Genomic DNA, 57493 nt, shown 5'->3' on the forward strand with positions numbered 1-57493 from the left:
ATGAGGATAGCGAATAATTCCGTTCATAATCTGTAACAAATTGAACGATTGTTTGCTCCCAGTCTTTCTTTTTTTCTATCGTCATATGGCGGATCCATTCTGCAATATCTCGACTCGGGTGATCATATACCCAATCAAAAGGGAGTTTGAGCCGCTTCGTTTGATGCCATAATAAAGGTGTGAATCGTTCTTGGCAAATTGTTGCTGCATCCGTTAGTTGCGGCGTATCATCCATTTCTGTATCGACAACATATTGAATGGCATTTTCTGCAACTCCTAAGTAATACGGGAAGGATTCAATAAACAATTGATCGAATACATCTGAAGGGTGGTTCATCACTTGTGATTGCCAAAACTTTTCTAATTGATCGAGCCTTTTTTCCCATAACGCTTTCCATTCACCAATTCGGCTTAATTGCTCAATTTCTTCTGGAAAGAATGCACCTCGTTTATGGAATATAGAAAGCTCACTTCCTAATGACATAGCATGTCGTTCTAACGTGCGCATACCTTTTAATAAGCAGTAATTTTGTTCTTCTATCTCACTTACATAGTAGCCGTGTATAGTCGGAACGAAAGTCGCTACAGTTATATCCCCTTGCTGGTTCATATAATCACTGAGCTTTTTCATCTCTACAAGTACTTCTTCCTCCATTTCTCCAATTGGAACAAGTACATAAATTTTGTTGCGAATCCAAAAGCTTTTATAGGGGCCAAGGGGGATTAATTCTTTAACATGCATGTGATAATGCTCATAAATATGCTGAATCATCGCAGTCGCCACCTATGGTTTTTCTTTATATATATGAGCTTGTGCTCGCCTTTCATTCCTATGCACATGATAAAGCAACGAAACGTATACAAATACTAAAAAGAAAAAAAGGTGATAAACATGAAAGAATCAAATCAACTACAAGAAAGAGCATTAAAACTATTACAAGAACGCGGTGTAACAATTGACGATATTGCTGAACTTGTTCATTTTCTTCAAAAAAAATATCATCCAAATTTAGAGATGTCAGAATGCCGTTACAATGTAGAACGTGTACTATCAAAACGTGAAGTACAAAACGCACTGATTACTGGTATCGAGCTTGATGTCCTTGCTGAAAAGGGAATGCTAAGTGAACCGTTACAAGATATTGTAAAACGTGATGAAGGCTTATACGGAATTGATGAAGTTATCGCACTTTCTATCGTGAATGTGTACGGCTCTATCGGTTTCACGAACTTTGGATATATTGATAAATTAAAACCTGGTATTTTAGAATACTTAAATGATAAATCAACTGGAAAGGTGCATACGTTCCTTGATGATATCGTTGGCGGAATCGCTGCCGCTGCTTCAAGCCGTTTAGCGCACCGAGCTGAGCACTCAGAATAATAGTGTTTTCTAGGCCGTCAGGTTCATGCTGACGGTCTTTCATATTCCATCAGCATAAATTCTCTTCCGCGACTCAAAAAAATAGGCCCTTGCTTAAATCCGATATTTTTATATAACGTAATCGCTCTTGTATTAAATGTCGCTACGCTTAATCGAAACATTTTTGCATTAAACTCTTTCGTGGCAAACGCTATTCCAGCTTGGAAGAATTCTTTCCCCATTCCTTTCCCGGTTAACGCCGGCTTCATGCCAAGTCCGATATCAATCACATCTTCTCCACCATATAAATGAGCATCTCTTCCACCTGGTACTTGTGCATTTGCTCCAAAACAAAAATAACCGATGAAGTCTCCTTGATCATTACAACAACCATAATACGTTCCATCTAATAGCTCTTCCATTACTTCTTTCTCGCCTGAAAAACTATATAAATTATATGGTTCCTCGTACGTCCAAGTATTTATCTCATTTGCTTCTTCCTCTGTTAATTTATGTATATCCACTTTCTCTTTCCCCCTATTATATTTCTATTAACAATATTCGATATTCATCTTATAATTCATCTTTCTCAATATATTTTTTAAATTTCTCGCTTCATTTTTATGGAAGATTTTTCTTATTATGTTACGATTAAACAGAATCATTATAAATAAGGTGGTGACAATTTGAATTACTTTTCTTATCTCTCCTCGGAAGAACGGCAAAATTTTTTCTATAAAGAACCTCTTAGTTTTTCAAAAAATATAGGGAAAGAACAACTAGCTTACGCACTAGGTGCCACACTATATACTCCTGGCACGAAAGAAACGATTGCGGAAGATATAATTAGAAGGAAACATGTGGATTCTATCTCAATTATTCTTTGTCTAGAGGACGCTATCAGCGATGAGGAAGTAAAACTTGCAGAGCAAAACATCGTCGTTCAAATACAGCAAATCGCTAACTTAGTCAGTGCCAACATACTAAATCAAGCAGACATCCCACTTCTTTTTATTAGAGTTCGACAGCCAAGTCAAATGAAGAAAATTGTTACTGAATTAGGTAGTGCTGTTCATTGTTTATGTGGTTTTGTCTTTCCAAAATTCACACCGATTAACGGAAAGACTTATATCGATCAGCTTGCATATATAAACGAGTTATACTCATTATCGCTATATGGCATGCCGATTTTAGAATCACCCGAAATTATGTATAAGGAAACACGGGCAGAATCATTATTACAAATAAAGGATTTACTAGATTCTTATCACGATTACATCTTAAATGTACGTATTGGTGCTACTGATTTTTCAAGTATATTTAGTATTCGGCGCAATAAATACACACCTATCTATCATATTACTGTTGTCCGTGATTGTATTTCAGACATTATTAACGTTTTCTCAAGGGCAACAAATGAATATATTATTTCAGGATGTGTATGGGAATATTTTTCTAATGATCATGAAGAAGGGCTTATTCAAGAGGTATCACTTGACCATGCAAATGGCTTAATCGGAAAGACAGTTATTCACCCATCTCATATTAAAGTTGTACAGGCAATGCACATTGTCACAATGGAAGATTATTTAGATGCGAGATTAATTTTACAAAATGCAGATACGTATAATGGAGTGCTAAAAAGCAGTTTTTCTAACAAAATGAATGAAGTAAAACCTCATTATGGCTGGGCTCGCAAAACCATTTTAAAATCTAATATTTACGGGGTGCTACATGAAAACAAACAATTCACCGATCTCCTTATTGCAAATGCAAAGCAACACGTATAACGTTTTAAATAATATACAAGTTCATGTAGAAGTACGTGATAATCCATATAATTTAGCGCTAGACAATCTTTTTCAAATGGCTGCGAGAATAAATAAGAAACGTAGTTTTTTATTTGTGAGTACAATCCTTGGAAAGCATCTTCCTACTAAACCTGCAGTCTCTCTATCAAGTGGAGTTGCTCTCGCTGCAAGATATATGGAAATACTACATAATATTTCTCATCCATTTCAAAAAGAAATTTTAAATCTCATTTCATTAGAAATTGATGAAATCCCAGAGGAAGTATTTCGTTATCAATATCCTCTGCAAGAAGAAGTTTTGTTCATCGGATTCGCTGAAACAGCGACATCACTTGGTCATTCTATGTTTCAATGCTTTCAAAATGCAAAGTATGTACATACAACTAGGGAATCGATACCCCACCTAGAATCTGTCATTACATTTGAGGAAGAACATTCTCATGCAACATCGCACCGTTGTTATGTAGATGAAAGCTTTTTTCAAAACAACAATCCAATTGTTCTCGTAGATGATGAGATGACAACAGGAAAAACAGCATTAAATATTATTAGATCTATTCAAAATAAATTCCCACGAGAAGAATATATAATTGCTTCTTTATTAGACTGGCGTTCTCATACTAATAGAAAACAATTTAAACAATTAGAAGAAGAACTTCAAATTAAGGTTCATGTTATTTCTTTATTAGAAGGCAGTATTCATACAACTGGCCAACCATTAAATATTGCAAAAACAAAGATTCAAATTGAAGAAACAAAACCTGATTTCAAAAAACATACCCTTACCTGCCCAAAATCACCCTATACATCAAATTATATAAAATATACTGGGCGATTTGGCATTTCAGCATATGAACAAAAGCACATTCATTCTTTCGCCCAAGAAGCAGGAAAAACTTTAAAAAGAGAAAGAATTGGAAAACGAACACTCTGTCTCGGAACGGGTGAATTTATGTATATTCCAATGAAAATTGCTGCTGAAATGGGTGAAAATATTTTATATCAATCTACAACAAGAAGCCCTATCCATCCTGTTTCAAATGATGTGAACTACGCCATTCATAATCATTTCTCATATCCAAGTCCTGAAGATTCTACTATTACAAATTACTTTTATAATATTTCACCTCATGATTACGATGAAGTATTTGTTTTCATTGAGCGTGATTTAGGGGAAGAAGCCCTATCTCCTCTTCTACAGCAGTTACAAACAGTTATTCCTTTTATTCATATCGTCTCATTTTCAAATAGCATAGAAAAGGAAGGTTGATAATTATGGTAAAAGTAAATTCTCATATTAGTAGTTACAATCGAAATGATGCTATTTTTCTATTAAAAGATATCAGTGATTTAATGAAAGAAAGTTCCACGGAAACTAGAGAACAAGCAATTCAAGCTGGCACACATTATTCCGAAATGTTACCAATGGAATATAAACCATCTAAAGCATATATGGATTTATTCTTTTCTTCCCTTCAACAATACAAACACAAACTAGCCATCGCTGTTGGAGTTGTCGCCGAACAGATTATACAAGCTAAAGGAACTAACCTTATCCTCGTTTCATTAGCTCGTGCTGGTACACCTATTGGCATTCTTATCAAACGCTACATACGCTATCAATACAACCTTGATGTACCTCACTATTGTATTTCTATTGTTCGCGGACGCGGTATTGATGAAAATGCACTCCATTATATTTTGGAACATCACCCTAAAGAAACAATTCAATTCATTGATGGGTGGACTGGGAAAGGTGCAATAAAAAAAGAATTAGAATATGCAGTACACACATTTAACGAACGAAATAATACACACATTTCTCATTGTATGGCTGTGCTTGCTGATCCCGGTTACTGTACTTCAATTTACGGTACACGTGAAGATTTTCTTATTCCTAGCGCTTGCTTAAATGCAACAGTCTCTGGACTCATTAGCCGCACTGTACTAAATGACACCTATATCGGTCCAAATGATTTTCATGGTGTTAAATATTATAAAGAGCTAGAACAAGAAGACTTATCAAATTTATTCGTTGATGAGGTAACAGATTTATTCCCTTCTGTTCATTCTCATATAGATAATCAATTACGTTATATTACTTCAACTTACACTAATCCCTCTTGGCAAGGATTAAAAGATATACAGTCTATCCAAAATCACTTTGAAATTGACGATATTAACTTAATTAAACCAGGAGTCGGTGAAACAACTCGCGTATTACTCCGGAGAATACCGTGGAAAATTTTAATACGCAAGCAAAACAATCCCGATTTAAAGCATATTTTACTTCTCGCTAAAGAAAAGAATGTCCCTATTGAAATCTATGAAAATATGGCTTATTCATGTTGCGGGCTCATTAAGCCTCTTAAGAGGGAAACGATATGATTTTCGCCAGTGATCTTGATCAGACGCTTATTTATTCCCGGAAATCGTTTCGTGCCCCTATAGAAGATGAATCAATTCAACTCATTGAAACTTTAGATGGGAAAGAAATTTCTTTCATATCACATAAAACCATTTCACTACTAAAAAAATTACAACTGCACTCACATTTCATCCCAGTTACAACAAGAACTATTGAGCAGTTTCAGCGGATTGCTTTATTCCAAGACGAAATCATTCCCGAATACGCCATTACAAGTAATGGTGGTAATATCCTTCATAACGGGAAACAAGATGGTACTTGGAACAGGACAGTAAAAGAAAGACTATCGGCTGAATGTATAGAGAGAAACGACATACTAAAGGAATTTGGACAAATAGCTCATAAAGATTGGGTTATATCACAAAAAACAGCCGATGATCTATTCCATTATTGCATTATTAAACGGGAGAACATTCCTTATGATGAATTATCATCTTTTACTTCCTGGTTAGACAAACAAGGCTGGAATCATTCACTTCAAGGCAGAAAGCTATACTTTGTACCAAAACCAATTAACAAATGGGACGCCGTGCAATATATAAAAGAAATTTTGCAAATAGATACGATTATTACAGCTGGGGATTCTTTACTTGATTTATGCATGCTTGAAAAGGCGAACCATGCCTTCGCACCACTTCATGGTGAGTTAGGGGCAATGCATGATAACTTACAACCTCATATTTTAAAAACAGACGCAATTGGCATATATGCCGCAGAAGAAATCGTAAATAAATCACTTCAAATTATTCACAGTTCATTACCTACCCCATGATCATAATATGCACAATTGCATACGCACCACAATTAAACAAGTGGTACAATTTATTTGAATCGCTGTTGCTACACTTCTTGATTAAAGAAAAGGCGTTAACACGGAAATTAGCGTCTTATCAACCTCAAGCAATTGGCACATTTTGTCATCTTAAAAGACACTCCAAGAGTGTCTTTTTTTCTATATCTCACAAGGACTTACTCATTTCAAAGTATGCATACATAAAATAATGTAAATATTACACGCATGCATCACTTTCTAAAAGTTATAAAGTAGATTCAAAATAAAAAAGCACTCTTAACTAGAGTGCTTTTTACTTTCAAACAAGGAGGCTACATATATGGATAGTACTCTCGTATTTAACTTCGGCATTGGTATTGTCATTATTTTATTTGTCTTTTTTGTACTTTGTATGAGCGGGGTATAAAAAGGCGATTTTCGGGCGTCTTTTTATACATACATATGTATTACTTGACTTCTATAAAGGTAGTAACCATAATAGTTACATATATACAAATAACTATTCACATATCCACAAATAGGAGGAAGAAAAATGAAACATGTAATCGTTTATGCACACCCGAATACAGAAAGCTTCAACCATGCGATTTTAGAAACGGTAAAAAGTGAATTAGAAGGAAAAGGTCACGAAGTACGCGTTCGCGATCTATACGAATTAAACTTTAATCCAGTATTAGGCGCTTCCGATTTCATCTCATTTTCTCAAGGAAATACACCAGAAGATATTAAAAAAGAACAAGAACATATCTCTTGGGCTGACAGCATTACATTCATTTATCCAGTTTGGTGGGCGGGGCTTCCTGCTATTTTAAAAGGATACGTTGACCGTGTGTTTAGCCATGGATTTGCTTATGCTTACGGTGAAAACGGCATTGAAAAGTTATTAAGCGGTAAAAAAGGATTGTTATTATCTACAATGGGCAATACGAAAGAAGCATACACAGCAGGCGGCATGTTTGATGCAATGAAGAAAACAGCGGATGTTGGTATTTTTGAATTTACAGGCATTGAAACAATTGAGCATACATTCTATACAAGTGTTCCTTCTGTGGATAACAGTGTGCGTAAACAATATCTTGAAGAGGTTAAAGACGTTGTGAATCGTGCGTTCTAATAAAAAACTCCGGTTGTTAAAACCGGAGTTTTTTTATTTCATCATTAATTTCGGAATATATCTTTGAAGAATGCTTTCTAATTCATTCATATCTTCCTGTCTAATAAGTAAGTTCACATTGTCATTCATTTTTTCTCGCCCGCGATATAAAAATATATTTTCTTTTGGATTTTCCCATGTTGATGTTTTATAGCCTTTCAATTCTTCATATGAATAAAAGTTTAATCCATCTATTACACCTTTTTCATATATTTGTACACTTTTAATAAGGTGTATAGCTATTAAAGTCATAAAACAACTTGCTACAGCATAAATACCTAGCTGAATAAAAAACTGTTCAACTGTATCAATATCGCCACTTACGTACTGAGCATATATATACATACATTGTCCAATGAAATATGCTGGTCCAAGTAATGCAATCCAACGTCTTCTCACCCGAGGATACATTGCAATAAGTTTTCCTGCGCTTTTTTTCATTTCATTTATTTTATATATTTTCCATAGAACAAAGAACAAAACACATAATGTAAAAACAAGCATAATACATGACATCCAGTACATTCTTATCCCTCCCTTATATCAATACATTTAAATTCTACATTTTATATACCTATAGTACATATGCAATTATGCATAAAAAAACAGGTAACCTCTTCGGTTACCTGCATTTCATTACATCTTCTCAATCCACTCCGTCAAGTTATGCACAACTTGCGTTGGTTGTACTTCGTATTCTGTTAACTTCTCCACAGTTGTGACTCCAGTGTGGACAAGAAGGGTATGCATGCCAGCATTTATTCCTGCTAAAATGTCTGTATCGTAGTTATCCCCAACCATTAATGCTTCATTTTTTTCTATGCCAAGTACTTTTAAAGCTTGTTCCATAATGATTGATTCTGGTTTTCCGATAAAGATTGGATCCACACCTGTTGATACTGCTACAACTGATGTTAATGAGCCGTTACCTGGTAATAATCCGCGCTCAGTCGGAATGGCAATGTCTCCATTTGTGGAAATAAACGTTGCGCCGTTACGCACAGCAAGACATGCTTTTGCTAACTTTTCATATGTGATGTCACGATCTAAACCAACAACAACGAAATCAGGATTTTCATCCACAAGTTCAAATCCTTTTTCCACAAGTGCATCGTGTAAGCCTTCTTCACCAATCATATATACAGTTGCGTCTTGTTTACGTTCATAAATGAAGTTCGCAGTCGCCATACTCGTTGTGAATACTTGCTCTGCTTTCGCTGGAATATCGAAACGAACAAGTTTTTCTGCCACTTGTTCTGGTTTACGCGTTGAGTTATTCGTAACGAATAAATAAGGAATGCCGCGCTCTCCTAATGCTTTTACGAAGTCGCTTGCCTCTTCAATTTGTTCTTCTCCGCGATACATCGTACCGTCTAAGTCAATTAAGTAACCTTTATACATCGATTATGTCTCTCCTTCTATGCTAACGTTCTCACCTTATCATACCACTCTTATATTACCCGCTTTTTCAAAAGAAAAAAACGCTTTACCTAAAAGCGCCCCATAACATTCATTTTTTCTCTTTTACTTGGTAAGAACAACTACAATCGCCCTCACACATATTTGCTAACGTCTTTACATCTGCTCCTGCAAATAAACGCTTATACATCTCTTTTTCATCTTCGCATACTTGCGGGAATCTCTCTGCAATTTCCTTTAACGGACAGTTTTGTTTTTCAATTACGAAAGAATTCTCTCCATCTCTCTTTATTTGAACCATATAACCGTTTTTCTCTTGCATAGCTGCTATCTCTTGCACTTTATATGCTAAATTCTTTTGATTACTTACTCTCTTTTGTAACTGTTCTTCCATTCGCTTCGTTCTCTCTTTTAAAACGTAACGAAGTATTTTTTCATCACCCATTCGAGCTAAATCTTCTAGCATATCAATCGCAAATTGCTTATACTCTTTCGGGAATGTATCTTCTCCCTTTTCACTTAATCCATACAAATAAGTTGGTCTTCCGACATGTTGCCTTACCATCTTAGAATAAATAAGTCCGTCTTTCTCAAGATTACTTAAATGTCTTCTGATTGCCATTTCTGTAATCTCTAAAACGTCAGCTAATTCAGCTACTGTGTGCTCTCCCTTTACTTTCAACAATTGTACAATCTCGTCTTTCGTAGTACGTGCTTCCCCCATACTTCACCCTTCTCCCTTTTCTTTCTCACATACAATATAAGATCCCCAAAAGGCATTCTCTGGGGATCTTATAAGCATAATTATTCTGGTACAAATGCAGATACAGGTCCTAATTCCTTTTCTAAATAACTGCGAACATTTGCTGGGTATTTCTCTACCACTGCAATATGTTTTTGAATCGTCTTATATAATTCATCATGATTCATTTGAATATAGTCTTGCGTAAGCATTTTTCGAAGAAGGATAATTTCTTTCATCCCTTGTCCATCTTCTTCACTTATCACTCGCTCGTCCATTAAAATATCAATAATATCTTCATAGCTTCCTGGATCGCGCATAATAAATCCATCAATCATCGCATTCCCGGCATCTAATACAGTATCAATAATAAGATGGGCTATGCGCTCTAATGCGTAAAATTCAAACTCGGTTTCATATATCTTTTTCTCTTGAAATGTACTTGTTGCTCGTTCTAAACATACTAGCATTTGTTCTATTTTCTTTCTGTCTACAAAATACATGAATGTCACCTACCTGGAAATTAAAGCATTTACATTTTAATTGTAACGCTTTCTTCTGAAAAAATCGACAATTTTTCGAATTCACCTTTTCTCCGTTATTTGTTATAGTTATATTTGTATGATTTTTGAAATTGGAGGAATGGAATCTTGGAACGTGAACTCGCACTAGAAATTGTCCGTGTAACAGAAGCAGCAGCCCTAGCATCCGCACAGTGGATGGGCCGCGGAAAGAAAAATGAAGCAGATGATGCAGCAACTACAGCAATGCGTGATATGTTCGATTCAGTAAACATGGCAGGTACAGTTGTAATTGGTGAAGGAGAACTTGATGAAGCACCGATGTTGTATATTGGTGAAGAACTAGGAACAGGTAACGGTCCAGAAGTAGACATCGCCGTTGATCCATTAGAAGGTACAAACATCGTTGCAAAAGGTCTTGCAAATGCAATGGCAGTTATTGCAATCGCAGACAAAGGGAACCTTCTTCATGCTCCTGATATGTACATGGAAAAAATCGCGGTTGGTCCAAAAGCAGCTGGTAAAATTAGCTTAGATGATCCAATTGAAAAAACAATTGAAATTGTAGCAGAAGCTAACAATAAAAAGATTCGCGATCTAACAGTTATCGTTCAAGAACGTGAACGTCATCAAGATATTATTGACCGTGTTCGTGCAAAAGGTGCACGCGTAAAATTATTTGGTGACGGTGATGTTGGTGCGTCAATCGCAACAGCACTACCTGGAACGGGTATCGACTTATTCGTAGGTATTGGCGGAGCTCCAGAAGGTGTTATTTCTGCAGCAGCATTAAAGTGCCTTGAAGGTGAAATGCAAGCTCGTTTAGTTCCAATGAACGAAGAAGAAGAAGCTCGTTGTCGTGAAATGGGATTAGAAGATCCTCGTCAACTTCTTATGTTAGATGACTTAGTATCTGGGGATGATGCAATCTTCTCAGCAACTGGTGTATCTGCTGGTGAGTTATTAGACGGTGTTAAATTCCTTGGTGGAGATTTAGCTGAAACATACTCTATCGTAATGCGTTACAAAACAAGAACAGTACGATTCATTAAAACGCATCACCATTTAGATCATAAACCACACTTAAACTTAGATATTTAATAAAGGAGCCATGTGTATGGAAGAACGTTTCTTTCTGTACGACGATACTGTCGCTACAAAAACTCGTTTCGTTAGCTTTATGGGAGAAAATGAGCGTCACGATTTAGCGCTTTTATACTCTGATCGTCATTACGGTAAAACAATTGTCCTTGATATGCAGCGCAATAAATTTGCAATCATCGGCGCTGACGATTTAAACGAACCAGGCTACTTAGAGCACGCATTTTCTATGACTGAAGAAATTGCAGAAGAACTACGCTCATTTTTATTTGAACTTATATAATTTATCTTAGGCACCAGCTGTTTTAGCTGGTGTTTTTTCATTGTAATTATTTTTAATTTTCAAACTAATATGTTATAATTAAGAATAAATCTATTTGGATAGAAAGGACGTTATCTACGTATGCCAACATTTACTTTGTAATGGACCAGCAATTGGATAGCATTACTCTCAAAAAAGCACCATGCTTTTTCAAGGGAGTAGTCTGCCCATTCCCATTACAAAGGAACGTAACGCATCTGTAGTATGATGTTTACGGAGGTTCCTAAGGGAACCTCCTTTTATTTTTGTCTTTTTCTCATGTCTTCATACTACAAGACATCCAAATAGCTGTATTACGTTTCTTTGCCACTACTATAAGAGGTGAAGAAAAATGCAGAAAGTACAACTTTCTTGGAGTTTATATGAAAATGAGCAAAACACAATCGAAAAGTATTGTAAAAATTGCAGACGCACTACCTTATTTACTGACACGAATATTCGTAGGCATAACGCCAACGGAAAAAACATATACCGCTTTGCCATTTATAAATGTCCGAAAGATCATACGTGGAATCAAAAACTTCGTATTTATAAATCATTTACTGATCATGTGGAAACAGTCGATATGCCTCAGCAAGATCAAACGGAAACAACTACTACCATTTCCATTACACAGCATAAAGAAAGTGGCGTAGCTGAAATTACAATTGTATTAGATATCGTTTTCGGTTCCCACCGAATGGATAAAGCCTTATCCACATATATTTCCGACTGGAGCCGTACACGCATTGTGGATAAAATTAAAAACGGAGATATTCAATTGAACGGACAACAAATGAAACCAAATACAATACTATCTGAAGGAGATTATATCTCGATTTGTTTATAATGCAAAAAATCCTCTTACAATCGTAAGAGGATTTTTTTATTTCTTCATTTTTCGTAATACGAAATGTGCGCAACCGAAGTTACAGTACTCGTATAAATACTCCGTTAACGTACTAATTTTCGTATCATATGTCGCACGTTGGTTACTATCATCAAAGAATCCGCGCAATCTAAGTTGCTCATATCCCCAGTCTCCAACGATATAATCATATTTATTTAAAATTTCTGCATAGCGCTCTTTAAATGCTTCTTCACTAAAACCGTCACGAAAGTTTTTAATTACTTCGTACTGCACATTATTAATGCTCACCGTAGCATGAATCTCTTGCTTTTGCTCCATCATTAACTTCCTCTCTAAGCATTCTTCTTTTTATCGTATCACAAAGCATAACAACCAACAATTTCAAATACAAAAAATTGCAAATTAGTACATGCTATGGAGAAGGAGGTGATACATCGTGAAAAAACAAATTTTACTTTCCCTTCTCACTATTTCCTTATTTGCAGGCTGCCAATCAGCGAACAAAGCTGAAATGGAACGTGAAGAAGGAAGCCGTGTTCTTGTTTCCAATAAAAACGACATGTATCATACGGAAAATACAAATACACGGCTCACAAGAGTCGGCTATTCATCTAAACAAAAGCATGAAGTATCTAACAAACAAGTAGGAGCCATTAACCGTGAGAAAGTTGCTGAAATGATTACAAGTATGACAGTCAAACTTCCTGACGTTACAAACGCTGCTACGCTCGTTACCGATGATGAAGTATTTGTTGTATACCGTGCAAACACAACGGATCCAAAACTCGTAGCAGATCAAGTATATAGAGCTGCTTTGTCCATCGTCCCTCGCTATTATAAAGCATATGTATCAACAGACCAAAAGTTGATTTCCCAAATTCAAGGTCTTCAATCTGGCGCATTAAATGATACAGAATATACGCAAAGCCTCGATATGCTAAAACGTGAAATGAGTAAAAATCCTCATTTGAACAATACGGGAGATCAGACTTTGAATGATATGATTAAAAAGTAAAACAGGTGGAGAAAATCTCCACCTGTTTTACTTTTTATTTTTTATTACGATCCGCATAAACCTCCATCGCATCACACATAAACTGAGCTAACCCCTCACCAAACTTATCGATATTTTTCATGAAGCGCTCATCAGCGACATACATTTGACCGAGTCCTTTAAAAGCATCTAATGAATATGCACCGAAGTTTTGCAAGTAATCGTACCACACTCCGATTGCTTCTTGTGCCTCTTTAGAATCTGGTGCTCCGTGTCTAAGCGCTGCTAAATTTCTATAAATAGCATTAAACTCCTCTTGGTTCTCTTTTGACATACCTTTTGCATATTCGTTCGCTTTATCTACAGCTGCGTCTCCCCATTTTTCCCGTGCTTCTTCTTCATATGGGTTATGGCTGAAATCGAATCCTTCAAATTTCTCTTTATTCGTCATTTCAATCTCTCCTTTTGTATGCTGAATTGTTTTATCAATCGTCGCAATCACCTTATCTAATCTAGCACGCTTTTCAAGAAGCATTTTCTTATGAAGCTGTAGTGCCTCTTCGCGATCAAATGATGGACTCATGATAATCTCTTTAATTTTTTTCAAAGGGAAGCCAAGCTCTTTAAAAAACAAAATTTGCTGCAATGTCTCTAAATTTTCATTGGAATACAGACGATATCCAGACTCTGTCGTCTCGTCTGGGGTTAACAACCCAATTTCATCGTAATGATGCAGTGTGCGCACACTAATTCCAACTAAATCAGCTACTTCTTTTACTCTCATTGTCATTTGTATCTCCCCCTTAATACATACGATAAAGTATGACGCAACGTTAGAGTCAATAAGTAAATTCATTTTATCTTAAAAAGTTTCATCTCTCCTATATTTCATGCATAATAGATATGTACATATATTAGAAAGCGGTGAAAGTATGGTTTCAAATACTGTAATTGCCAGCATCATCTTTCAACTCATTGTCTCGATTCTGGTCCCAATTATTGTACTCGTTTATTTCCGTAAAAAATATAATATGAGTTGGAAAGTGGTCGGCATTGGTGTTCTTATCTTTATCGGATTTACCCAAATTCTTGAAACACCATTCCACCTATTTATGCGCGGTAATCCAACAATCGCTCCATTTTTAGAAAATCCGTTTGTCTTCGCAATTTATGGCGGATTGACTGCTGGTATTTTTGAAGAATTAGGACGCTTCGTTGCCTTCTTCTTCTTACTAAAAAAATATCTAGAATATAAAGATGGCTTCGCTTATGGAATTGGTCACGGCGGAATTGAATCTATTTTAATTGGCGGTTTTTCTGCATTACAAGCATTAATCTTTGCTAATTCTATTAACGATGGTAGCTTCGCTCGACTGATTGAACAAAAACCCGAGCTGAGCATTTTACAGGACATGTTAATTCAGCAACCTGCCTACTTATACTTCCTTGGTAGCTTAGAAAGAATTATGGCACTCGTGCTTCAAATTGCCTTTACAATGCTTGTTTTATACGCAGTAAAACAGAAGAAATATATCTTCCTAGTATACGCTATACTATTCCACGCATTTGTAGACTTTTTCGCGGCACTTTACCAAACAAAAACAATCAATATCTTCGTTGCAGAAGGAATTACACTTCTTTGTACAATTGGCGCTGTCGTTCTTATTCGCAAAATGAAAGCGAAATTAATGAGTGTACCGGAGTAAAAAATAAACCACCGATTGGTGGTTTATTTTTTATGGATTGTCGCAATGGTGATAGCTTTTTCCTTCTTGCAGCTCCCTCTTTGTTTCTGCATCTATAACGATATATTTATGAAACTCTTCTACTTCATTTTGAGAAAAGGAAGCAAAAAAATAAACTTGGCGATCAGGATGAACAAAAAAATCTTGAAGCATCACACTACTCCGACAACCCACGGCTGTTTTTTGTAGGAAAGAAAATTCTTCATCGGGCACTTCTTTAAATAAGATTTTTTTTCGAACACTATATGCTGCATTATTGTATTCTTTATAGATTTTCTTATCTAACTGTTTATAAAAAATATCCTCACTCACAAATGACTTATTTCGATTGCTTGGATAATTTACTTTGTGATTCGACTCTGCATAAGTTGTGGACAAGTGTATAAAAAAACAAAGACTAACTACAATACATATCATTTTATTCATGATTGCACCTCAAATGTTCATTATCCACATTACTTTTCCACATATTTAAATCCATATGCCGTTTTCCAAGAAAAAGGAATTATTTCCACATTTGTCGAAGTATATAGCGTCAACTTGAAAGATGGGGATGAATTATGAAGAAAATTATTGTAATACGACATTGTTCAGCAACTGGGCAAAAACGTGATGCTGAATTAACGACCGATGGAAAAGACCAAGCAAATACCCTTGCTACATTCCTCTTAGAAAATCATCTACAAATCGATCATATTATTTCAAGCCCATTTGTCCGAGCTATCGATTCCATTCGGCCCTATGCGCTCCAAGCTAACTTATCTATCCAAGAAGATGAACGATTAACTGAACGCATATTGAGCAACGTTCCAATGGATGATTGGATGCAAAAACTAGAATCTACTTTTACAAATATAGATATTGCCTTTTCAGGCGGAGAGTCAACAAAACAAGCAACAGACCGTGCCATATCGCTTATTCAAGACGTTTTACAATTAAACCATACGACAACACTACTTGTTACACATGGCAATTTACTTACGCTCATTTTAAAGCATTTTGATCATACGATTGGCTTTAATGAATGGAGAACTTTAACGAATCCTGATATTTACGAAATTACAATCGACGAACAATGTATCATAAAACGCTTATGGGAAGCATCGTCCAAGTAATATCCCTTTCCAAAACATTCAGTTGACGCCACGAGAAGAAACTGTACTAATAATAGAAAGGGGTATCACTCCATATGTACGAAGATGTACTTGCTCTACTACATAAAACAAATGTTTCTTATGAAAAATTTGAACACGAACCAGTACTCGATTATGAGACAGATCGGATTGTACGTGAGAGACTCGGCTTACAAGGCACTCCAAGTAAAAGCTTATTTTTAAAATCAAAGTCTGGAGATTATTACGTATTTTTTACGTTAGAGGGCACAAGACTCAACCGGGGAGAAATGAAAGAACTAACAGGAGAACGGTTATCTCTCTGTTCTCCTGATGAACTGCGAGACAAAACTGGTTGTACGCCGGGATGTGTGGCTCCTTTCGGATATTCACACGATGTAACAATTATTGTGGATAACGCTATTTATACGTACGATAAAATTTTAATTACACCTGGTGTACCTGAATTTACAATTGAATTATCCACAGAAGAATTAAAAAAGATTTTATTAACATGTCCAAATACCGTTTTAGAGTATAAACAAAAAGAGAGCTAATCGTTAGCTCTCTTTTTTCATTATTTAGCTTCTGCTGTTTTTTCTTTTGCAGAACGTACTTGCTCGTCCGCATGGTAAGAAGAACGCACAAGTGGGCCAGCTTCACAGTGGCTAAATCCTTTGCTAAGTGCAATTTCTTTAAGCTCTGCAAATTCTGCTGGTGGGTAATATTTAAGAACTGGTAAATGCTTCTTAGATGGTTGTAGGTATTGCCCAAGAGTTAAAATATCCACATTGTTTGCACGTAAGTCATCCATTGCTTCAATTAAATCTTCTCTCGTTTCACCTAAGCCCACCATAATGCTCGATTTAGTTGGAATATCAGGCTGCATTTCTTTCGCTCGACGTAAAAACTCTAATGAACGTTCATATTTTGCTCTAGCGCGAACTCGGTCAGATAATCGACGTACTGTTTCAATGTTATGGTTTAAAATATCTGGTTTTGCATCCATTAACATTTTTAAGTTTTCTTCTACTCCACCCATATCAGATGGTAATACTTCGATAGACGTGAATGGATTTTTACGACGTACTGCTCGTACTGTTTCAGCAAAAACAGCTGCTCCCCCGTCCTTTAAATCATCACGTGCAACCGCTGTTATAACAACGTGCTTTAAGCCCATTTGTACTACTGAATCTGCCACGCGTTCTGGTTCTTGTAAATCAAGCTCAGTTGGTAAGCCTGTTTTAACCGCACAAAAACGACAAGCACGTGTACAAACCGCACCTAAAATCATAAATGTTGCTGTTTTTCTTACAGCCCAGCATTCATGAATATTCGGACATTTTGCTTCCTCACAAACGGTATGAAGATTTTTAGAACGCATCATTTTCTTTAAGCCTGTATAGTTTTCATTCGTGTTTAACTTAATTTTCAACCATTCGGGCTTGCGCTTATATTCTGTTTGTTTTGTCATGGTTATCAACTCCGCACAATATGAAATAGTTTACCGTGTTCGCTTCTTTCAATGTAACATATCTATTCTAACGTATGAAAGCGATTTGCTCAAATGAAGATTCTAAGATTTTTTCCAATCGTTCCCTATAATGAAATACTCCGTATATCCCACACTAAAAAGAGTGATGTTGTGAAAGGAGTCTATTTCATGCTTCGAAAAATTTCTCTTTTGCTTTCTATTTGTTTTCTTCTCCACCAAAACATCGCTTACGGTGAAGATAATCAGCAAAGCATATACGAAAAGCGCATGGCACTATATAAAGAAACCGAGCAGTCTTCAGGCATTCCATGGTATTACTTAGCTGCAATGGATCAATATGAAAGAAATATACGGAGCGTAAGAAAAGATATTCCGAAAAAACCAGATGCCATCATTTCCCTTTATTTCAAACCAGAAATATGGGCTGGACCTATTAATAGTAACGATACTCTCCCCCATACAATTTCTCTATTTGGCGGAATAGGTTTAGATGGTGACAAAGATGGATTTGCAAATGCAAATAGCGACCGTGATCTTCTGCATACCGCAGCGACTATTTTAAGGAAACAAGGAACGTCAGAAGACCGTATTAAAATTATGCTCTGGGAATATTATAAACGTGCCAAAACAGTTGATTTAATTAGCGAATACGCCCAAATTTATAAACATTATGGACGTATTAATTTAGAAGGAAATGCTTTTCCTCTTCCGATCCGTAGTGACCATAGCTACCGTAGTACTTTCGGCGCTGGAAGAAGTTTTGGCGGCAGAAGGATTCATGAAGGAACCGATATTTTTGCCGGATATGGCGTGCCAGTAAGATCAACTTGCTATGGCATTATTGAAACGAAAGGTTGGAACCGCCTTGGTGGATGGCGCATTGGTATTCGCGACCTTCATAACAATTACCATTATTACGCTCATTTAGGCGGGTTCTCAAAAGAAATACAGCTTGGACAAATTGTTGAGCCAGGGAAAGTAATCGGATTTGTTGGTAGCACTGGTTATGGACCTCCTGGTACAGCCGGAAAATTTCCGCCCCACTTACATTTTGGCATGTATAAAGACAATGGCTATACAGAATGGGCCTTCGATCCATACATGCATTTAAGCCTTTGGGAGCGCAAAGAACGAGCAAATACAAAACGATAACCGTAGCTGCATTGCTACGGTTATTTTTTATCCAGTAAAAGCCTGACTGAGCCGAGTTTCACTTTATTTACAACTAACTATCTGTTTTCTTTTTATCAGGTACAGCAACACTTCCGCTTCCATAATACGTAGGCACTTCCCCTTGAACGATACGCGTCGCAATCGGAACATTTTGTTTCACCTTTATCTCTTTCGTATGAAATGGAATAATCACTTGCAATGTTACTTCCATTTCCATAACAATTTGAATCGCTGTAGTATTAATCCCATGCGGCTCAATTTTTTGTTTAATATCTGTATTCACATGTCCAACTGGCGTGAAATGAATCGGAATATCTGGTCCTATATTACCAAGAAGTGCATTATCAGTTACACGCCCAAAAGGAACTGCCATAGTCGCGCCGTTTTTTTCAGAAATACCTAGCTCCTTCAACTTCCCTTGTTCTACTTGCTGTAAATATTTTTCTATGTACGTGGTCGTTGATGTTACGATTTCATTTACTTGCTTTGTATTTAAATTAATTGTGGATACTTTTCCGTTTTTATCATTCTGTACTTTCATTAATGAATCTACATCGAATCCTTCATTAATTCGATCCTTTACTGCCTTCGTCATAATTGCCGTCGCCATTTTATGTGTCTCTACTTCCCCATATTTAATTAAGGTCGGCTGAATATTATTATTCACAATCCACAACCCTTGCGTAAGTAATATAACAAAAAGAATAAACGACATAAGCAGTATATACCGAAAGGCAATAGGTCCCCTTCGAAACCGCGAGTTTTTCGAGCGAAATATACTCATAAAAAAACCTCCTTCTTATATCATTTCTATGCAAGAAGGAGGGACGATATATGCTTATCTCATTTTTAATAATGCTTCTTTTCCGATTGTGCCAGTCGTAATACCTAAAGCTTCGGCTTCAATCGTTACTGATTCTAGCGGTGCTTCAAGAAGTTGTTCAATCGTTCTTACACCAACCGCACGGCCAGCAATAATTCCTCGATCACCTAATTTCTCATTTAAAAGACCTACATCTAATGCACCACACATAATATATCCTTTATCGCTCATTACAGCTAGCAAATTCGTCTTTGGAAGTTTCACGCTAACTGCAATAAACGTATAATTATCAATTATAATTGGCTCCACATTAACCATAGTTCACACTCCTCTCTTTCTTATCTGTATGACAAGAGAAAAATGAGTGTTACAAGTTAACTAGCCTATAGTTTAACGGAAGATGTATAAGTTATTAACATATCTGTTAACACATCTCTAAGTAGTTCTGGCATATAATATTGTTTGTCAGAAAGTGTGGATAGCTCTGGGTATAAGTAGCCAAATGTAAACATATCAATCGTTCCTACTGTATATATACGATCTAATTCCAGCGATTCCCCGTTAATTAATACATCTTCGAGTAAAATTTTATTCCCGGGAATCGTATCTGGAATGACTTCTACACCAGCGTAAATCATTTTCCCCATCACTTTTCCCCGAAATCCGAATCCTTTCACCTCAAGATTCTCCATATTCGGCTTACGTGCTTTCAAAATAACTTCTCTTAATATCTTTCCTGGAACTTTCAAAGCACACGGATTAATTGGATGTGGACAAATTCTGTGAATATCTCCGCGCGTTACAACACCCTCTTCTAACCCTTCAAGAAGTACACCAGCGTTCACCATGCCAATCTCTGCATTGCACCATGTTTTCAGCGCACTTGCTAACATGTGAGAAAACGGCGTCTCCTGAAACCAATCAACCGGTAATGACTCTTTTAAATGAACGACAGACTCTGCCATTATATGCTCACTTTCTTCCTGCAGTATTTCAATTGTGGATAACGGCTCGCTATAAGCACCTAACCGTTCCGTCTTAATCGCTCTACCGTCTTTTTTCAGCAATTTCTTCGTCTCTATATCCACAGTAAGCTGCACGTGACCAACGTAACGTCCCCACTTTTCACAACAACAAAGTAAAGTATTATTCAGTAGAATACCACGCTCAAATAAATGATGCGTATGTGCTCCTAAAATAACATCTATATCATAATGCTCTGCCATATACTCATCCATACTTTTTCCAAGGTGAGAAAGGACAACCGTAATATGAGCCTCATCTTTCACTTCTTCTAAAATAGACTCTAAATGAATAATGGGATCTTCAATATGCCAATCGAGCATCTGATAAAACTCTGGATAAGCTACCGTTAATCCGATAAAAGCAATGGTAATCCCATCCGTCGTTGTATGCAATTTATAAGGCCTTACCCATGACGGACGTACCCCTTCTTTTTCAAATAAATTTGCGACAAGTATTTCAAATCCAGCATCATCATAGAGCCGATTCAAATGCTCCTTCGCTAACGTAATTCCTTCATTATTTCCGATCGTTACATAATCATATAACGCCTCATTCAAAAGCTTCGTATTCCCAAGTCCATTCGTCGCTTCCGAAATACTATGAAAACGATCCACATGATCGCCGATATCAACCGTCAAAACAGTCTCTCCCGCTTCCTGTCTTCGCTTTTTCTCCCCTAGAACAAACCGAGAAATTTGCGGCCAATTTTCAAAATGACTATGTATATCGTTTGTATGATAAAGATGGATGATTGTTTCTTTATTTATATTCAGAGAAAAAACCTCCCCTCAGTTCCTTACTGCCATTTACGCTATGCGTACGCAATAATCCTGTAAATACTTTTCGTCTTTTCTTGCTATTTTACATTGTACTCGCATTGTGAGAAAAAGCAAAAGATTGTCCTTTTTAATATGAAAACTTTACTTTTCTAGTTTGTGGATTAGTTGGTAGAGCGAGGATTTGTCAGAAATTTAGCCGTGGGGATTTTCCCATAAGTTCTTTGCTGCATTTGTCAGTATTTTAATCTAAATTACTTCCAGTCGCCCTCTTTATGTATAAATGCTCCTTTCCTGTTTGAAGGGTGCGGGGTATTCGTTCCTCTTGCTATGTCGTAATTTATCGATAAATCGATATCCCTTGTCGAATCGTCGATATATTGAAATAATCGCTGATATATTCCGAGTTATGGTCGATATATTTGAAAAATCGCTGATATATTTAACTGAACACCCACCCGGGTACCCTCTCCCAAGCCAAGACAAATCCGCAAAACAAAAAAGCGCCCTGCACAGCAGGGCGCTTTCTTCATACATATATTATCCAGCTTTGCCTCCTAGACCATCATGTCTAAGAACCTTCCGCACTAGAAGATGAAAAGCATCTTCTGTGCGAAAGAACCTTAGCCAACGGGTCTGAACAGTCGGCTCCGCATTTCTATTTAACCAATAGAACCTTCCATCTCAAACTTGATTAGACGGTTCATTTCAACTGCGTATTCCATTGGAAGTTCGCGAGTGAATGGCTCGATGAAGCCCATTACGATCATTTCTGTAGCTTCTTGCTCAGAAATACCGCGGCTCATTAGGTAGAATAATTGTTCTTCTGATACTTTAGATACTTTCGCTTCGTGCTCAAGTGAAACGTAATCGTTTTTGATTTCGTTGTAAGGAATTGTATCAGATGTAGATTGGTTATCCATGATTAACGTGTCACACTCGATGTTAGAGCGAGAGTTTTTCGCTTTTGGTCCGAAGTGTACGATACCACGGTAAGTTACTTTACCACCATGCTTCGCAATCGATTTAGAAACGATTGTTGAAGACGTGTTTGGTGCTAAGTGAATCATTTTCGCACCAGCATCTTGGTGTTGGCCTTTACCGGCAATCGCGATAGATAATGTTAAACCACGAGCGCCTTCGCCTTTTAAGATAACTGCTGGGTATTTCATCGTTAATTTAGATCCGATGTTACCGTCAATCCACTCCATCGTTGCGTTTTCTTCACAAACCGCACGTTTTGTAACTAGGTTGTATACGTTGTTCGCCCAGTTTTGGATTGTTGTATAACGGCAATATGCATCTTTTTTAATGATGATTTCTACTACCGCACTGTGAAGTGAGTTAGTCGTGTAAACAGGTGCTGTACAACCTTCTACGTAGTGTACGTGTGCGCCTTCGTCTACGATGATAAGCGTACGCTCGAATTGTCCCATATTTTCAGAGTTAATACGGAAATACGCTTGAAGTGGTGTATCAACTTTAACACCTTTTGGAACGTAGATGAATGATCCACCAGACCAAACTGCAGAGTTTAATGCAGAGAATTTGTTGTCTGTTGGTGGGATTACTTTTCCGAAATGTTCACGGAAAATATCTTCGTTCTCTTTTAATGCGCTATCTGTATCTTTGAAGACGATTCCTAGAGCTTCTAGGTCTTCTTTCATGTTGTGGTATACAACTTCAGATTCGTACTGTGCAGATACACCAGCTAAATATTTTTGCTCAGCTTCTGGAATACCTAATTTATCAAATGTTGCTTTAATTTCATCAGGTACTTCATCCCAAGACTTCTCAGATTTCTCAGATGGTTTTACGTAGTACGTAATTTCATCGAAATCTAAGTCGTTTAAGTCGCCGCCCCATTGTGGCATTGGCATTTCGTAGAACTTATCCAGTGATTTTAAACGGAAGTCTAACATCCACTGTGGTTCTTCTTTCATACGTGAAATTTCTTCAACGATTTCTTTTGTTAAACCGCGTCCAGCACGGAAAATCGAAACGTCTTTGTCTTTGAAACCATATTTATAATCGCCGATATCTGGCAGTTGCTTCGCCATGTTGGTGTGTCCCTCCTTAGATAACCTCGTTTTTAGGAACCTTTAACATTACTTCTCTTCGTTTAAGCCCTTTTCTAACGCTTTCCACGCTAATGTTGCACATTTAATACGTGCAGGGAACTTGCATACGCCTTGTAATGCTTCAATATCTCCTAAATCGATGCTGTCATCGTACTCTTTTCCTAGCATCATGTCAGAGAAAATTTTAGAAAGCTGAAGTGCCTCTTCAATTTTCTTACCTTTTACTGCTTGTGTCATCATGGAAGCTGAAGACATTGAGATAGAACATCCTTCTCCTTCAAACTTCGCTTCTTGCACAATACCTTCTTCTACTTTCATCGTAAGTTGAATACGATCGCCGCAAGTTGGATTGTTCAAGTTTACTGTAACACTATCTTCTAGCACGCCATTGTTACGAGGATTCTTATAATGATCCATAATAACTTGACGATATAACGTATCTAAATTATTAAATGACATTTGTGAAATACTCCTTTGTCTTGATTAGCGATTCAACAAATGTATCAATTTCTTCTTTTGTATTATATAAATAGAAGCTCGCACGTGCTGTTGAAGAAGCTTTTAGCCACTTCATAAGCGGTTGTGCACAGTGGTGTCCTGCGCGAACCGCAATACCTTCTACATCTAATACTGTCGCTACATCGTGAGGATGTACGTCTTCAATATTAAATGTAACAAGACCAGCGCGATGCTTTGGACCATAAATTGTAACGCCATCTACTTCTGATAGTCTTTCTAAAGCATATTGCGCTAATTCATGTTCATGCTTTTCAATATTATGAAGACCGATTTCTTCTAGGAAATCAATTGCCGCACCAAGTCCGATTGCATTACCGATAATCGGTGTACCTGCTTCGAACTTCCACGGAAGCTCTTTCCACGTAGATTCTTGTAAATCTACGAAATCAATCATTTCACCGCCAAATTCAATTGGCTCCATATTGTTCAGCAATTCTTTTTTACCATATAATACGCCGATGCCTGTAGGTCCACACATCTTATGAGCAGATAATGCGTAGAAATCACAGTTCAAATCTTGTACATCCACTTTCATATGAGGTGTACTTTGTGCACCGTCAACGACCATAATTGCGCCATTTTCGTGTGCGATTGCTCCGATTTCTTTTACAGGGTTAATCGTTCCAAGCACGTTTGAAACTTGCATAATAGAAACGATTTTTGTATTCGGTGTAACTGTTTGACGAACATCTTCTAAAGAAATTGTACCGTCTGGTTGAAGCGGAAGGTATTTTAAAGTTGCACCAGTTTTCTTCGCAACTTGTTGCCACGGAATGATGTTACTATGGTGCTCCATGTAAGAAATAACGATCTCATCGCCTTCTTTTACATTTTCAAGACCATAGCTAGCCGCTACTGTATTTAATGCAGTTGTCGTTCCGCGCGTGAAAATAATCTCTTCCATTGATTTCGCGTTAATAAACTTACGAACTTTCTCGCGTGCACCTTCATACGCGTCAGTAGCTTTCGTACCGAGCGTATGAACACCGCGATGCACGTTAGAATTATATTCTTTATAGTAACGTTCTAACGTTTCAATGACTTGAATTGGTTTTTGAGAAGTTGCTGCACTATCGAAATAAACAAGTTGTTTGCCGTTCACTTTTTGATCAAGAATTGGAAACTGTTTGCGTATTTCATGAATATTCATTAGCGAACTTTCCTTTCAATTACCTCAACAAGCTGTGCCTTTACTCCTTCAATTGGAAGCTCATTAACTACAGGTGCTAAGAATCCATGGATGACTAAACGTTCTGCTTCGCGTTTTGGAATACCACGGCTCATCAAGTAGTATAGTTGGATTGGATCTACGCGACCTACTGAAGCTGCGTGACCTGCCATTACATCATCTTCGTCGATTAAAAGAATTGGGTTTGCATCACCGCGTGCTTTTTCATCTAACATAAGAACGCGAGAAGATTGTTGTGCATTTGATTTAGATGCACCGTGTTCAATTTTACCAATTCCGTTAAAGATAGATGTTGCACTATCTTTTTGTACACCGTGTTTTAAAATCCAACCTTCAGAATGTTTACCGAAGTGAACAACTTTAGTTGTAAAGTTTTGTGTTTGGTTACCACGGCCAATTGTTACTGTTTTCGTATCAGCATATGAACCGTCGCCCATTAAGTTTGTAACGTTCTCTGAAATTGTGTTTCCGTCATTCATAAGGCCTAGAGCCCAATCAATGCGGCCGTCGCGTCCTACAACGCCGCGGCGGTTAACGTAAGTTGTTACGTCTTTTGCTAATAGATCAACCGCACCGAATTTCACTTGTGCGCCTTGTTCCACGATTACTTCTGCTACGATATTTGCAATACCTTTAGCATTTTCATTTGCAACGTAGTTTTCTACATAAGTTGCAGTACTGTTCGCATCAGCTACGAATAATACGTGGTTATATACGTTAGCTTCTTCGCCGTCTACTAAGAATACAGCTTGAAGTGGAGTTTCAAGAACAACGTTTTTCGGAACATATATGAATGCACCGCCGTTGATTAATGCAGCATGAAGTGCAGTTAGACGATGCTCGTCTACTTTCACGCCGTCTTTCATTAAGTACTTTTGTACTAGTTCAGCATGCTCAGTTGCTGCTGTTACGATGTCTGTAAAAATAACACCTTTTTCTTTTGCTTCGTCTGCTAAAGAAACGAATGCAGTTGTACCAGTACGTTGCACTAATACGCTGTTATTTTCATCGATTAAGTTTTTCACTGCTTCTGGAAGTTCAGTTAAAGAACTTACAGGCTCTTGCTTAGCAGCGTCGCCTTTTCCGATAAAGTCCCATTTGTCAATTTTCGTTTTATCAGGCGTTGGCATTGGAAGTTCAGTTGCTTGTGCAAGAGCTTGTAAGCGGAACTCAGTCAACCAAGCAGCTTCGTTTACTTCGCTTGCGCGTTGACGGATTGTTTCTTGATCGAAAGGTAATGTACCGATTGTCATGTTTATGCTCCTCTCTTACGCTTCTTGCTCTGTTGTTTCGTCTTCAATACCTAATTCTTTTTTAATCCAGTCGTAACCTTCAGCTTCTAGACGTTGTGCAAGCTCAGGGCCACCAGATTTAACGATACGACCGTTCATCATAACGTGAACGAAGTCTGGAGTGATGTAGTTTAATAAACGTTGGTAATGCGTAATCATTAGGCAACCGAACTCTTCGCCGCGCATTTCGTTAATACCTTTAGATACAACTTTTAATGCATCGATATCAAGACCTGAGTCGATTTCATCTAAGATTGCGATTTTTGGCTCAATCATCATTAATTGAAGAATTTCGTTACGTTTTTTCTCTCCACCAGAGAAACCTTCGTTTAAGTAACGTTGTGCCATTTCTGGATCCATTTCTAGGAATTCCATGTTTTTATCTAATGTACGGATAAATTTCATAAGAGAAATTTCATCGCCTTCTTCACGACGTGCGTTAATTGCAGAACGTAAGAAGTCAGCGTTTGTTACTCCGCTAATTTCACTTGGATATTGCATTGCTAGGAATAGACCCGCTTGTGCGCGCTCATCTACTTCCATTTCTAATACATCTTCACCGTCGATGATGATGCTACCTTCTGTTACTTCATACTTTGGGTGACCCATAATTGCAGAAGATAAAGTTGATTTACCTGTTCCGTTAGGTCCCATAATTGCGTGGATTTCTCCACCTTTTACTTCAAGGTTTACACCCTTTAAAATTTCTTTGCCATCAATTGATACGTGTAAGTCTTTAACCGTTAATGTAGAACCAGCCATCTCAATACCTCCATTAATCCTATATATACATTTTAAAAATTCCTAAAACGTTCATATTCTCATTTTATTCTCATTCTAATTTTATATCAAATAAAATGATATCGCAAACGACGAAAAAAAGTAACCGTTTTTTCACAAATGTATATAAGTATTTCCTTTGCATCTTTCTATGATACACCTTTCTTCTTATTTATATAAAGAAAAAAGGACTGGTAATTTTCCAATCCTTTCCTTATAATTATTCACTTACCGGAAGTACAGCACCTTTATATTCTTTATTAATAAAATCTTGAATTTCTTTTGAATGTAGCACTTCTACTAGCTCTTTAATTTCTTTTTTCTTCTCATCACCTTTACGAACTGCAATGATGTTTGCATATGGAGAGTCTGCTCCTTCAATCGCAATTGCATCCTTTGTTGGATTTAATTTTGCATCAATTGCATAGTTTGAATTAATAAATAAAGCATCACCTTCATTATTTTCATACAGCTTTGGTGACAATCCAGGCTCTACATCTGTTTTAAACTTTAAGTTTTTCGGATTTTCGACTACATCTTTTACTGTTGCCTTAACAACATCTACGCCATCTTTTAGTTTAATAACTCCTCCTTTTTGTAATAATGCGAGCATACGGCCACGCTCCGCTACGTTATTACTCATAATTACTGTTCCGCCATCTGGTAAGTCTTTTAAGCTTTTATATTTCTTAGAATAAATACCCATCGGCTCTAAATGGATTTTTCCTGCGTTTACAATTTTATATCCCTTTTCTTGAATTTCTTTATCTAAGTATGGAATATGCTGGAAGTAGTTCGCATCAATTTCTTTATCCGCTAACGCTTTATTTGGCAGTACATAATCCTGGAACTTTTTAATCTCTAACTTAATGCCTTTTTTCTCTAATATTGGCTGTGCCTTCTCTAGAATAACAGCGTGCGGCACGTTAGAGGCTCCAACAACAAGCTTATTCTCTTCTTTTCCTCCGCAAGCAGCTAATGTAAATACAGACAGCGCTGTAACAACTGACAATAGAATCTTTTTCATATGATGTCCCCTTCTCCCCTATAGTTATGTAGTTATAAAAAAGGCTGGCATACACCAGCCTTTTCAGCAATTATTCTTTTACAGGAACAACTGCCCCTTTATATTCTTTATTAATAAAGTCTTCGATTTCTTTAGAATGCAATACTTCTACAAGCTCTTTAATCGCCTTTTTATCTTTATCACCTTTACGAACCACTAATACGTTTGCGTACGGTGAATCATCACCTTCAATTGCAATTGCATCTTTTTCTGGATTTAATTTTGCATCAATTGCATAGTTTGAGTTAATTAAAACAGCGTCGCCTTCTTTATTGTTATACACTTGTGGTAACAAACCTGGCTCAATATCCGTTTTGAACTTTAAGTTTTTCGGGTTATCTGCAATATCTTTTGGAGTTGCACTAACTGGATCTACTCCGTCTTTAATTTTTAAAATGCCTTCTTTTTGTAAAATTGCTAAACCACGTCCATGGTCAGTAACGGAATTACTCATAATGATTGTCGCCCCGTCTGGAAGTTCTTTTAAGCTCTTATATTTTTGAGAGTATACACCAATTGGTTCAATATGAATTTTCCCTGCTATTTCAAAATCATATTTTTTATCTTTAATTTCTTTTTCTAAATACGGAATGTGCTGGAAATAGTTTGCATCTAATTCCTTATCCGCTAACGATTTATTTGGCAACACGTAATCTTGGAATTTTTTCACTTCTAATTCAATTCCTTTTTTCTCAAGTAACGGTTTTGCTTTTTCTAAAATTTCAGCATGCGGTACGTTAGAAGCACCCACAACAAGTTTCTTTTCATCTTTATCTTTCCCGCCACAAGCAGCTAACCCAAAAATTGAAGTTGAAATAAGTGCCGTAAGTAATAATTTTTTCATTTAAAATATCCTCCCGTTTTTATTATCGTTTATCTATTCGAGTCGTTAAACTATCACCAATCCACTGGATTAAAAATACAACTAGTAATACACAAATTGTCGCAACGATTGTTACATCGTTATTCCCTCTCTGGAATCCTTCTAAGTAAGCAAGTGTTCCAAGGCCACCAGCACCAACAACTCCCGCCATTGCTGTATAGCCTACTAAAGCAATTGTCGTAACCGTAATACCAGATACTAATGCTGGTAATGATTCTGGAATTAACACTTTCAAAATAATTGTGCTTGTTTTTGCTCCCATTGCTTTTGAAGCTTCAATTACACCTTTATCAATTTCGCGAAGTGCAATTTCAACCATTCTCGCATAGAATGGTGCCGCTCCAATAATTAAAGCCGGCAAAGCTGCACTTGCTCCAAGAATTGTTCCAAGAAGAATCTTTGTGAATGGGATTAATAAAATAATTAAAATGATGAACGGTATAGAGCGGAATATATTTACGAATGCTCCAATCACCGTATTAATTGATTTGTTTTCCCATAAATTATCTTTCGCTGTCATGAAGAGTAACAATCCTAAAATTAGTCCTAAAACAAATGTCGCAAGAGCTGCGATTGCCGTCATATATAACGTTTCACCAGTTGCTTCTAACATTTGATTCCAATCAACATTTGCGAGTAACTTATCCATGTGCAATCACCTCCAGCTCTACTTGATCTTGATGAATTCCTTCTATTGCTTGCTGGATCGCTGTTTCCTCACCATTTAAATGAACAACTAAACTACCGTAAGAACCGTTATTCGTTTGTGCAATATTTCCTTGCAAAATGCTAACTTCTATATCACTGCGTTGCATTAATCGTTGAAGCACTGGTCTTTCTACAGCCTCACCGATAAACTGCAAACGAATTACTTTTCCATCTGGATATTTTTCAATTAAACTTTCAATTGTTTCATTTGTATCTTCAGAATCTGTTAACTGCTGTACAAATCGTTTCGTAATATCTTGCTTCGGATTACGGAATACATCAAGTACTGGACCTGTTTCTACAATCTTTCCTCTCTCCATTACCGCTACTCGGTTACATATCTTTCGAATCACGTGCATCTCATGTGTAATGAGTACAATTGTTAAACCAAGGCGCTTATTAATGTCTAATAGTAAATCCAAAATTTGATCTGTCGTTTCTGGATCAAGAGCTGACGTTGCTTCATCACATAAAAGCACTTGTGGATTATTAGCTAAAGCTCTTGCAATCCCGACGCGTTGCTTTTGTCCTCCGCTCAGCTGAGATGGGTACGCGTCTCCTCTCCCTTCTAATCCAACGAGATGAATTAATTCATCAACACGTTTTCTTCTCTGCGCTTTATCAACACCTGCAATTTCAAGTGGAAACTCTATATTTTCACGTACAGTTCGTGACCAAAGTAAGTTAAAGTGCTGAAAAATCATTCCGATTTCTTGCCTTGCCTTACGAAGTTCACTTCCTGTAATTGCTGATATAACACGATTCGCAATTGTAATTTGGCCAGAAGTCGGTTTCTCTAACTGATTAAACAATCTGATTAAAGAACTTTTTCCAGCGCCACTATATCCGATAACACCAAAGATTTCACCTTTGTCTATTTTTAAATTGGCGTTATCTACAGCAGTGACATCACCGCTTTTCGCCTTATATATTTTCTTTACGTTCTCTAATAGAATCATGATGTTCACCCCTTTTTTAAATAAAAAGCGCAAGCGGCTCGTTTAGAACAAGAGGACGCCCGAATCCCTGACGTAGAGGCGCTTTTTGCCTCATACGAAGGGATGAAACGACCGACTGTTCTAGCCGCTGGAGCTAGATTTCATAAAGATTTTAGGTCGACTCCGCAATTTTTTATGTTTAATGCGTGTAGTCCACCGTTATCACTACCTTTATTATTTGAATGTCCTCCACATTCAAACAATAAAAAAACCTTTCTGCTTTAGAGAAGCAGAAAGGTTTATATGCGTATATAACAACATTATCCCTCTCTCTCATCTCTCAAAGCATTCGCTTTGCAGGAATTGGCACCATTTCAACATAAGTTGACGGTTGCCGGGCTTCACAGGGCACAGTCCCTCCACCTCTCTTGATAAGAGAAATCAGATTCAATTTTCGTCTGATTTGAAATTTATTAAATTGTCTATATTTTATGACTTGAATTGTATCAATATACACTCACCATGTCAACAGAAATTTTCGTAAAAAATGAAACTTCAGAATTTTAAGCACCTACTGACATCGGTTTACATATATGAAACATCGATTCCACTAATAACATCGTTCGATACGTTCCCGAATATTGTACACGTCCATCGTTCATTAACATTTGCAATCGTACATTTCCATTCACCAATTGTTCTATATCCTTTTCATCTAAGCAAATGATTTGTTCCGTTCCTCTTTCCTCATGTACCAGCTCTATATAATCTCTTGAAATTTGTAACGAACAACTTTCATCTCCAAAACGAAAATTAACAGTTTTTTCCTCTTGTCTTAAAAGCGGTTCTAAATGATATTGACCATTAGCGTAATTTACAAATGATTGAAGCAAAGAATATAATCTCATCCTAAATCACATCCTTCATATCACTTTCTATTACATACCATTCCCTCTCACTAAAGAGCAATCCTGTTATTTTCGCTCGACAAATACTGTATCCACCCTGCATCTCGACATATTTCCCAAGAAATATGTCGAGGCGGCAAAAATTTTGCCGCCTACTTTAATTCCGTATATAAATATTCAACCGAATGAAATGCGTATATCTTCTTCATCAGTGTCCCATTTTCAAAAACAAGTAAACAAGGTACACTTTCAATCCCATACTCTTTCGCTAAATACGGAGCATAATTTAAATCTAACATCCCAATTTTGAGGCCTTCAATTGTCATCTCAACGACTGTTAACATCTTTTTTGCTAATTGGCATGTTCCACACATTGGAGTATATACATATAATACTGTTTTTTCTTCGTTCTCTATTAGGGCTGTAGCTTCGGCTCCTGTCCAATCAATCACTTCTATCATTCCTTACCGTAAATATTCTGTATAAACGTCAATGTCGGCTCCCCATAATACATTTGCTAAGTGTGTAGATGGCGCAGTTGCCACTTCTCGGTACGAGCGATCAATATAGATATGCTCGGCTTGCGGAAATTCTTTTCGAAATTGTTTCCTTAACTTTTCTCCAGCATCATCAGCATCCACTAGCACATACACTTCCTTATCAAAAAACTGATCAACGAGCTCATCCATTTTCGACAAACCAATTGTACCATTTGTACAAACAATTTCCACCGGTTCACGAATAATAGATTCAATCTTTCTTCTATCTGATGTACCTTCTACAATAATGACTTTTTCTACATAAATCATATGTCATCACCCGATCACCATATACTATATAACATTGAACTTAGTATATAGTATATTCGTTATTTTCATGTTGTTTCCTGTTTATTTTTGCAAAAGAAAAGCGGAAGCGGCTTGCTCAGAACAAGAGGACATTGGAACTCCTAAACTAGAGACGCCTTTTGCCTCAAGTGAAGGAGTGAAATGACCGACTGTTCTAGCCGCTGGAGCTGGATCACAAAGAAAAGCGGAAGCGGATCATTCAGATTGTGAGGGGGATGGAGCTTCTGACGTAAAGGCGCTTTTGGCCTTGCAGGAAGAAGCGAAGCCACCGAACAATCTAGCCGCTAGAGCTGGATCATAAAGAAAAGCAGAACCGACTGTTTAGCCCTGTTGGCTAAGGTTCTTTCGTACAGAAGACGCTTTTTGTCTTCTTCGTACGGAAGGTTCTTAGACATGAAGGGCTAGGAGGTGGAGCTGGACAATGAAAAGCACAAGCGGCTCTTTCAGAACAGGAGGGCACCCGAACTCCTTCACTTGAGGCGCCTTTTGCCTCAAGTGAAGGAGTGAAATGACCGACTGTTCTAGCCGCTGGAGCTGGACAATGAAAAGCGCAAGCGGCTCGTTTAGATTGTGAAGACTTATGAAACCTTACCACAAAACAGTTTTTCTCATAATAGCTTATTTATTTACATATAACTTGAATTTCATTATTTCACACAAAATAAAAAAGGACAGCACAAAGGCTGTCCTTTAGTCGACTATAATTAGTCTTGGTTTGTCATTTCTGCATATTTTTCTGCAGTTAATAACTTCTCAACTTGGCTTGCATCAGAAAGTTCAACTTTAACCATCCATGCACCCTCGTATGGAGATTCGTTAACAAGTTCTGGTTGGTCACTTAATTCTTCGTTTACTGCTACAACTTTACCGCTTACAGGTGCGTATAACTCAGAAACTGTTTTAACAGATTCTACGCTTCCGAATGGCTCGTCAGCTTCGATTGTTGCACCTACTTCAGGAAGTTCAACGAATACGATATCGCCTAGCTCACCTTGTGCAAAGTGAGTGATACCGATAACAACTTCATTACCTTCAGTTTTTACCCATTCGTGTTCTTCAGAGTAACGTAAATTATTTGGAATGCTCATGACTGTACCTCCAGTGAATGTATTAATTATGTAAAAATACCTTATTGGTACTTTTTCCACACACTTTCAAACTGCTCTTCGTTAAAACCAAGTGTTACATTCGTTCCATCTGTTACAATTGGACGTTTAATCAACATGCCATCCGATGCTAAAAGCTCATACATTTCGTCTTCGCTTGCATCTTTCAACTTATCTTTTAGACCAAGTTCACGGTAACGCATTCCACTTGTATTAAAGAATTTTTTTAATGGTAATTCACTTTTTTCATGTAAATTACGTAAATCTTCTTTTGATGGTGGATTTTCAACAATATGAATCATCTCATATGCTACATCGTTTGCCTCAAACCATTTCTTTGCCTTTTGACATGTGCCACACTTTGGATATGAATAAAATGTTACTGTCATAAATTCACCTACTTTTTTACTAACCTTTACCTTTATCATATAGAAAACGTTTTATTATTTCAAACCATTATTCGCTAAACTTTTACTTATTTCGTGATAATTTTTAATAATCCTGCGAATTTTTCTTATTTTTCCGCCATTTGTTAAGAAAAAAATAAATATATAAATTTTTTAGATTCTGCACCAAACATATATCTTAAACAAGCGTTTGATTAATTCTCCATTTTTCTTTCTTAACCTTTGAACTACAGGAGTTTCTTCCTACCGAACATACAGCTTAAACAAACGTTTGATTAATTCTCCATTTCTCTTTGTTAACCCTTGAGTTACATCGGTTTCTTCCTACCGAACATACAGCTTAAACAAACGTTTATTTTAAAAAATAAGAAGCCTCTTTTACAGGCTCCTTCATCATCTATTCAAATAATCTGCAATTGTTTGAAATACTACGATATACATATTATGAATACTTTCTTCTGTGTTTCCACCATTTGATAAACCAATTGCCCATTGTTGCCCTTCACCACTTCCGATATTCGCAAAACCTTGCGTATACATCGCATTTACATCTTTTCGTGCACTGTTATACTCTATCCCTTTTGTAATAAAAATTGAATATGATTTATCTTGTAAACCGATAAAAAACACTGGTTTCTTTAGCGATGAAAATACATTTTTATACTGCTCTGTTGAGGCTTCTTGAAAGTGATCTTTCATTATTAGAAAACCATCCACTTCCTTAGATTTCTTTTCCAGTGCCTCTAACTTCATTTCCTCAAACTTTACATTCCTAAACGTATCTTTCGGCTTTTCTCCAACAACTCCAATTACGAGTGCTCTTCCGTTATATTCTAATTTCTCTCCTTCTTTATCCTTTGCACACCCAGCACCGACTAGGCATATCAATATAAAAAATAAGAAATACGATAAACGCTTCATTTAGCACCCTTCCCTTCTTTTTAGTCAAGTGACAAAAACGTAAGGTTAATTCAAGAAAATGTAAGTAAAATCGATAGCCCAATTCACGTTTCTATATTATAATCAATTGAATTTACTTACATTACTAAACATAGGAGATCAACATGAAGAAATTTAAACTTTCATCTTTTCTTCCGTTAAGTTATATACTTCTACTCGTACTCGTAAGTCCCCTTTACGACGTATTAAATAAATCGACTGTTCACGCAGTAGACGTTACAACTGTAGTAGATGATTGGATTCCATTTGTAAAAGCATTTATTATTCCTTATTTACTTTGGTTTCCATACTTATACGGCGCACTTATTTATTACTGCTTTGCAGACCGAAAGCAATATTATGTCACTTTAAGTAGTATTATTTTTGGAAAGCTTGCTTGTTTTTCTATTTATTATTTTTGGCAAACAACTGTACCGCGTCCGACTGTCGTTGGGACAGATGTATTTTCTGAACTAGTTCGCTATATTTATAGTATCGATCAACCTGTAAACTGTTTCCCTAGCATTCACGTTCTTACTACATTTGTAATTATGTTAGCTGCCTTTAAGCGTAGAGAACAGCATGCTTGTGAATATTACATCCTTACTTTCTTCGGTACACTTATTATTTTATCAACGCTATTTACGAAGCAGCATGCCTTTGTAGATGCCGTTTCTGGAATGACGCTTGCAAGTATACTTTACTTCGGCGTTCAGCTCTTATTGGCCAAAGAACCGATAAGAGTTCCAGTAAAACAAAATCATAGAATGTAGCATGACAAAAAAGCAGACTGTGGCTTCTCAGTCTGCTTTTATCTATTAGTAAGGAGATTTTCAACTTAAGATTGCGGTACAGTCATATCACCAGAGTGAATACGACCTGCTTTTTTAAGAGCAATGTAAAGTATATAAGAAACAGCTACTGGAATGACGATATAAGTAATTACCATCGCCGGGAGAACTTCCCACCCTTGGCTGGAAATTAAATTAATTGGTGCGATAAGAGAACTTAATCCAAGACCTGCAATTTCCTTTCCTGCTTCCAGTTGGAAAATTAATGCTGATACTGGACCGACTATAGCACTGGCGACGACAGTTGGAACGAGAATCATTGGGTTTTTAGTGATATTTGGCAACTGTACTTTCGGAGTACAAAGTGCTTGAGCTAATATGCCACCTAAATTGTTTTCTTTCGCTGAGATGACAGAGAATCCGATAAACTGAGCGACGCATCCGGCAAGAGCAGCACCACCTGCAACACCGTCTAAGCTAAGTGCAATTGCTAACGCAGCTGATGAAGCTGGAGAGATAAGTAATAGTCCCCAAACTACTGCAATGACGATAGAAGCAATAAACGGACTACCAGCTGAGCTATCTTTAATAAACGCTCCAACTGCATTTAAAACAGGAGTAATATTATGAGATAACCAAATACCAACTAAACCAGAACCTAATATTGCTGCAAATGGAACGAGCATCATATCTAACGCAGTTTTTCCGCTTAAACGTTTACCAATATATACAGCTAAAGTTGCTGTTAATAATGCACCGATTGGCTCACCTGTTTTAATAATTAGACCAGCTTCAGTAATTGAAATGGATCCGGCACCAATTGCTCCGGCTACCATCGCCGAGAAGATTACAAGACCGTTTGCACCGAGCATAAAAGCAATGCCGGCACCAATCGCCGGTGCCATAAGGGATTTTGCAACAACTCCGATTGTAATAAGTAATGGTATATCAACAATTCTTCCTATATTTTCGATCAGTAAACCAATTCCGAGGGATACGAAAATACCTTGTGCGATTCCAGCAGATGCTTTAAATACACGAGACATTATATATTCCTTCATTCGTTTCACCTTCTTCTATAAGTTAGTAACCAATTGTTTTCATATAATCACGTAAAATATCGTTTGATTTTGCGAATCGAGATTCTTCATCCTCTGTTAAATTGAGTTCTACAACTTCTCTTATACCGTCTCTAGTAATAATAGCAGGTACTCCTGTACAAATATCATATTCACCGTACTCACCATCTAAAATGGCTGATACAGCAATAACACGGTGATCATCATTAAAGATTGAACTCGCAATATATGCTAGAGAATTTCCAATTCCGTAATAAGTAGTACCTTTTCGTTTATAAATTTCCCAGCCAGCTTTTGCAGTCTTCTCAACAATTTCATCTAAATCTATTTCACCAAATCGTTCTTTTTGTTCTTCTAAAATTTGCAGAACTGGCTTTCCACCAACAGTTACATGAGACCAAGCAACCATTTGAGAATCACCATGTTCTCCTAATGAATACCCATGGATACTACGAGGGTCTACATGTAGCATTTCAGATAAAATTGTTCTTAAGCGAGAAGAATCTAATGATGTACCAGTACCGATTACGCGATTTCTAGGTAATCCAGATAATTTCCACACTTCATATGTAATAATATCAACTGGGTTCGATGCAAGTAAGAAAATACCATCAAATCCACTTTCCATTACGCCGCCAACAACACTTTCCATAATCTTCGCACTCGCTCCTAAAGTATCTAAGCGACTTTGTCCAGGTTTTGGTGCTGGCCCTGCTGTAATAATAACAATGTCCATATCTTTGCAGTCTTCATAGCTTCCTGCATATACTTTTGTTCTTGTATTTGTAAAGTTAATGCAATGTGATAAATCCATCGCTTCCCCAACTGCACGTTCATGATTTATATCAATTAATAATAGTTCTTCGCAAATTCCTTGATTTACAATGGAATACGCACAACTTGATCCAACTAATCCAGTACCGATAATTGCAATTTTTCTTGTATGTCTTTTCATAGCAATCTCTCCTAATTGATCATATAATCTATTTCTTTTGCTCTTTACACTCCTAATTATAGAGGTTCCCACGATAGAAACCATGGATACTTTGTGAAATATTGAACAAAGTATTTGTCCTTTTTGTGAATTGTTATATTCCATTTTCGTCATATTTGTTACAACTGGAAAAATATTTATTTTATATTTATTGACATGCTCAAAACAAAAAACGAGCGACTTCATTCGCCCGTTTTTTGTCATCCCGTTATTCCGCACTTAATTGACTTTTTAATTGCTGCACAATCATTGGATTAGCAGGTGCTGCCGGTTTGTAATAACTTTTTTGCTTTGCGTACTCATACATATTACGTTGGCGCATCTCATCTTGATTACGAATTTGAATTAACGTTTGATGTAACTGCTCATTATCAGACTGAGCAATATAATTTGCATAGCTTGTTAAACTTGCATTTAATCCTGCTAAATAATCATTTACCATATCTTTTTCATTCATTTTCCGCTTCCTCCTATCCTAGGAAAGTCATTAATTGCTGTTTCGTATTTCGTGCATCTTGCGCATCCTTTTGTAACATTTGTTTCAATTGTGGATCTGTACACGTTTGTGCATACTGCTCCAACTTGTTAATAATTGTTGCGTGTCCACCAATTAAATGACGTAAGTTTTCTACTTCAAGCTCTGTTAAATTTTGCATGGAATACTCCTACCTTTCTTTATTCGTTCACTGTTAGTATTTAGCTATTTTTTGATTGTATACATGAATTAACTTTTTCACGTGCATACAAAATAAAAGATGAATAGCTAAGCCATTCATCTTTTATACTGGTTATGTATTTATTTTTATAGAGATACAATCATACTTATACTCACAAGTAAGTTCCATACAATGTGTAAAATAATACTAGGTATAATAGATTGCGTCTTTTTGTATAACATTGCAAATACCATTCCCATAATCGTTGCTGTAATTAGAAGACCTCCATGAAGAATTCCAAAAATGAAGGAAGAAATAATGATACTAACTAAAAAATTATATTTCTTTTCTAAAAATCGATATAAAATACCTCGAAATAGAATTTCTTCTTTAACCGGCGTAATGATAGCAATACTTAACACATATATAATACTTTGTATGTTATTTTGAAGTCCTAAACCTCCTAATTGTTCCTTTTGTTCTGCTGCACTTTCAAAACTAAACACATGTAACATTAAATATTGTGATACTGCAATGATAATAAAACCAATTAATAGATATAAATATGTCTTCCCATTCTTCAAAACGGATACATCCCAAATGTATTTAATAAAATGAAGAACTGGTTTATAAGCTAATAAAACGATAGCAACAACAATTGCATCGAATAAGAGTAAGTAATATCCTTCTAATTTAGTACTTAATGCTTCTTCTCCATAAATCTCAAAGGCTAAACCAAGAAATAATCCTCCTAGGAGTGAAATCCCTATAATCATTGCTATCATTACAAATAGATTTTTATATGTTATATTCTCGATTTTTCTTTCCACACTATACGCTTCTAACACTGTTTTACCCACAGTATCCCTCCAGTTATTCTCATTTATCTCATTAAAATCCTTTAATTTAAATATAAATATAAATATAATATAACGAATTTTACAAAAAGAATAATATGCAATTTTACATATTATGAAAACTTTATATTTTATAGTTTTAGGAATAGAATTGCTATGCAATAATTATTATATGAAATTTCAAAAAATACTCCCTATCCACTATAACCCTCGCATCATATAAAACTTATTAGTTAAAGGAGCAATGAACATGAAAACACATGACTTCCTTACAGAAATCCAGAAGGGCTCTGAGCCTAGTCCATATCAAGATCCTATTGCTTTTATTTTCGTTTGCCTTTCCGTAGCTATATACACATTTTTCAAACCTGCTAAATAATATCATGTAATGAGAAAAAGCCTATCGCTCTTTTCGAATCATATGCACTAAAAAACCTTAGAATCACTTCTAAGGTTTTTGTTTGTCTCGCTTCTTATTCACGTAATCCTTTAATAAACGTTTCCAATAATACATGTAAACTTGTATCCAGATCTAACGGCAAACCAAATCCGCCTTGCTGTTCAATCGAAGCAAATCCATGACAAATACTTCTGAATCCGCGTGTCGCATGAAGTGCATTCTCTCCTTCTAAGCCATACTGTTGTAATACTTGAAGACAAAGCTTTACAATTCCGTCACCTGCTTTTCTTACTTCTTCATCTCGTAAAAAAGTTGCTTCATATAGTCCAGGATGTTTTCGGACAAATGCTACATACGCTTCTCCTAATGCATGAATTGCTTCATCCATACGTTTATCCTCGGCCGCTTCTTCCAGTTTGTTATGCAGCTGTTTTATTCCGTAAATACCAAGATTTTTCCGTACATCTTGTAACCCTTTTACATGATTATATAGTGAGGGCGAACGTATCCCTAACCTTTGCGCTAATGAAGCTAATGTCACTTCTTGTATTCCATTTGCATCTGCAATTTCTGCAGCTGTTTCTACAATTTTCTGTAATGTAAGTCCGATTCTCGGTGACATAAATTAACCCTCTTTCTTACTTTCTATATTCCGTTTCGCTTCCTTAATAGCAAGCTCTATGACAGTGCCTGGATTCTTTATCATTTTCCCATGTCCTGCCGCAAGCAAGGAAGGCTCATATTCGCTTAACTTCTCTGCACTTTGTACTGATATTTCTTTACTCCACGTTGCCATCGCAGGAAACGGAAACCAAAATTTCATTTGTCCCGAAACAGCCATACCTCCTCTTGTTTGAAATGCATCCCCAACAATAAGAGCTTTATTTCGTACATCAAGAAACGACATGGATCCTGGCGTATGTCCCGGTGTCATAATCGCAAGAAGCGATCCAACTCGGTCGCCATCTTCTAATAAAACATCAGGTACCGTTTTTACCTTTTTAGGTACACCGCCTTTTATCGGTATATTTGGTTCATCCTTTTGTAACGTCGTATCTCCTTCTAACAGCTTTGCGTCCCGCTTAGAAATATAGACTGGAACATGAGGGAGTACTTCCTTTAATGCGTCTAATGCACCTATGTGATCATCATGCGCATGTGTTAATACAATCTTAGTAACTGGTTCTCCTATTTTCTCAGCCGCCTGTAAAATACTTTTTGCGCTATATGGCAAAGCCGCATCAATTAAAGTTAAACCATCTTCTTCCTCCACAAAGTAACAATTCACAGGAAACACTCTTGGCAAAAATGACAATTGATATACCGTTTGTTCATGTATCATTCTCATATTTCCATCTCCCTTTTCACGAAAACTAATACTATTAGTTTTATTATACTAATGTCATTAGTTTTATGTCACTAAAAATTTCATTTTTTCCAAAAAAAAAGAAAAGCAGCCGTTTATACGACTACTTTTCTGTACAGCTATTAAACTGTGTAACGCTCATCTTCTAAAATTTTCGCAGCGATTTCACGTTTCTTCGGAATTACGTTAAGTGGTGTGTGGCGAGTTAATTTACGTAATGATGATAACATCATGCGCAGCATGTCGCCGTTTTCAACTGCGATAAGTGTTTCTTTCGCATCTGCTTCAATTTCGTTGAATGCTTCTTGGCAGAATACTTCAGTGTATAACACTTTTTGTTTATTCTTTTCAAGACCAGTTGTTTTAATTGCTTTTTCTGTACGAAGAACAGCTGACTCCATTGCGTATAGGTTGCTTACGATGTCAGCGATATTCACAAGAATTTCTTGCTCTTTATCTAATGCTTTACCGTATTTTTGAGCTGCTAATCCAGCTACCATTAAGCCGATTTTCTTCGCGTTACTTACTAAATATTTTTGAAGTGCTAATGGCTCATCGCCCACTTCTTCTGGCATCATCATCATTAACTCTTCTTGTAATTTTTGTGCTTTTTGAAGAAGTGGTAATTCACCTTTCATCGCTTTACGTAAGAACGTACCTGGTACGATTAGGCGGTTAATTTCGTTCGTTCCTTCAAAAATACGGTTAATACGAGAATCACGGTACATTCTTTCAATCTCGTATTCTGCCATAAATCCGTAACCACCGTGAATTTGAACACCTTCATCTACTGTATAGTCTAATACTTCAGAACCGAATACTTTGTTTAAAGAGCACTCGATTGCATATTCAGCGATAGAAGCTGCTACTGCTTTACCGTCTTTTACTTCTTCTTCAGATAATGTGCTCATGCGGCTTTCGAATAAACCTACTGTACGATATACAGAGCTTTCAGCTGCATATGTTTTTGCTGCCATATTCGCAAGTTTCTCTTGAATTAATGGGAAGCGAGCGATTGGTTGTTTGAACTGTTGACGTTGGTTTGCATATTGTGCTGAAATTTCTACTGCACGTTTCGCCGATCCAACTGTACCAACACCTAATTTATAACGACCGATATTTAAAATGTTGAATGCGATAATATGACCTTTACCGATTTCACCTAGTAAGTTTTCTTTCGGTACTAACGCATCTTCTAAAATTAACGTACGAGTTGAAGAACATTTAATACCCATTTTCTTTTCTTCTGGGCTTGTAGATACGCCAGCGTAGTCTTTCTCTACAATAAATGCTGAGAAGTGCTCGCCATCTATTTTTGCATATACAACGAATACGTCAGCGAATGCAGAGTTTGTAATCCATTGTTTTTCACCGTTTAATACGTAATGTGTACCTTCTGCATTTAAACGTGCAGTTGTTTTTGCGCCTAATGCGTCAGATCCTGAACCTGGCTCTGTTAATGCGTATGCAGCTAATTTTTCACCAGTTGCAAGTAATGGTAAATACTTTTTCTTTTGCTCTTCGTTACCGAATAATACGATTGGTAAAGATCCGATACCTACGTGAGCACCGTGAGTAATTGCAAAACCACCAGCGCGAGAGAATTTCTCTGCGATTAACGCTGAGCTTACTTTATCAAGACCAATTCCGCCGTACTCTTCTGGTACGTCAGCGCCTAATAAACCAAGTTCTCCAGCTTCTTTTAAAAGACGAACTGAACGATCAAACTCATGTTGCTCTAAATATTCAAGCTCTGGAAGAACTTCATTTACGATAAAGTCCTCTGTCGTTTTAGCAATCATTTTATGCTCAGATGAAAAATCTTCTGGCGTAAACACTTGATCAATCGTAATCTCATCTACTAAAAAGCTACCGCCTTTAACCGCATTTCCTACTGTTTTTTCCATGAAAATTTCCTCCTTCATATTTTCATGAGCCGCTTCTCTCTTTTTGAAAGAAGCTGGCTCTCCCTTTTGTTTTTATAAACCTTTGTTGCTTCCATTCTTTTTTTATAATCCAGTTTCAGTGGCTAGAACAGTCGGTCGTTTCACCCCTTCCTTTGAGGCAAAAAGCGCCTCTTCGTCAGGGCTTCCAACGCCCTCCTGTTCTGAGCAAGCCACTTCCACTTTTTTTATAGTCCAGTTCCAGCGGCTAGAATGTTCGGTGGCTTCGCTTCTTCCTACGAGGCAAAGAGCGCCTCTACGTCTGAAGCTCCATCCCCCTCACATTCTGAACAAGCCGATTCCACTTTTTTTATAGTAATTCAAATACTCCCGCTGCTCCCATTCCGCCGCCGATACACATTGTTACGATACCGAATTGTTCGTTGCGGCGTTTCATTTCGTGAATAAGAGATAGTGTTAGTTTTGCTCCTGTACAGCCAAGTGGATGTCCAAGTGCGATTGCACCACCGTTTACGTTTACTTTTTCTTCATCTAAACCAAGTTCACGAATAACTTGGATTGATTGTGAAGCGAATGCTTCATTTAGTTCGAATAGGCCGATATCAGATAGCTCTAAACCAGCTAGTTTTAACGCTTTCGGAATTGCAGCGATTGGACCGATTCCCATTACTTCTGGTGGTACGCCAGCTACTGCAAATGAACGGAATTTAGCAAGTGGCTTCATACCATCACTTACTGCTTTTTCACGATCCATCAATAATACAGATGCTGCACCATCACTCATTTGTGAAGAGTTACCAGCTGTTACAGAACCGCGAACGTTAAATGCTGGACGTAATTTCCCTAAAATGTCTAGCGTTGTCTCTGCTCTTACACCTTCGTCTTGTGCGAAAGTGATTGTTTCTTCTTGAAGTTTATTGTTTGATCCAACCGAGCGTAACGTCACATCTACAGGTACTGTTTCATCAGCAAAGTTTCCTGCCGCTAATGCTTTCGCAGCACGTTGATGGCTTCTTACTGCAAATGCATCTTGCTCTTCACGAGAAATTCCATATTTCACAGCAACTTGCTCTGCTGTATGTCCCATACCCATATAATATTCTGGAGCCGCTTCTACAAGGCGACTATTCGGACGAACAACGTGTCCCATCATTGGAACTAAACTCATTGATTCTGCTCCGCCTGATAATACAGCTTCAGAGTGACCAAGCATAATACGCTCTGCTCCGTAAGCGATACTTTGTAAACCTGAAGAACAGTAACGGTTAATCGTAATAGCTGGAACATCGTAAGAAAGTCCTGCTAATCCGCCGATATTACGAGCCATATTTAAACCTTGCTCTGCTTCTGGCATCGCACAACCGAAAATTAAATCATCGATTGGTCCTTCATAATTCGCACGCTTTAACGTTTCCTTTACTACTAACGCCCCTAGATCGTCAGGACGAACTGTTTTTAATGAACCCCTCTTTGCTTTTCCAATTGGTGTTCTTGCTCCCGCAACAATGACAGCTTCTCTCATGAACGATATCTCCCCTCGTTATTAGTTACGTAATGGCTTTCCTTTTACAAGCATGTGCTGCATTCTTGCTTGTGATTTCATCTCACTTACTAAGCTAATAAATGCTTCACGTTCTACATCTAATAAATATTGCTCATCAACTTCTGTTCCGTACGGCACTTTTCCGCCCGCAATGACATATGCAAGTTTCTTAGCAATGTGAAGATCGTACTCTGAAATGTAACCAGATAAATGCATTGCTTCCGCACCAAGTGCAAGAGTTGCATATCCTGTTTCCCCAACAACTGGTATCTTTTTACGGATCGGCGCTTTATAACCAGCTTCATATAAAGCAAGTGCTTTCTGTTTCGCATCGTATAGTAAGTGATCACCATTCACACTAATACCATCTTTATCACCTAAGAAGTTATGAGAAACTGCTTCTTGTCCTGAAGTTGAAACTTTCGCCATTGCGACTGTTTCGAACACTTTATTTGCAACTTTTTGCAGATCAAACTCTACACCGTTTGCCATTTTGTTTAAGTGTTTAATGTATAGCTCTTTATTACCGCCTCCGCCAGGGATTAAGCCAACACCAACTTCTACTAAGCCCATATACGTTTCACTAGAAGCTTGAATGCTCGCTGCTGGTAAGCAAACTTCTGTACCTCCGCCAAGCGTCATACCATATGGTGCTGCTACAACTGGCTTAGAAGAGTACTTAATTTTCGTCATTGCATCTTGGAAGTTTTTCACAACCCACTCAATTTCAAAGTAGTTATCGTCTTGTGCTTCCATTAAGATCATTGCTAGGTTCGCACCAACGCAGAAGTTCTTCGATTGGTTACCGATAACAAGACCTTTATAATTCTTTTCTACTTCATCAACAGCGTAGTTAATCATTTGCGTAATATCCATACCGATTGCATTGCTCTTCGAATGGAACTCTAAGCAAAGGATACCGTCGCCTAAATCAATTAAGCTCGCTCCGCTATTTTTCTTTAATACACCATTTTTCGCTTTTAATTGCTTAAGAGAAATTGCTTTTTTATTACGCTCGATTAGCTTATATTCGCCATTATCGTAATAGTAGCTATCGCCGTTATCATGTTTATAGAAAGTAGTGAAACCTTTCTCTAACATTTCTTTCACCCAAGTAGGAACAACTACGCCGTTTTCTTCCATCTTTTGAACAGATTTTTCAACGCCGATTGCATCCCACACTTCAAACGGTCCTTGCTCCCAGCCGAAGCCCCACTTCATCGCTTGGTCAATTGCAACGATATCGTCAGCAATTTCTTTATGAAGTTTTGCAGAGTATAAAAGAGTTGGTGTAATGATGTTCCATAACAACTCTCCTGCGCGGTCTTTTGCGTATACAAGCGCTTTCAATTTATTCGCTAATCCTTTTTCTTGTTTACTTAACTCTACGGATGCAGCTTTTAATTTTTTACGCGCTTCATATTCCATCGTTTCAGGATTTAGTTCTAAAATTTCTTTTCCTTGTTTTAAGAAGAAGCCTTGACCTGTTTTGCTTCCAAGCCATTTTTTATCAAGCATGTCATGCATGAAAGCTGGTACTTTAAATACATCACGCTCTTCTTCTTGCACATTTTCATATACGTTATTTGCAACGTGTACGAATGTATCTAAACCGACAACATCTAATGTGCGGAACGTTGCGCTCTTCGGACGACCGATAAGTGGGCCTGTTACAGAATCAACTTCCCCAATGCTATAGCCGCGTTTTACCATCTCTTGAAGAGTAACAAGTAAACCGTACGTACCGATGCGGTTTCCAATAAAGTTTGGTGTATCTTTTGCGATAACAACGCCTTTTCCAAGAACGTCTTCGCCAAATAGTTTCATGAAGCTTAATACTTGTGGATCTGTTTCTTTCGTCGGTATTACCTCTAGAAGTTTTAAATATCGTGGTGGGTTAAAAAAGTGTGTGCCTAAGAAGTGTTTCTGGAAGTCGTCTGAACGACCTTCTGCCATTTTTTCAACTGAAATGCCTGACGTATTCGAGCTTACAATTGAGCCCGGTTTACGAACAGCGTCTACTTTTTCAAATAATTTCTTTTTAATATCTAAGTTTTCAACTACTACTTCAATAATCCAATCTACATCAGCTAGACGCTCAAGATCATCTTCTAAGTTACCTGCTTCAATCAGTGCTAGATTTCCTTTCACTGTCAGAGGAGCTGGTTTTTGCTTTAATAGTTTTTGCACAGCCGTATTACTAAAACGATTTCTCACACTTTTATGTTCTAATGTAAGTCCCTTCGCTTCTTCTTCTTTCGTAAGCGCAGGTGGTACAATATCAAGCAATAATGTCGGAATACCAATATTAGCTAAGTGTGCCGCAATTCCCGAACCCATTACGCCTGAACCTAGAACAGCAGCCTTTTTAATTTGGAACATCCAATTCTCCCCCTATTCTTGAATGAATGCTCATTCAATTTTTCGACATAAGTCGCAATCAATGAGTGAGCCTCTACTAATAAATATATGATACTGTTTAAATTTTCGCAATATATTTATTGATAAAATTTTCTGAAATAAATATTTTTCTTTCATTTGGCCATGCTATATATGTATTTTCTTCACTAAAATACACTTTCCCTTTTTATAATCTGACGAAACTGGAGGAATATATATGGCAAAACTTAAGAAGAACCCTTCAAAGGCTGGAATTAGTGCAGCTAGTGTAACTGGAAACGCAGGTCCGCATAACCACGGCGTGGAAAAAGGACGTCAAGGTAATAACCAACAATATAAAAAGCATAATATGGGCGAAAAATAACGCTATATTTTTGGGCAGAGAACGTGGCATAATGATTAATGGCTGCTTTTTCTGCCCAATTTATTTGTAACAAATGAGGGAATTATAATGAAACGAACAATAGTTATGATTGTAATGATTGCCACACTATTTACAGGGATGATTTTCTTCTCTTATGCACAAAGGCAACAATCTGTAAGAGCTGATCAACCTAATATTACTGGGCAATACGGAGTTACAATCGATGCAGACACAGGTGAAATTTTGTATGGGAAACGTGAAGACGAACGCTCTTATCCGGCTAGTATAGCCAAAATGATGACAACCCTTCTTTTACTAGAGAATGTAAAAGAAGATGAAGAAATTACAGTTACAGAAAACGCAATTAAAACAGAAAGTCAAAGTAAGAAAATTAAACTTCGTGCTGGAGAAAAATTAAAGCGTGATGAGGCATTAAAACTTATGCTTATCATTAGTGCAGATCCAATAGCTGAATCAATTGCAGAACATATCGCAGGATCAAAAAATGAATTTGTGAAAATGATGAATGCTAGAGCGAAGGAACTCGGTACAAAGCATGCGACTTTCAAGAACGCAAGTGGTGCTGATGCACTTGGAAATAAAGTATCGCCATATGACATTGCTATTATTACGAAAGAAGCATTAAAGTATCCAGTTGTTTTAGAATATATGAATTCAACACGTACAACTCTACATACTTCAGAACGCTCTCCAAACATCGCAAACTACGGACGAGAAGAACTATATGATGATCCATATGCGATTGGAAGTAAAAGCGGTCTATCAGCACTTGGCAAATATACAGTCGTAACAGTGGATGAAAAAGACGGTAAACGCGTCATTAACGTCGTATTATCTTCTACTCGTGCGCAACTATATCCTGATACGAAGAAAATGGCACATTATGCATTTCAGCAATTAAAATAACCAAGGAGTATTTTCTCCTTGGTTATTTTTTAACCATACCTTTTAATACGAACGCAACGTTTGCTGGACGTTCTGCTAAACGACGCATGAAATATCCATACCAGTCGTTTCCATAAGGTACGTAAACACGCATTTTGTATCCTTCTTTTACTAGCTCAAGTTGACGCTCATTACGAATACCATATAACATTTGGAATTCAAATTGATCCCTTGGAATATTGTGTTCTTCAGCAAGTTTTTTTGTATATTCAATAATCGCTTCGTCATGTGAAGCAATTGCAGTATAATTTCCATTTAATAAGTGCATTTTAATAATTTTTTTATAATTGTCATCTACATCTTTCTTGTCTGGGAACGCCACTTCTTCAGGTTCTTTATAAGCACCTTTTACAAGACGTAAATTCGGATTATAAGCATTTAAATCTTCAATATCTTTTTCTGTACGATATAGGTAAGCTTGAATAACAGTACCAATATTATCGTATTCAGATTTTAATTGTTTAAAGATATCAATTGTTTTACCACAGCGTGTATAGTCTTCCATATCAATGGTAACGAACACACCATTTTCTTTCGCCGCTTCTAAAATACGGCGCATATTGTTCATTACGATTTCATCAGAGATATCTAATCCCATAGAAGTCATCTTTAAAGAAAGCTGCGAATCAAGACCTTCTCTTCCAATTGCACGGATCGCTTCAATCGATTGGTTAGCCATTTCATTTGCTTCCGCTTCATTATCAACGAATTCACCTAAATAATCGATTGTTACGCAAAGACCTTGCTTATTTAATTGTTGAATGGCAGCTGTCGCTAATTCAATCGTCTCCCCTGCGACGAAGCGACCTGCACCAAAGCGTAAACCGTACTTTTTAGCCAGTTTTGTTAGCGCTTTATTTTTAGATAAGAAAAGAAACGAATTTCGCATTAATTGTTCCATGTAATTCACCCCTATGACTGTAATTTATCTGTTTTTTACCCCTCTTCAAAATTATATCATTGTTTAAAATTATTGGATACAAATAATTATTTAGATAATTTATAAAATACTATAAAAACATTTAAAAACCTATATTTCTGCTTATAAATATACCTGAAATATTTTTCGACATTTAGAAAAATGGAGTTTAATAGGCATAAAATAGGCATGTCGAAAATATTCGACATGCCTATAAAATCCTTTATACTCCATGTAAATTATATAAGGATATTAATACAGAAAACTTACGATTATATTTCCCTCAAGTTTTTTTATTGCTCATTTCGCTTCTCTTCATTCAGCCTTTTAATATCTGTAATTAACTGTACCATCTCTTCTTTCGCATCAGGATATGTCTCATTCCAATGCTTCACTAAAGCCGGCATCGTCTTCGCTATGTAAGAATACAGTGCCCACTTCTGCACCTGTTCTTTTCTCTCTTCATTGCTCTCTCCAAGTAATAGTTCCGTGTATTTTTCTAGTAACCCGTCAAATTGTTCATTAAACTTTTCACTCATCTTATCTACCTCCTATATGAAAAAAGCAGCGAAAATCGCTGCTTTTCCTTATAATTTTGATCGAACAGAGTTTAATTTCTTTTCCATCGTGCTTACTTTATCACGACGATCATCGATACGAATTGTTGTTGCAACACGCTGTGCACCTTTCGTATATGGAACTTCATGCATTTGTTGAATTACTTCTAGAATGACAGGAAGATCTCCTTCAATAATTGTATTCATCGGTGTTAATTGATACTTCACGCGATCCGCATTTTTCTCTAGCACCTTTTGTACTTCTGCTACATATTCACTAACACTTGGATTACCTGTTCCTACTGGAATAATCGATACATCAACAATTGCCATAGTAGTCTTCCTCCTATAATCGTTTCTTATATATCCATTGTCTATTTTACCGAAATCCTCATCATTTTACTAATATGTTACTCTTCCACTTTAAACTGCTCGACTAATCTTTCTAAATCTCTCATATGTTCTGTCAAACTTTCCATCGTGTGAGCTACCTTTTCTAAATGATTCACCTGTGATTCCGTTGCAGCATGTACCTCTTCAGAAACAGCTGCACTTTCTTGACTCGTACCAGCAATTGTATTCATTACCGCTGTAATTTCCCCCTGCTCGTAACCTATGTTATGTACCTCTTCTACAATTTTTTCAACTGAAGTACTAATCGTATTTACGACTGACATAATTGTGCGGAACTCCATTTCCGCCTCTGTCGTCACTTTATTTTGCACATCTGCAATGTCTTTCAATTTACTTACAACTTCTACAACCCTTTTTACTTCTAATTGTACATCACCAATCATCGTTGTGATTTCTCCGGTTGCCTCTTTTGATTGTTCTGCTAATTTCCGCACCTCTTCAGCAACAACCGCAAATCCCTTACCTTGCTCACCTGCACGGGCAGCTTCAATCGATGCATTTAAAGCAAGTAAATTTGTTTGATCCGAAATGCCTTTTATAAGCTCAACAACATTTTGAATCGATCCAACTCTTTGTTCTAACTTATCCGATGCTTCTTCTGTATGAACAACAATCGAAGATGATTGTCCCCTCGTACGGATTAAATTCCTCATTGTATTTAATCCTTGCTTAGATGCCTCTTCCGCTTTGCCAGCCACTCCTTTTATTTCACCAACGGAGCTATTCATTTGTTCCACTGACTCCGCCATATTCTCGAGCTGAGCTGAAACTTCATCCACACTATTCGCAAGAGTAGAAGCTCCTCCGCTCACATCATCCATTGCTCCTGAAACTTCTCTACTAGCCGCTACTGTTTCGTTCGTTAAATAATGTAAACTATTCGTTGATTGTTGTACCGTTGATACGCTGTTTTTAATTTTACTTACCATTTCATTCATTTGTTCAACCATATCATTAAAGTGCTTAGTCAACTCTCCAACTTCATCTTTACTTGTCACTTTCATTCGCAGCGTTAAATCGCCTTCTGCTACTTTTTGCACGTGATTCTTTAATAGTTGCAGTGGTCTTGCTAATCTTCTTGAGAACAAGTAGGAAGCTACGATTCCAACTAATAAACTAATACATGCCATTATAATAACTGTATTTCTTGTACTATTTAATAGCCCATCGATCGTTTCTTTCGGATAAAAGATTCCTATCGTCCATTTCATCGTATCAAATGATTGACTATAAACAACTACATCTTCACCTTTTATTGTAGTGACCGCATATTTTGTTACCTCTTTATTTAAGCTTTTTATAAGTGGCTCTTTAGAAACATCTTTCCCTATCTTTTCTGGATAAACAAGAGCCATATTTTTATCATTTATAATAAACATTTCTCCGTCATTATTGTATTGAATATTGTGAAGCAACTTCTGAATCGTCCCAAGCGATACATCCATCGCAACAACGCCTAATACAGACCCATCTTGAGCTGTAATTGCTTTAGAAACACCTACACTTAACTTTCCTGTTGCAATTTCATAAGAAGGTTGTCCCCAATGGACCTTTTTTACATCAGCCTCTGAATCTTTATACCATGGTCTTGTCGTTGGATCATATCCTTCTGGTACTTGCCCACCTTCAGCAAGATTGGCACTTAATGTTTTTTTATCTTTCGTACCAATATATAAATCTAAAATACCAGGATGATTCTTTTTATACTCTGCAAACTCTTTCGTTAAAAACGCTTCCTCTTCTGGAGTAACCCCACCTTGAAGCATATTACGAATCATCTCACTGTTCGCGTAATACCCCATATCTTCATCCGTTCTTTGAACAAATGTCGTAAGTTGCTCTGTCACAAGATCCATCGCATTTTGAGAATACTCGTCTAAGGAATGCACTTCCTTTTCTTTCTGTAATTGATACACAGCTGTACCCAATATTACGAACATCATAGAAATAAGAACTGAAAACACTACCGCAATTTTTAATCGTAAACTTCTTAACATCTTCCCCCAAGCATCCCCTTCGCATTAAATTGAAATCTTATTAATCATTATATTAAGTATAATAGATAAAATTAAAAAATTGAAATTAATTCTCACCTTAATACAATTAGAAAACGGACTACCACTTGTGCAAAAACAAATAGTTCATTATCCTTAAAATATAATCTCATTCGTTCGGAGGTAACTATGTTACAAAAATTCGGTTTCTCACAATATGAAAGCCAAGCTTACGAAGTTGTCGTATCAAGCAATGAACCATTAGATGCTACAACGATTGTGAAGCATTCAGGTGTTCCAAAAGCAAAAATATATGAAGTGCTAGCACGCCTAATCGATAAAGGAATGGTAATGGATTCTGTTTCAGAAAAGAAAAAACTGTATACAGCATTACCACTAAAGCTAGCAATTGAAAAATTAACGACAGAATTCCAATCAAATATTAAAGAACTGGAAACAAATATATCAAAAAAATCATTTACAGATGACCGTGTGTGGAGCTTAAAGATGCAATCTTCTATTCGAGTTCAAAGTAAAGAACTCATTGAAAGTGCAAAAGAATCAATCCGTATTTCAGCTTGGAATGATACTCTTTTAGAATATCTTCCTTTACTAGAACAAAAAGCAAAACAAGGTGTTCAAATTGAATCCCTTATTGTTGGAGAAGTAGAAACAGACTTAGAAAACATGCATTTTCTAATCCCAGCTGAAGAACCTAATGCATTAGAGCGCTACTTGCTACTCATCGTTGACGATCGTGAAATTTTATTTGCTGGCGTAGAACAAGAGTCATGGCAAGCGATGAAAACAATGTCACAACCTTTCGTAAAGTTCTTTACAGAATTTTTCTATCATGACGTTGCACTTGCAAAGATTACCCAGAAACACCATGACCTCTTTATGGAAGATGAGGAAATTAAGAGTTTGTTAATGAAATTAAGATACTAATTAAATAATAAAAAGGAGTCTAGTTTTTCACTTAGACTCCTTTTCGTTTTGTTCCTTTATCTCCATCAACAGCTCAATGATTTTCTCATTTTGCTCTACCTGTTTCTCTGAATTTTTATAGATGAAACGAACCCATCTAAGTGCAAGAATAATAAGAAACAAAGGGAGCATTGAAATTAGAAGACCAATAATTGAAAAATTCGTATACATATACATCACCTCGCTACATATAAATTCTCCACCTTTCTACTAAAACCTGCAATTTTTTACAAATAAAAAAAGAACCTATCAAACGATAGATTCTTCTTTCACGAACTGAGTAGAGCGTCCTCTCGTAATCGAGAAAATCGCGCAAAGCAGTGCTAATACAATAAAGCCACCGCCTACCCAAGCATTATATATAACAGATGATTTTTCGATAACAACTCCGCCTACTGTTGAACCAAGTGCAATTCCTAAGTGAAGGGCAGAGTTATTTAAACTTTGCTGAATACCAGCTGATTCTGGTGCAATTTCAATTAAATAGTTTTGTTGCGCTGGTGAAATCGCCCAGCTCAGCATACTCCAAAGTCCCATCATAATGATGAAGAGCGGGAATGAGAATGTCATTAATGGCAGTATGAATATTGCACACGCAAATACGATAATGATGGAAATAATACTTTTTTTCGATCCCCATTTATCAGCAAGCCAGCCACCAAAGCCGCCACCAATTACTGCTGCGATTCCGAAAATAAAGTAAAACACACTAATCCAGTTTGCTTCAACATGCATGACATCTTTTAAAAACGGTGTTAAATATGCATACAATGTTAAATGCCCTGTTAAAAACAAAAATGATGTTAACTGTGCACTTACAATTTTTTTATCTTTTAAAGTAGCAAGTTGTTCTTTTATTGATAATACCGATGTCGGTGGTACTTTCGTTAAGAATAATGAAATACAAGCAATTGCCATAACTGTTAATACCGAAATTAATACAAATGGTGCACGCCATCCGTATGCATTTCCGAGTACAAGACCAAGCGGTACTCCAAGCACAAGTGATCCACTAATTCCCATAAAAATGATTCCAATTGCACGCGCACGAAAATGCGGTTCTACTACACTAGAAGCAAGTGTTACCGATAGTGCAATAATTAATGAACCACTCGCCGCACAAATAACCCTTGAGAACATCAGCATTCCGTAATTCACACTAAATGCCGAAATAATATTTCCGATTAAGAAAATCGATAATGCTCCAACATACAATGTTTTTCTTTCAAACTTCCCTGTCAAAGCTAATAAAACTGGACCTGACAAAGCAAATACTACCGAAAATATTGTTATAAGCTGACCAGCTGCACTAATAGATACTCCTAAATCATTGGCAACTAAATCGAGCGTTCCTCCTATAATTAGCTCAACCGTTCCGACTACAAAAGCCGCGATAGCTAAAATATAAACACGAAAATTCAAGTCTTTCCCCACGCTTTCTGTTTTGGTTACTACGACTATAGTAACCAAAACAGAAAATAGACGCAAGTACAATTTTTTTACAGTAAAAAAGGTAGGCGTATAATACGCCTACCTTTTCATCATTCTGTTTCTTTCTTCTTATTTAAACACCAATACACCGGAAGTCCCGTAAATACAATTCCAATCGATAAGAAACAACTTACTGGATCGTTAATAATCGCACTACCAATTACAAAGAACGAACCTAAAATCGCTACGATTGGTACGATTGGGAATAACGGTACACTATATGCACGCTCTTTATTCTTATTACGTTTTCTTAAAATGAAGACACCAATAAACGTCATTACATAGAAAATATAAATAATGAATACGGAAATCTCAGACAGCTTATTTGGATCACTAATAATCATTAAAATAATTCCTAAAATGATTTCAACAGTAATCGCATTTGCTGGTGTTTTAAATCTCGGACTTTCCTTTGCAATAAACTTAGAAAATGGAAGTTGTCCACGCTCTGCCATAGACATTGGGATACGTGGGAACGTTAAAATCTTTCCATTTAAACAGCCGAAAATAGAAACGATAATACCGATACTAATAATTTTTCCGCCATATTCTCCAAGTAACATGCCTGCAGCTGTCGCTGTTGCATTTTCTCCAAGGTCTACAATTTTCGCTGCTGGTAATACATTTAATAATGCCAAGTTAATTAATACGTAAGCAGCCGTTACGATTAAAATCCCTACTGTCATTGCTTTCGGTAATAACTTTGTTGGATTCTTCATTTCTCCACCAATCGAAGCAAGTAAAATCCAGCCGTCATAAGCAAATAACGTTGCTAAAATTGCCATACCGATACTTTGATTTTCCGATATCGGCACAACTACGTTAAAAATATCGCTATTCCCTTTCCAGAAACCTAGCACAACAATTAACACAATCGGAATCATCTTCCCAATTGTCGTGATTGTTTGAACGATACCTCCGTATTTTGTTCCCATACTATTTACAACGCCAAGGAACACAACCGTTCCAATTGCGATTGGTAAATTCCACACTTTATCTAAATAGAAAAAATTAATCATTAAAGAACTAAAGTATAAACCTAATGTTCCGATAATAGCAGGTCCATAAACAATTGTTTGCATCCAACCTGATAAATATCCCAAAAAACTTCCGTAAATCTCCTCTAAATACGTATACAACCCACCATTTTTCGGGATTTGCGCTCCAATTTCAGCAACTGTTAAACCACTTGCTAGCGTCAACAGACCACCAATTACCCAAGCAAGAATGGCCATATTAGAACTCCCCGAGTAATCTAATACGCTCCCTGGTTTCATAAACACACCAGATCCAATAATCGTTCCTACTACGATAGAAAGTGCTACTGTTAAACCAATTTTGTTCTTCTCATCATGATGCATGCTGCGTATCCTCCTTCCAATCCTAGTGTGATGCAAAAATGAAATAAAAAAACACTCCTCCCTAAAAAAGGGACGAGTGTTGTATTCGTGGTTCCACCCTTGTTTCAATTCGTAAAGTAACACACTTCACCAATTTCTCAAGTCTAAATAACGGTTTTTGCCGGCAAGCAATTACTAGATGCTCGTTCACTGCTGCAGTTCAGAGGTGGTAATCCATTTTTCCGTATTAGGAAGCTCGCAGCCAAAGGCTTCCCTCTCTGGAAATCGTAAAAAATTGATCGTGTCCTCATCATCACTTCTTGATGTCGAATTTTGTAGTTATTGTTCATTATATTGAATTGTTAGAAAAAATCAATATGTTTTTTATATAACATAGGAAATATTTATCTTCTTATATTATAACAGAAGATACAAAACTTCTCTATTTCCCTAAAAATGGTATAATCCATTTAGGAGGTGCACCAATAATGATTGCTGTCTTTTGTATCATCGCTACGTTTCTCTCTGTTCTATTCGCTATCATGCATCGGCACAAGTATCCTGGTTATAGCATTTTAGCGGTAGCTATTATACCAGCTGTTTCCTTCTACGTATTGGGTAAATATCAATATACGGAAGTGTTTATCGGTTTTGCAATCTTCTACTGCGTCTTCGGATACATACTAACAATGAAAAAAATTTTATTAAATCATTAAAAGGGACCGATTTCTGCTAACAGAAATCGGTCCTCTCACGTATCTTTCGGTTGCCCACACGAAAGATACGACTTCATTCAATTATTTCTCATCTTTTTTCATAAAAAACTTATGGTGCGGTAAATCAACATTCAATGCCTCTAATTGTTTCTTTTCATTGTCTAAAATCGCTTTTGCTTTTGTTTTTGTTGCCTCATCTAATCCTGCAAATATATCTTCATGCTTCTCTTTCTCTGGAAGTTTCACACCTAATTTTGTTAATTCTTCTTTTGCTTGCTCATGCGTTAATTTTCCAGATTTCTTTTGCTCTAAAATTGACTTTGCTTTTTCTTTTGCTTGTTCATCTAAGTTAGCAAACATGTCTCCATGTTTACCTTTCTCCGGCATTTTCACGCCTAGCTTTGTTAATTCCTCTTTTGCTTGCTCATGCGTTAATTTTCCAGA

65 protein-coding genes, 1 pseudogene, 1 riboswitch and 1 other annotated feature (2 of these 68 only partly in view) are annotated in these 57493 nt (G+C 36.8%); of the genes and pseudogenes, 19 read left to right on the forward strand and 47 right to left on the reverse strand.

The features are described 5' to 3' along the window. A protein-coding gene (gene yutH / locus MKY21_RS24900; protein WP_000614218.1) for a spore coat putative kinase YutH crosses the window boundary here: on the reverse strand, window positions 1-772 show its 5' portion. It extends 230 nt beyond the left edge of the window; only the first 772 of its 1002 coding nucleotides appear in the window; the start codon lies at window positions 770-772; its stop codon lies beyond the left edge, outside the window. Between the two features lie 120 nt (window positions 773-892). Between yutH and MKY21_RS24905 the strand changes: the two genes are divergently transcribed. Then, entirely contained in the window at window positions 893-1384 is a 492-nt protein-coding gene (locus tag MKY21_RS24905; protein WP_000665094.1) for a phosphatidylglycerophosphatase A family protein, read from the forward strand. A 23-nt stretch (window positions 1385-1407) separates the two neighbouring features. Here the strand turns inward: MKY21_RS24905 and MKY21_RS24910 are convergent, their stop codons facing one another. Continuing rightward, window positions 1408-1887: a GNAT family N-acetyltransferase gene (locus MKY21_RS24910; protein WP_267378712.1), complete on the reverse strand. Its 480-nt coding sequence runs from the start codon at window positions 1885-1887 to the stop codon at window positions 1408-1410. Between the two features lie 162 nt (window positions 1888-2049). Between MKY21_RS24910 and MKY21_RS24915 the strand changes: the two genes are divergently transcribed. The 5 genes from MKY21_RS24915 (at window position 2050) to MKY21_RS24935 (ending at window position 7509) form a co-directional block, all read left to right on the forward strand. After that, on the forward strand, window positions 2050-3153 hold the full coding sequence (locus MKY21_RS24915) for an HpcH/HpaI aldolase/citrate lyase family protein (RefSeq protein WP_341077586.1): 1104 nt from the start codon (window positions 2050-2052) through the stop codon (window positions 3151-3153). Beyond that, complete coding sequence (locus MKY21_RS24920) at window positions 3098-4444, forward strand: phosphoribosyltransferase family protein (RefSeq protein ID WP_086392847.1); 1347 nt, start codon at window positions 3098-3100, stop codon at window positions 4442-4444. Before MKY21_RS24915 ends, MKY21_RS24920 begins: the two co-directional genes overlap by 56 nt. Before the next feature lie 5 nt (window positions 4445-4449). Beyond that, on the forward strand, window positions 4450-5562 hold the full coding sequence (locus MKY21_RS24925) for a cysteine protease StiP family protein (protein WP_000241509.1): 1113 nt from the start codon (window positions 4450-4452) through the stop codon (window positions 5560-5562). Next, the gene (locus MKY21_RS24930) at window positions 5559-6374 is read left to right on the forward strand and encodes an HAD family hydrolase (protein WP_000575376.1); all 816 of its coding nucleotides are present in this window, start codon (window positions 5559-5561) and stop codon (window positions 6372-6374) included. Before MKY21_RS24925 ends, MKY21_RS24930 begins: the two co-directional genes overlap by 4 nt. 553 nt (window positions 6375-6927) lie before the next feature. Next, a complete protein-coding gene (locus tag MKY21_RS24935; RefSeq protein WP_000683447.1) occupies window positions 6928-7509 on the forward strand; it encodes an NAD(P)H-dependent oxidoreductase in 582 nt (193 codons plus the stop codon). A gap of 33 nt (window positions 7510-7542) precedes the next feature. Here MKY21_RS24935 and MKY21_RS24940 read toward each other — a convergent pair whose 3' ends face one another. From MKY21_RS24940 to MKY21_RS24955, 4 genes are all read right to left on the reverse strand, one after another. Continuing rightward, a complete protein-coding gene (locus MKY21_RS24940) occupies window positions 7543-8073 on the reverse strand; it encodes a hypothetical protein (protein ID WP_061663188.1) in 531 nt (176 codons plus the stop codon). 111 nt (window positions 8074-8184) lie between these two features. Then, complete coding sequence (locus MKY21_RS24945; RefSeq protein WP_000276467.1) at window positions 8185-8949, reverse strand: TIGR01457 family HAD-type hydrolase; 765 nt, start codon at window positions 8947-8949, stop codon at window positions 8185-8187. Between the two features lie 109 nt (window positions 8950-9058). After that, window positions 9059-9691 (reverse strand): helix-turn-helix transcriptional regulator, encoded by a 633-nt coding sequence (locus MKY21_RS24950; RefSeq protein WP_000503346.1) that lies wholly within the window; start codon window positions 9689-9691, stop codon window positions 9059-9061. Between the two features lie 80 nt (window positions 9692-9771). After that, window positions 9772-10212, reverse strand: coding sequence for a DUF86 domain-containing protein (locus MKY21_RS24955; RefSeq protein WP_000274008.1), 441 nt, complete (start codon window positions 10210-10212; stop codon window positions 9772-9774). A gap of 147 nt (window positions 10213-10359) precedes the next feature. On the opposite strand from MKY21_RS24955, the gene glpX reads away from it, so the two are divergent. From glpX to MKY21_RS24970, 3 genes are all read left to right on the forward strand, one after another. After that, window positions 10360-11331, forward strand: a complete 972-nt coding sequence (glpX, locus tag MKY21_RS24960) for a class II fructose-bisphosphatase (RefSeq protein ID WP_000439090.1) — start codon at window positions 10360-10362, stop codon at window positions 11329-11331. A gap of 16 nt (window positions 11332-11347) precedes the next feature. Continuing rightward, window positions 11348-11614 (forward strand): DUF3055 domain-containing protein, encoded by a 267-nt coding sequence (locus tag MKY21_RS24965; protein WP_000392606.1) that lies wholly within the window; start codon window positions 11348-11350, stop codon window positions 11612-11614. Between the two features lie 370 nt (window positions 11615-11984). Further along, entirely contained in the window at window positions 11985-12482 is a 498-nt protein-coding gene (locus tag MKY21_RS24970) for a hypothetical protein (protein WP_001174572.1), read from the forward strand. A gap of 36 nt (window positions 12483-12518) precedes the next feature. Here MKY21_RS24970 and MKY21_RS24975 read toward each other — a convergent pair whose 3' ends face one another. Beyond that, window positions 12519-12821 carry a YutD family protein gene (locus tag MKY21_RS24975; RefSeq protein ID WP_000435942.1) on the reverse strand — a complete coding sequence of 101 codons (303 nt, stop codon included), beginning with the start codon at window positions 12819-12821 and terminating at the stop codon, window positions 12519-12521. Between the two features lie 118 nt (window positions 12822-12939). On the opposite strand from MKY21_RS24975, the gene MKY21_RS24980 reads away from it, so the two are divergent. Then, window positions 12940-13518 carry a YhcN/YlaJ family sporulation lipoprotein gene (locus MKY21_RS24980; RefSeq protein WP_000744128.1) on the forward strand — a complete coding sequence of 193 codons (579 nt, stop codon included), beginning with the start codon at window positions 12940-12942 and terminating at the stop codon, window positions 13516-13518. A 34-nt stretch (window positions 13519-13552) separates the two neighbouring features. Here the strand turns inward: MKY21_RS24980 and MKY21_RS24985 are convergent, their stop codons facing one another. Further along, window positions 13553-14287, reverse strand: a complete 735-nt coding sequence (locus MKY21_RS24985) for a MerR family transcriptional regulator (protein ID WP_000178773.1) — start codon at window positions 14285-14287, stop codon at window positions 13553-13555. Window positions 14288-14387: 100 nt separating this feature from the next. On the opposite strand from MKY21_RS24985, the gene MKY21_RS24990 reads away from it, so the two are divergent. Further along, the gene (locus MKY21_RS24990) at window positions 14388-15203 is read left to right on the forward strand and encodes a YhfC family intramembrane metalloprotease (protein WP_009327507.1); all 816 of its coding nucleotides are present in this window, start codon (window positions 14388-14390) and stop codon (window positions 15201-15203) included. A gap of 30 nt (window positions 15204-15233) precedes the next feature. Here MKY21_RS24990 and MKY21_RS24995 read toward each other — a convergent pair whose 3' ends face one another. Then, on the reverse strand, window positions 15234-15668 hold the full coding sequence (locus MKY21_RS24995) for a hypothetical protein (protein ID WP_001038437.1): 435 nt from the start codon (window positions 15666-15668) through the stop codon (window positions 15234-15236). A 134-nt stretch (window positions 15669-15802) separates the two neighbouring features. On the opposite strand from MKY21_RS24995, the gene MKY21_RS25000 reads away from it, so the two are divergent. Then, a complete protein-coding gene (locus MKY21_RS25000) occupies window positions 15803-16357 on the forward strand; it encodes a histidine phosphatase family protein (protein ID WP_000721049.1) in 555 nt (184 codons plus the stop codon). A 74-nt stretch (window positions 16358-16431) separates the two neighbouring features. Then, a complete protein-coding gene (locus tag MKY21_RS25005; RefSeq protein ID WP_000272747.1) occupies window positions 16432-16911 on the forward strand; it encodes a YbaK/EbsC family protein in 480 nt (159 codons plus the stop codon). 20 nt (window positions 16912-16931) lie between these two features. Here MKY21_RS25005 and lipA read toward each other — a convergent pair whose 3' ends face one another. Beyond that, window positions 16932-17828 carry a lipoyl synthase gene (gene lipA / locus MKY21_RS25010; RefSeq protein WP_000166372.1) on the reverse strand — a complete coding sequence of 299 codons (897 nt, stop codon included), beginning with the start codon at window positions 17826-17828 and terminating at the stop codon, window positions 16932-16934. 189 nt (window positions 17829-18017) lie between these two features. On the opposite strand from lipA, the gene MKY21_RS25015 reads away from it, so the two are divergent. Then, entirely contained in the window at window positions 18018-19001 is a 984-nt protein-coding gene (locus tag MKY21_RS25015; RefSeq protein ID WP_016118833.1) for a M23 family metallopeptidase, read from the forward strand. Window positions 19002-19074: 73 nt separating this feature from the next. Here MKY21_RS25015 and yunB read toward each other — a convergent pair whose 3' ends face one another. The 18 genes from yunB to MKY21_RS25105 all read right to left on the reverse strand — a co-directional run bounded on the left by yunB (window position 19075) and on the right by MKY21_RS25105 (window position 35293). After that, window positions 19075-19806, reverse strand: coding sequence for a sporulation protein YunB (yunB, locus tag MKY21_RS25020; RefSeq protein WP_000021805.1), 732 nt, complete (start codon window positions 19804-19806; stop codon window positions 19075-19077). Window positions 19807-19860: 54 nt separating this feature from the next. Beyond that, window positions 19861-20163, reverse strand: a complete 303-nt coding sequence (locus tag MKY21_RS25025; protein ID WP_016118834.1) for a YunC family protein — start codon at window positions 20161-20163, stop codon at window positions 19861-19863. A gap of 65 nt (window positions 20164-20228) precedes the next feature. Then, window positions 20229-21644, reverse strand: coding sequence for a bifunctional metallophosphatase/5'-nucleotidase (locus tag MKY21_RS25030; protein WP_213018101.1), 1416 nt, complete (start codon window positions 21642-21644; stop codon window positions 20229-20231). 665 nt (window positions 21645-22309) lie between these two features. Further along, window positions 22310-23707, reverse strand: coding sequence for a Fe-S cluster assembly protein SufB (gene sufB, locus MKY21_RS25035; protein WP_001118827.1), 1398 nt, complete (start codon window positions 23705-23707; stop codon window positions 22310-22312). A gap of 48 nt (window positions 23708-23755) precedes the next feature. Beyond that, the gene (sufU, locus tag MKY21_RS25040; protein WP_000009526.1) at window positions 23756-24187 is read right to left on the reverse strand and encodes a Fe-S cluster assembly sulfur transfer protein SufU; all 432 of its coding nucleotides are present in this window, start codon (window positions 24185-24187) and stop codon (window positions 23756-23758) included. Beyond that, window positions 24177-25397: a cysteine desulfurase SufS gene (sufS, locus tag MKY21_RS25045; protein ID WP_001020769.1), complete on the reverse strand. Its 1221-nt coding sequence runs from the start codon at window positions 25395-25397 to the stop codon at window positions 24177-24179. The genes sufU and sufS overlap by 11 nt, the downstream gene beginning before the upstream one ends. Then, complete coding sequence (gene sufD, locus MKY21_RS25050) at window positions 25397-26689, reverse strand: Fe-S cluster assembly protein SufD (RefSeq protein ID WP_000152164.1); 1293 nt, start codon at window positions 26687-26689, stop codon at window positions 25397-25399. Before sufD ends, sufS begins: the two co-directional genes overlap by 1 nt. Window positions 26690-26704: 15 nt before the next feature. Then, window positions 26705-27490 carry a Fe-S cluster assembly ATPase SufC gene (sufC, locus tag MKY21_RS25055; RefSeq protein ID WP_000929160.1) on the reverse strand — a complete coding sequence of 262 codons (786 nt, stop codon included), beginning with the start codon at window positions 27488-27490 and terminating at the stop codon, window positions 26705-26707. 238 nt (window positions 27491-27728) lie between these two features. Continuing rightward, window positions 27729-28535: a methionine ABC transporter substrate-binding lipoprotein MetQ gene (gene metQ, locus MKY21_RS25060; protein WP_000722399.1), complete on the reverse strand. Its 807-nt coding sequence runs from the start codon at window positions 28533-28535 to the stop codon at window positions 27729-27731. Window positions 28536-28605: 70 nt separating this feature from the next. Beyond that, entirely contained in the window at window positions 28606-29418 is an 813-nt protein-coding gene (metQ, locus tag MKY21_RS25065) for a methionine ABC transporter substrate-binding lipoprotein MetQ (RefSeq protein ID WP_016118838.1), read from the reverse strand. A gap of 22 nt (window positions 29419-29440) precedes the next feature. Next, entirely contained in the window at window positions 29441-30106 is a 666-nt protein-coding gene (locus MKY21_RS25070; protein ID WP_000359401.1) for a methionine ABC transporter permease, read from the reverse strand. Beyond that, window positions 30099-31124, reverse strand: coding sequence for a methionine ABC transporter ATP-binding protein (locus MKY21_RS25075; RefSeq protein WP_000601767.1), 1026 nt, complete (start codon window positions 31122-31124; stop codon window positions 30099-30101). The genes MKY21_RS25070 and MKY21_RS25075 overlap by 8 nt, the downstream gene beginning before the upstream one ends. Window positions 31125-31433: 309 nt before the next feature. Then, window positions 31434-31541, reverse strand: a riboswitch (SAM riboswitch). Between the two features lie 125 nt (window positions 31542-31666). Then, window positions 31667-32011 (reverse strand): hypothetical protein, encoded by a 345-nt coding sequence (locus tag MKY21_RS25080; RefSeq protein ID WP_001242139.1) that lies wholly within the window; start codon window positions 32009-32011, stop codon window positions 31667-31669. Between the two features lie 152 nt (window positions 32012-32163). Further along, window positions 32164-32472, reverse strand: a complete 309-nt coding sequence (locus tag MKY21_RS25085) for a thioredoxin family protein (protein ID WP_002062684.1) — start codon at window positions 32470-32472, stop codon at window positions 32164-32166. A 3-nt stretch (window positions 32473-32475) separates the two neighbouring features. Next, entirely contained in the window at window positions 32476-32820 is a 345-nt protein-coding gene (locus MKY21_RS25090; RefSeq protein ID WP_000640870.1) for a toprim domain-containing protein, read from the reverse strand. A 743-nt stretch (window positions 32821-33563) separates the two neighbouring features. Further along, complete coding sequence (gene gcvH / locus MKY21_RS25095; protein ID WP_000026896.1) at window positions 33564-33947, reverse strand: glycine cleavage system protein GcvH; 384 nt, start codon at window positions 33945-33947, stop codon at window positions 33564-33566. A gap of 41 nt (window positions 33948-33988) precedes the next feature. Beyond that, window positions 33989-34354 (reverse strand): arsenate reductase family protein, encoded by a 366-nt coding sequence (locus MKY21_RS25100; protein WP_000218968.1) that lies wholly within the window; start codon window positions 34352-34354, stop codon window positions 33989-33991. A 411-nt stretch (window positions 34355-34765) separates the two neighbouring features. After that, on the reverse strand, window positions 34766-35293 hold the full coding sequence (locus tag MKY21_RS25105; RefSeq protein WP_000826876.1) for a hypothetical protein: 528 nt from the start codon (window positions 35291-35293) through the stop codon (window positions 34766-34768). A 143-nt stretch (window positions 35294-35436) separates the two neighbouring features. On the opposite strand from MKY21_RS25105, the gene MKY21_RS25110 reads away from it, so the two are divergent. Continuing rightward, a complete protein-coding gene (locus MKY21_RS25110; protein ID WP_000713761.1) occupies window positions 35437-36084 on the forward strand; it encodes a phosphatase PAP2 family protein in 648 nt (215 codons plus the stop codon). Between the two features lie 65 nt (window positions 36085-36149). On the opposite strand, the gene MKY21_RS25115 is transcribed toward MKY21_RS25110, so the two are convergent. The 10 genes from MKY21_RS25115 to MKY21_RS25160 all read right to left on the reverse strand — a co-directional run bounded on the left by MKY21_RS25115 (window position 36150) and on the right by MKY21_RS25160 (window position 47283). Then, entirely contained in the window at window positions 36150-37163 is a 1014-nt protein-coding gene (locus MKY21_RS25115) for a PTS transporter subunit IIC (RefSeq protein WP_000666172.1), read from the reverse strand. A 22-nt stretch (window positions 37164-37185) separates the two neighbouring features. After that, window positions 37186-38136, reverse strand: coding sequence for an L-lactate dehydrogenase (locus tag MKY21_RS25120; RefSeq protein WP_000820652.1), 951 nt, complete (start codon window positions 38134-38136; stop codon window positions 37186-37188). 247 nt (window positions 38137-38383) lie between these two features. After that, window positions 38384-38632: a spore coat protein gene (locus MKY21_RS25125; protein WP_001002987.1), complete on the reverse strand. Its 249-nt coding sequence runs from the start codon at window positions 38630-38632 to the stop codon at window positions 38384-38386. Between the two features lie 13 nt (window positions 38633-38645). Then, window positions 38646-38831 carry a hypothetical protein gene (locus MKY21_RS25130; RefSeq protein ID WP_001180555.1) on the reverse strand — a complete coding sequence of 62 codons (186 nt, stop codon included), beginning with the start codon at window positions 38829-38831 and terminating at the stop codon, window positions 38646-38648. Between the two features lie 146 nt (window positions 38832-38977). Next, the gene (locus tag MKY21_RS25135; RefSeq protein WP_000520912.1) at window positions 38978-39691 is read right to left on the reverse strand and encodes a CPBP family intramembrane glutamic endopeptidase; all 714 of its coding nucleotides are present in this window, start codon (window positions 39689-39691) and stop codon (window positions 38978-38980) included. A 470-nt stretch (window positions 39692-40161) separates the two neighbouring features. Then, a complete protein-coding gene (locus MKY21_RS25140) occupies window positions 40162-40710 on the reverse strand; it encodes a TetR/AcrR family transcriptional regulator (RefSeq protein ID WP_000074923.1) in 549 nt (182 codons plus the stop codon). 3 nt (window positions 40711-40713) lie between these two features. Beyond that, on the reverse strand, window positions 40714-41436 hold the full coding sequence (locus MKY21_RS25145) for an MBL fold metallo-hydrolase (protein WP_341077594.1): 723 nt from the start codon (window positions 41434-41436) through the stop codon (window positions 40714-40716). A gap of 140 nt (window positions 41437-41576) precedes the next feature. Then, window positions 41577-43361: an acyl-CoA dehydrogenase family protein gene (locus MKY21_RS25150; protein WP_000416290.1), complete on the reverse strand. Its 1785-nt coding sequence runs from the start codon at window positions 43359-43361 to the stop codon at window positions 41577-41579. Between the two features lie 346 nt (window positions 43362-43707). Beyond that, complete coding sequence (locus MKY21_RS25155) at window positions 43708-44880, reverse strand: acetyl-CoA C-acetyltransferase (protein WP_001206324.1); 1173 nt, start codon at window positions 44878-44880, stop codon at window positions 43708-43710. 21 nt (window positions 44881-44901) lie between these two features. Next, entirely contained in the window at window positions 44902-47283 is a 2382-nt protein-coding gene (locus MKY21_RS25160; protein ID WP_000486375.1) for a 3-hydroxyacyl-CoA dehydrogenase/enoyl-CoA hydratase family protein, read from the reverse strand. Between the two features lie 235 nt (window positions 47284-47518). Between MKY21_RS25160 and MKY21_RS25165 the strand changes: the two genes are divergently transcribed. Both MKY21_RS25165 and MKY21_RS25170 read left to right on the forward strand, forming a co-directional pair. After that, window positions 47519-47665 carry a YuzL family protein gene (locus MKY21_RS25165; protein ID WP_001096344.1) on the forward strand — a complete coding sequence of 49 codons (147 nt, stop codon included), beginning with the start codon at window positions 47519-47521 and terminating at the stop codon, window positions 47663-47665. An 87-nt stretch (window positions 47666-47752) separates the two neighbouring features. Further along, window positions 47753-48592: a D-alanyl-D-alanine carboxypeptidase family protein gene (locus MKY21_RS25170; protein ID WP_044794995.1), complete on the forward strand. Its 840-nt coding sequence runs from the start codon at window positions 47753-47755 to the stop codon at window positions 48590-48592. A gap of 22 nt (window positions 48593-48614) precedes the next feature. Here the strand turns inward: MKY21_RS25170 and MKY21_RS25175 are convergent, their stop codons facing one another. From MKY21_RS25175 to MKY21_RS31230, 5 genes and pseudogenes are all read right to left on the reverse strand, one after another. Then, on the reverse strand, window positions 48615-49532 hold the full coding sequence (locus MKY21_RS25175; RefSeq protein WP_000436785.1) for a proline dehydrogenase family protein: 918 nt from the start codon (window positions 49530-49532) through the stop codon (window positions 48615-48617). 311 nt (window positions 49533-49843) lie between these two features. Continuing rightward, window positions 49844-50089 carry a YusU family protein gene (locus tag MKY21_RS25180; RefSeq protein ID WP_001290594.1) on the reverse strand — a complete coding sequence of 82 codons (246 nt, stop codon included), beginning with the start codon at window positions 50087-50089 and terminating at the stop codon, window positions 49844-49846. A 48-nt stretch (window positions 50090-50137) separates the two neighbouring features. Beyond that, the gene (locus MKY21_RS25185; protein WP_001018860.1) at window positions 50138-50440 is read right to left on the reverse strand and encodes an MTH1187 family thiamine-binding protein; all 303 of its coding nucleotides are present in this window, start codon (window positions 50438-50440) and stop codon (window positions 50138-50140) included. A gap of 77 nt (window positions 50441-50517) precedes the next feature. Beyond that, window positions 50518-51471, reverse strand: a complete 954-nt coding sequence (locus tag MKY21_RS31225) for a methyl-accepting chemotaxis protein (RefSeq protein WP_408945899.1) — start codon at window positions 51469-51471, stop codon at window positions 50518-50520. Next, a pseudogene (locus MKY21_RS31230) lies at window positions 51466-52518 on the reverse strand (cache domain-containing protein); the annotation flags it as partial. The gene MKY21_RS31225 and the pseudogene MKY21_RS31230, both read right to left, overlap by 6 nt. A gap of 186 nt (window positions 52519-52704) precedes the next feature. Between MKY21_RS31230 and MKY21_RS25195 the strand changes: the two are divergent. Continuing rightward, window positions 52705-53463, forward strand: coding sequence for a TrmB family transcriptional regulator (locus MKY21_RS25195; protein WP_000939479.1), 759 nt, complete (start codon window positions 52705-52707; stop codon window positions 53461-53463). A gap of 27 nt (window positions 53464-53490) precedes the next feature. Here the strand turns inward: MKY21_RS25195 and MKY21_RS25200 are convergent, their stop codons facing one another. From MKY21_RS25200 to MKY21_RS25210, 3 genes are all read right to left on the reverse strand, one after another. Further along, complete coding sequence (locus tag MKY21_RS25200) at window positions 53491-53673, reverse strand: hypothetical protein (protein ID WP_000288473.1); 183 nt, start codon at window positions 53671-53673, stop codon at window positions 53491-53493. Between the two features lie 78 nt (window positions 53674-53751). Continuing rightward, a complete protein-coding gene (locus MKY21_RS25205; RefSeq protein ID WP_002001400.1) occupies window positions 53752-54936 on the reverse strand; it encodes an MFS transporter in 1185 nt (394 codons plus the stop codon). 107 nt (window positions 54937-55043) lie between these two features. Next, window positions 55044-56354 (reverse strand): APC family permease, encoded by a 1311-nt coding sequence (locus MKY21_RS25210; RefSeq protein ID WP_000546303.1) that lies wholly within the window; start codon window positions 56352-56354, stop codon window positions 55044-55046. A 65-nt stretch (window positions 56355-56419) separates the two neighbouring features. Next, window positions 56420-56656: a binding site (T-box leader), on the reverse strand. A 165-nt stretch (window positions 56657-56821) separates the two neighbouring features. Between MKY21_RS25210 and MKY21_RS25215 the strand changes: the two genes are divergently transcribed. Beyond that, on the forward strand, window positions 56822-57049 hold the full coding sequence (locus MKY21_RS25215) for a hypothetical protein (protein ID WP_000562238.1): 228 nt from the start codon (window positions 56822-56824) through the stop codon (window positions 57047-57049). An 81-nt stretch (window positions 57050-57130) separates the two neighbouring features. On the opposite strand, the gene MKY21_RS25220 is transcribed toward MKY21_RS25215, so the two are convergent. Continuing rightward, window positions 57131-57493, reverse strand: partial view of a hypothetical protein gene (locus MKY21_RS25220; protein ID WP_341077597.1) — the 3' portion only. 453 nt of this gene lie beyond the right edge of the window; the window shows 363 of its 816 coding nt (coding positions 454-816); the start codon falls outside the window, past its right edge; the stop codon is at window positions 57131-57133.

Origin of the sequence: Bacillus sp. FSL R9-9497 (assembly GCF_038005805.1) — a bacterium.
In the GTDB taxonomy this organism is placed as follows: domain Bacteria; phylum Bacillota; class Bacilli; order Bacillales; family Bacillaceae_G; genus Bacillus_A; species Bacillus_A cereus.

Excerpts from the sequence above, each read along its gene's own strand:
- MKY21_RS24905 (WP_000665094.1), top strand. The coding sequence starts at position 893 with ATGAAAGAATCAAATCAACTACAAGAAAGAGCATTAAAACTATTACAA.
- MKY21_RS24920 (WP_086392847.1), top strand. The coding sequence starts at position 3,098 with ATGAAAACAAACAATTCACCGATCTCCTTATTGCAAATGCAAAGCAAC.
- MKY21_RS24925 (WP_000241509.1), top strand. The coding sequence starts at position 4,450 with ATGGTAAAAGTAAATTCTCATATTAGTAGTTACAATCGAAATGATGCT.
- MKY21_RS24930 (WP_000575376.1), top strand. The coding sequence starts at position 5,559 with ATGATTTTCGCCAGTGATCTTGATCAGACGCTTATTTATTCCCGGAAA.
- MKY21_RS24935 (WP_000683447.1), top strand. The coding sequence starts at position 6,928 with ATGAAACATGTAATCGTTTATGCACACCCGAATACAGAAAGCTTCAAC.
- MKY21_RS24940 (WP_061663188.1), bottom strand. The coding sequence starts at position 8,073 with ATGTACTGGATGTCATGTATTATGCTTGTTTTTACATTATGTGTTTTG.
- MKY21_RS24945 (WP_000276467.1), bottom strand. The coding sequence starts at position 8,949 with ATGTATAAAGGTTACTTAATTGACTTAGACGGTACGATGTATCGCGGA.
- MKY21_RS24950 (WP_000503346.1), bottom strand. The coding sequence starts at position 9,691 with ATGGGGGAAGCACGTACTACGAAAGACGAGATTGTACAATTGTTGAAA.
- MKY21_RS24955 (WP_000274008.1), bottom strand. The coding sequence starts at position 10,212 with ATGTATTTTGTAGACAGAAAGAAAATAGAACAAATGCTAGTATGTTTA.
- MKY21_RS24965 (WP_000392606.1), top strand. The coding sequence starts at position 11,348 with ATGGAAGAACGTTTCTTTCTGTACGACGATACTGTCGCTACAAAAACT.
- MKY21_RS24970 (WP_001174572.1), top strand. The coding sequence starts at position 11,985 with ATGCAGAAAGTACAACTTTCTTGGAGTTTATATGAAAATGAGCAAAAC.
- MKY21_RS24975 (WP_000435942.1), bottom strand. The coding sequence starts at position 12,821 with ATGGAGCAAAAGCAAGAGATTCATGCTACGGTGAGCATTAATAATGTG.
- MKY21_RS24985 (WP_000178773.1), bottom strand. The coding sequence starts at position 14,287 with ATGACAATGAGAGTAAAAGAAGTAGCTGATTTAGTTGGAATTAGTGTG.
- MKY21_RS24990 (WP_009327507.1), top strand. The coding sequence starts at position 14,388 with ATGCATAATAGATATGTACATATATTAGAAAGCGGTGAAAGTATGGTT.
- MKY21_RS24995 (WP_001038437.1), bottom strand. The coding sequence starts at position 15,668 with ATGAATAAAATGATATGTATTGTAGTTAGTCTTTGTTTTTTTATACAC.
- MKY21_RS25000 (WP_000721049.1), top strand. The coding sequence starts at position 15,803 with ATGAAGAAAATTATTGTAATACGACATTGTTCAGCAACTGGGCAAAAA.
- MKY21_RS25005 (WP_000272747.1), top strand. The coding sequence starts at position 16,432 with ATGTACGAAGATGTACTTGCTCTACTACATAAAACAAATGTTTCTTAT.
- lipA (WP_000166372.1), bottom strand. The coding sequence starts at position 17,828 with ATGACAAAACAAACAGAATATAAGCGCAAGCCCGAATGGTTGAAAATT.
- MKY21_RS25015 (WP_016118833.1), top strand. The coding sequence starts at position 18,018 with ATGCTTCGAAAAATTTCTCTTTTGCTTTCTATTTGTTTTCTTCTCCAC.
- yunB (WP_000021805.1), bottom strand. The coding sequence starts at position 19,806 with ATGAGTATATTTCGCTCGAAAAACTCGCGGTTTCGAAGGGGACCTATT.
- MKY21_RS25025 (WP_016118834.1), bottom strand. The coding sequence starts at position 20,163 with ATGGTTAATGTGGAGCCAATTATAATTGATAATTATACGTTTATTGCA.
- sufB (WP_001118827.1), bottom strand. The coding sequence starts at position 23,707 with ATGGCGAAGCAACTGCCAGATATCGGCGATTATAAATATGGTTTCAAA.
- sufU (WP_000009526.1), bottom strand. The coding sequence starts at position 24,187 with ATGTCATTTAATAATTTAGATACGTTATATCGTCAAGTTATTATGGAT.
- sufS (WP_001020769.1), bottom strand. The coding sequence starts at position 25,397 with ATGAATATTCATGAAATACGCAAACAGTTTCCAATTCTTGATCAAAAA.
- sufD (WP_000152164.1), bottom strand. The coding sequence starts at position 26,689 with ATGACAATCGGTACATTACCTTTCGATCAAGAAACAATCCGTCAACGC.
- sufC (WP_000929160.1), bottom strand. The coding sequence starts at position 27,490 with ATGGCTGGTTCTACATTAACGGTTAAAGACTTACACGTATCAATTGAT.
- metQ (WP_000722399.1), bottom strand. The coding sequence starts at position 28,535 with ATGAAAAAGATTCTATTGTCAGTTGTTACAGCGCTGTCTGTATTTACA.
- metQ (WP_016118838.1), bottom strand. The coding sequence starts at position 29,418 with ATGAAAAAATTATTACTTACGGCACTTATTTCAACTTCAATTTTTGGG.
- MKY21_RS25070 (WP_000359401.1), bottom strand. The coding sequence starts at position 30,106 with ATGGATAAGTTACTCGCAAATGTTGATTGGAATCAAATGTTAGAAGCA.
- MKY21_RS25075 (WP_000601767.1), bottom strand. The coding sequence starts at position 31,124 with ATGATTCTATTAGAGAACGTAAAGAAAATATATAAGGCGAAAAGCGGT.
- MKY21_RS25080 (WP_001242139.1), bottom strand. The coding sequence starts at position 32,011 with ATGAGATTATATTCTTTGCTTCAATCATTTGTAAATTACGCTAATGGT.
- MKY21_RS25085 (WP_002062684.1), bottom strand. The coding sequence starts at position 32,472 with ATGATAGAAGTGATTGATTGGACAGGAGCCGAAGCTACAGCCCTAATA.
- MKY21_RS25090 (WP_000640870.1), bottom strand. The coding sequence starts at position 32,820 with ATGATTTATGTAGAAAAAGTCATTATTGTAGAAGGTACATCAGATAGA.
- gcvH (WP_000026896.1), bottom strand. The coding sequence starts at position 33,947 with ATGAGCATTCCAAATAATTTACGTTACTCTGAAGAACACGAATGGGTA.
- MKY21_RS25100 (WP_000218968.1), bottom strand. The coding sequence starts at position 34,354 with ATGACAGTAACATTTTATTCATATCCAAAGTGTGGCACATGTCAAAAG.
- MKY21_RS25105 (WP_000826876.1), bottom strand. The coding sequence starts at position 35,293 with ATGAAGCGTTTATCGTATTTCTTATTTTTTATATTGATATGCCTAGTC.
- MKY21_RS25110 (WP_000713761.1), top strand. The coding sequence starts at position 35,437 with ATGAAGAAATTTAAACTTTCATCTTTTCTTCCGTTAAGTTATATACTT.
- MKY21_RS25115 (WP_000666172.1), bottom strand. The coding sequence starts at position 37,163 with ATGAAGGAATATATAATGTCTCGTGTATTTAAAGCATCTGCTGGAATC.
- MKY21_RS25120 (WP_000820652.1), bottom strand. The coding sequence starts at position 38,136 with ATGAAAAGACATACAAGAAAAATTGCAATTATCGGTACTGGATTAGTT.
- MKY21_RS25125 (WP_001002987.1), bottom strand. The coding sequence starts at position 38,632 with ATGAATGAAAAAGATATGGTAAATGATTATTTAGCAGGATTAAATGCA.
- MKY21_RS25130 (WP_001180555.1), bottom strand. The coding sequence starts at position 38,831 with ATGCAAAATTTAACAGAGCTTGAAGTAGAAAACTTACGTCATTTAATT.
- MKY21_RS25140 (WP_000074923.1), bottom strand. The coding sequence starts at position 40,710 with ATGTCACCGAGAATCGGACTTACATTACAGAAAATTGTAGAAACAGCT.
- MKY21_RS25145 (WP_341077594.1), bottom strand. The coding sequence starts at position 41,436 with ATGAGAATGATACATGAACAAACGGTATATCAATTGTCATTTTTGCCA.
- MKY21_RS25150 (WP_000416290.1), bottom strand. The coding sequence starts at position 43,361 with ATGGAAAAAACAGTAGGAAATGCGGTTAAAGGCGGTAGCTTTTTAGTA.
- MKY21_RS25155 (WP_001206324.1), bottom strand. The coding sequence starts at position 44,880 with ATGAGAGAAGCTGTCATTGTTGCGGGAGCAAGAACACCAATTGGAAAA.
- MKY21_RS25160 (WP_000486375.1), bottom strand. The coding sequence starts at position 47,283 with ATGTTCCAAATTAAAAAGGCTGCTGTTCTAGGTTCAGGCGTAATGGGT.
- MKY21_RS25165 (WP_001096344.1), top strand. The coding sequence starts at position 47,519 with ATGGCAAAACTTAAGAAGAACCCTTCAAAGGCTGGAATTAGTGCAGCT.
- MKY21_RS25170 (WP_044794995.1), top strand. The coding sequence starts at position 47,753 with ATGAAACGAACAATAGTTATGATTGTAATGATTGCCACACTATTTACA.
- MKY21_RS25175 (WP_000436785.1), bottom strand. The coding sequence starts at position 49,532 with ATGGAACAATTAATGCGAAATTCGTTTCTTTTCTTATCTAAAAATAAA.
- MKY21_RS25180 (WP_001290594.1), bottom strand. The coding sequence starts at position 50,089 with ATGAGTGAAAAGTTTAATGAACAATTTGACGGGTTACTAGAAAAATAC.
- MKY21_RS25185 (WP_001018860.1), bottom strand. The coding sequence starts at position 50,440 with ATGGCAATTGTTGATGTATCGATTATTCCAGTAGGAACAGGTAATCCA.
- MKY21_RS31225 (WP_408945899.1), bottom strand. The coding sequence starts at position 51,471 with ATGGTTGAACAAATGAATGAAATGGTAAGTAAAATTAAAAACAGCGTA.
- MKY21_RS25195 (WP_000939479.1), top strand. The coding sequence starts at position 52,705 with ATGTTACAAAAATTCGGTTTCTCACAATATGAAAGCCAAGCTTACGAA.
- MKY21_RS25200 (WP_000288473.1), bottom strand. The coding sequence starts at position 53,673 with ATGTATACGAATTTTTCAATTATTGGTCTTCTAATTTCAATGCTCCCT.
- MKY21_RS25210 (WP_000546303.1), bottom strand. The coding sequence starts at position 56,354 with ATGCATCATGATGAGAAGAACAAAATTGGTTTAACAGTAGCACTTTCT.
- MKY21_RS25215 (WP_000562238.1), top strand. The coding sequence starts at position 56,822 with ATGATTGCTGTCTTTTGTATCATCGCTACGTTTCTCTCTGTTCTATTC.